A 57671-nucleotide genomic window follows, 5' to 3' on the forward strand; every position below is an offset into this window, starting at 1 on the left:
GAGGAGGCGAAAGAATCTCGTCCCATGGAAAGCGAGCATCCTGTAGTGGAAATCAACAACACTCTACTCCTTTTACGAAAATTTGGTAATTTACAAGTTTTTTTCAACAGCTTAAAAAAGCACTCCCATTAAGGAAGTGCTTTTCATATTTATTCAAACTTCGTATCAGCTTTTTTATATTTAACTTCATAGAAACGAAGTAAATCTTTATAAATAATCGAGTTTGAATACTCAAGTGATTTATTTGCTTTTGCTAAGTCTTCTTTAGGTGGTTTTTGTCCTTTTAATTCTTCACCTGTATTTGGATCATACATCTTCTCACCAGTGTAAATATATTTATCAGTAACAATTGTTCCATCACGGAAAACTACAAAGTTTTTGTGTTTTGGAGAGAAAATATCATTACCAAAGTTGATAGATGTTTTATTTGGATCTTCACCTAATAAGTTTAAAATTGTCGGTTTAACATCAATTTGACCTGCAACTTTATGAACTGTTTCACCCTTAGTTTGTCCAGGTAAGTGGATAAAGAAAGGTACTTTTTGTAATTTAACATGTTCTGCAGGTGTAATGTCTTGTCCTAATACTTCACTCATTGCACGGTTATGGTTTTCAGAAATACCATAGTGGTCACCATACATAACAATGATTGTATTATTATATAAACCTTTTGCTTTCATTTCTTCAACGAAATGTTTAATTGATTCATCTAAATAACGTACTGTTGTTACATAATTATCAACAGTTTGGTCTCCAGTTTTTAAACGTGGAATCATTAAATCTTCATCATTTAATTCGAATGGATAATGGTTAGTTAGTGTAATCATACGGTTATAGAACGGTTTAGGCTCTGCTACCATTTTGTCTACTGCTTGTTCAACGAAGTATTTATCTTTTAGTCCCCAGCCAATTGAAGTAGCTGCAGATACTTTAAAGTCAACTTCATTATAATAACGGTCATAACCTAGACTTGGATACATCATGTCACGGTTCCAGAACGATTTATTATTTGAATGCATTACTGAAGTGTAATAATTTTGATCCTGTTTAAGGATTGCTGGTGTTGCAGTAAACGTATTACCACTGTTTGTAAAGTAAACAGCACCACGATCTAATGGGAATAAACTATTATCAATTAAGAATTCAGCATCAGATGTTTTACCTTGTCCAGTTTGGTGGTAAAAATTATCAAAATAATAACTTTCTTTCGTAAATTTATTTAAGAAAGGAGTAATTTCTTGTCCATTAATTTTTCGTCCAATTACGAAATTTTGTAATGATTCTAATGAAACTACTACTACGTTTTTACCTTTATATTTACCATGTAATTGTGCATTCACACCTGTATCGTTAGCACGTATAAAGTTTTCGATTCCTGCTAATTCACTATCATCAGCCATCGCTTTTTGAGCAGATGTTTTTGATTGAATAACCATATCATATAAGTGGTAATTGTATAATCCTAAGAATTTAACAATGTATTCTCTATCAAATGAACGTGTTAATAATTGTGGACGTTCAGTTTCTGCTAATCCAAGGTTAACTAAGAAAATAGCAACCGCTGCTAAGAAATAAGCTGTTCTAGCTTTCCCTTTAATGTTACCAGTAGTAAAGAATTTTTTACCCCAGAAATAATTAACAGCAATTAAGATAAAAATATCAGAAAAAGCTAAGATTGTTTTATAGCTAATCATTGCTTTAACACTTGAACCTAAATCCCCAAAGTTTCGAGTCATAAATAACACTGGAATCGTTACGAAATCGTCAAAGAATGAATAATAAGCCGTATCAGCTACTAAAATAAAGGACATGATTACAGTAATCCATATAACTGCTCTATTTCGTTTTGGTCCTTTTGCAAAAAGAGCTATACCTATAAATATTAATAATGAAGATATAGGAGCAATTATTAAAATAAATTCTTGCATTGAATTTTCAATTTCTAAATCAAAATAAAATTGGCTTAGAATCGTTGCTTTAATCCATAAAAGGAATACAGCAAGTAACGGGAATCCAAAGTTTTTAATAAACTTTTTCCACATATTCTGTTCCTCCTCTTGTTTAGACTATTAATCTATTTTATCTATAATAATACAATGTTTGGCATTTCACATATCTATTTTATTGGCATTTAAATACCAAGAATTTTTAAAATGATTCATACAATTATTAGCTACTAGATGAATGAATCTAAATAATTTATTTGACGTTACTTTAGTTTTTTTCTAACGTCATTCAATTTATCATAAACTAGTTCTGTCGTCAAATAACTAATTTTTTTTTCAATTCAATACAATAAACATAATAAGGTACTTCAATTAGAAGTACCTTAAATTCAAGTTAAATTTCATTAGTAATAAATTTTTTTACTAAATAAGCTGCTCCAATTGCTCCTGCATCGTTCCCTAATTTTGCAATTGAAAGTCTTGTCGAATCTCGCACTGTTGTAAAAGCAAATTCGTCAAAATATTTCTTTAGAGGTTTTAATAACAGTTCACCTGCATTTGATACTCCGCCACCAATAATGATATTTTCAGGATTTAAAGTATTTCCAACTCCGGCTAAAACTAAAGCTAGATATCTCATTACATGATTAACGATTTCTTCTGCAACTTCATCACCATTGGAATAAGCTTCAAAAACATCCTTTGTAGTAACTGGTGAACCATTCGACATTTCTTTTAAAACTGTCTCTTTTGTCGTATTTTGTAATTTCTCATTTGCTATTCTTGCAATTCCTGTAGCTGAAGAGATAGTTTCTAAGCATCCTCTTTTACCACAGTTACATAATACTCCATTTTCAAGTTGTACTGTGATATGGCCAATTTCACCAGCAGATCCACTAATTCCATGTGCAACGTCCCCATTTACAATTACGCCTCCGCCCACTCCTGTTCCAAGCGTAACCATTACTACATCTTTTGCTCCATTTCCAGCACCTTTCCACATTTCGCCAACAGCTGCTATATTTGCATCATTATCAACGATTACAGGAATTCCTGATTCCTTTTCTAGAATTTCCTTTAAAGGAAAATTAACCCACCCTAAATTTACTGCTGCAAATATAAGTCCATCTTCTAATCGAACCGAACCTGGAGCTCCAATACCGATTCCAGCGATTTCTTCCTTTGTTTTATCCATCTGTTTAAGCTTTTCTTCAATTGCAATTGTAATTGTTTTAGGAATATGCTTACCACTATCAGATTTATCTGTTGGTACTTCCCATTTATCGATGAATTCCCCGTTATTTGTTAATAATGCCAATTTAATGCTTGTACCACCTAAATCGACACCTACAATCATTTTAGCCATAATGTCTTCTCCCTTCGCAGTGAAATCGTTTGCAATAGATTCTAAAAAAAACGATTTATTCAAACCGTTTTATTTTTTATTTCATCCATCTCTTTTTTTAATATCATGGTCGCAATTTGTAAATCTTTACTTTCAAGTATATTCGCTAAAAATAATTCTTTTAGCTCATCTTGCATTAACATCAAGTCTGCTAATCGATCACCTGTATAAATAATGGTCCCATAGTTCTTTAGAAATTGTTGAATATCATATACGGATTTCATACTTAACTCCTATTATTTTATCTTTCTAAACATGTAATAAGTATAAGTTGGAAACGATTACTCGTCAATGTGAAATACCAAACAAACCATTTATTTTGTAGGCATTTTTAATTATTTTTTAGGCTTCATTACTTCTTCTAAAGCTAAATCATTTTTATATAAATATGTAGCGTATTTTATCCCGAGATATCTTATATGCCATGGTTCATAATTGTATTCAGTAATATCGACTTTGTCCTCTGGATAACGAATGATAAATCCAAAATCATGTGCATGGTCTGCAAGCCAAGTTCCTTCTTTCGTTTCTCCAAATCCTTGTTCAAGCTTGTTACCGAAGTTTGGAGATGATACATCTATTGATAAACCTGTTTGATGTTCGCTTGTACCAGGAACAGCACTAAAAGATTGAGTCCAATCTTCACCATGAATTTGTACATAATAATTATACAAGCTTTTTTGGCGATCAAAAGAGCGATATGCGGAAACTGGAGTCAGCTTTATGCCATCTGCTTCTGCTCTTTCAAATAATTTTTCTAAAGCATGAGCTGCCTCTTTCCTCATTAATGTCTTATCTTTATTTACTCCATGTAAAGGAACAACCGGATAAACTAGATCTGGTGGTTCATACCCATCTGGTAGCTTTCTTTCTTTATTAACTAATACTAAATTAGATGTAGGGTTCGTTACAGCTAATAATCCATTCTCAGCTTCGATCGCTGTATCATCGTAATTAGGAAATTTCAATGAAGTCTCATTAGTCTTTTTTAGATGATTATTAAAAAAACTTTGGTTTCCAAAAAATAGAGCTAGTCCAATAATGAATATTACTATTAATACCCATGAGTACTTACTATTTATTTTTTTCAAAATTACCTCCTTAATTCTTTTTGTTACTTTTACAATATAAAAAGTTGGCATATTTTTCAAATATTCTATACAATAAGACCTCTTTCAAATAGAAAGAGGTCTTATTAACTAATAATATTTTTAACTTCTGAAAAAACATTACTAGTGTTTGTTAAATTTTATCATCATCATTCACTTAATTTTCTTTACCCAAAATAGGTTCCATCGTTTTTCTTAATGTGTCTACGGAGTTTTTAAACTGACGTTGTTCTAATTCATTTAAATCTAGTTCAACAACTTCTCGAATTCCACCACGATTAATTACTGCTGGAACGCCAATATATATATCGTGTTCTCCATATTGTCCATCTAAATATGCAGAAACCGTAATAATACTATTTTCATTTTTTAGAATCGCTTTTGTTAATCTAACTAAGCCCATTCCAATTCCATAGTATGTTGCACCTTTTTTCTTTATAATGTGATATGCGGCATCACGTGTATTTAAAAATATTTCATCAAGCTCTCTTTGGCTGTATTTTGGATTTTTCTTTAATACATGGTGTACTGGTGAGGTACCAACATTTGTTTTAGACCAAACTGGCAGTTCACTATCACCATGTTCACCGATAATATATCCATGGATATTTCTTGCATCAACATTAAAATAATCCCCAAGCATATATCTAAAACGTGCAGTATCTAAACTAGTACCAGATCCGATTACTCTTTCTTTTGGTAGTCCTGAAAATTTCCAAGTTGCATAAGTTAAAATATCTACCGGATTTGTGGCAATTAAAAAGATACCGTCAAATCCTGAAGCCATAATTTCTCCAACAATCCCTTTAAAAATAGCACAATTTTTTGCAACTAAATCTAAACGAGTTTCTCCAGGCTTTTGAGCTGCTCCAGCTGTAATAACGACCAAACTTGCTTCTTTACAATCACTGTAATCCCCAGCCCAAATTTTTGTTCTAGAATCTACAAAAGGCAAACAATGACTTAAATCCATTGCGTCCCCTTCCGCTTTATCTTTATTTAAATCAATCATAACTAATTCTTCGGCAACACCTTTATTTAACATACCAAAAGCATAGCTAGCTCCAACTGCGCCTGTTCCGATAAGTGCGACACGATTTATTTCTTTGTGTAACATAATATCCACCTCATTTGTGTTATTAAAGTGTAAGTAATTGGGACTTCTATATTATATATGTATTTTCCCTCAAAGTTTGTGAAACTTTTTACAAATTTGTTACAATATTAGTCCAATAAGACTCTAATTCAGTCTTACCTATTTTCAAACAAATCGCGTCACATTATGCACTTATTACATCGCTTCTATTATTCTTGACTCTGTTAAAATCAAAGGCATCTTAATGTCATGTTTTTCGGTTGGTATTTCTTCAATAATTTGAATGTCATAAGCTAAGGCTAAGAGTTGTTTATTATAATCTTCTAAGTAGCGATCAAAATAACCACCACCATATCCTAGTCGTTCACCATTTTTTGTATATGCTACTCCAGGCACAATTATTAAATCAATAAGTTCTTTACTTATTTCCTCGCATTTTTCTTCTATCGGCTCTTGGATTCCAAAATAACCTTTCTTTAAATCATCAAATGAATTGATTTTGTAAAAATGCATTTTTCTAGTCTCATGGTTGCATTTAGGGACAACAACTGATTTATTCATTTTCCAACAAGCAGTGATTAAATACTTAGTATTTATTTCATGCTCCATTGGCATTGTTGTTGCTATTATATCTCCACTCTTCATTTCTTCTGTATTTAATAATTTTTCTATAATTTGTTTTGACTTTTCGTCTCTTTCCGATGCTGAAATATTTTTCAAGTTTTTCATCATAGAATTTCTAATTTCTTTTTTTTCCATAATAATGGCCTCCATAGGTCAGGATCGAGTTTTCTAAAGTAAAAGTTTTTATTGATATGTATTCTAATTAAAATTATAAGTATTTAGATATAAAAAAAACAGTAGGAAAATTCCTACTGTTTACTTTGTTTCGCGATGAACTGTAACTTTTTTAAGTCTTGGGCAATATTTTTTAAGCTCAAGACGGTCTGGGTTATTACGTTTATTTTTAGTAGTGATGTAGTTACGATCTCCGCATTCTGTACATGCTAAAGTAATATTTACGCGCATTTTATTTTCCCTCCTGACATAGTGACATAATCAGACTTGTATATAATAACATTCTTTCGCGATAATTTCCATAGTTTTTATTGATTCAATGTATTTCTTTTGATATTTTTTTTATTGAATTATGTACAAACTTATTCTCATAATTCAGAGTATATTTTTGAAAGACAGCTTGATGATGTAATACACTGCCTTGATCGATGCGAATATTAGAACTAATCGACACATATGGGCCGATTACACAGTTCTCTTCAATCGTAACATCATTCCCAATAATAACGGGAGAAACAATCTTAACATTATTATTTATCGTTACATGCTCACCTAAAAAGATTCTCGGTAATATTTGAACGGCAGGAATAGGTAAGTTTAATTTCTCTTCAATCCAATCTACGTTTAGCTTTGCAAACCTTCTAGGTGTCCCATAATCAATCCAATAACCTTTTAAATGAAAAGCATTTAAACCGATATTATTTTTTAACATTAAAGGTATCAGATCATTACTAATATCAAAATAACGATTTTCTGGAATTTGATATAATAATTCAGGACTCATAATATAAATTCCAGTATTAACTAATTTACTTATTTCACTACCTTCATTCGGCTTTTCAATAAAATCGATTATTTGTCCATTTTTTACTTTTACATTTCCGTATGATCCACATTTATCAACTTGTTTTACAAACATAGAAAATTTACTTTTACTTTCAAAATGAGTTTTTAATGCCTCTCGAATATCACCGTCAAATAAAATATCACCATTCACTAATAGAAAGGGTTCATGAAGAAAATGCTTAGAAAGTCTTAAACATCCAGCAGACCCTAAACTTTTTTCTTCTATAATATAATCAATTGAAACATTTTTTAATTTCATTGCATTAATTGTCTCGATTATTGCTTGGGACATATAATGAAGTTGAATGATAAATTCATTAAACCCAAGTCTTGTTAAATGTAATATTAAATGCTCAATTGCCGCTCTATTTGCGATTGGTAATAGTGGCTTAGGAATGTTGTTAGTAATTGGTAAAAGCCTTTGACCGTATCCTCCAGCTAAAATAACAACCTTCATTTATTACCACCTCAATATCTTATACTAGTTAAAGAAGTATGCTTAATATTACATAAATATGACAAAAGGGCATTCAGGTAAATTTTGTCTGAACACCCTTTTAATTTATTTAACTGTTATAAACTATAGTCTTATATTTATTGATTTAATAAATAATGTTTCCCTTTAACTAAATAATAAATATTCTCTGCAATATTTGTTGCATAATCAGCAATTCTTTCAAGATATCTGCAAATAAATGCCATTTGCATGATATTAGATACATGCTCAGGTGAATTTGCAATACTTGTCATTAAAGTTCTAACAGTAGTTCCATATAGTTCATCAACAATATCGTCAATTTCACCAATCTCTTTGGCAGCTTGTAAATCTTCTGTTCGGTATGCTTCTGAAGCTTTTGTTAACATATCTAAGCCAAGTTCATGCATCTTTTCTATATTCTCTAATGGTAAGTTTTCTTGACGACTACGAATACGAATTGTCGATTTTGCGATATTTACTGCATAATCCGCAACTCGTTCAAGATCATGAGCAATTTTAATAGCAGTTAAATTTCTTCTTAAGTCTACAGCAACTGGTTGTTGTCTTGTAATAATCACTAAAATTAATTCATTCACTTCTTTTTCTAATTTATTAATGCGCTCATCTTCGTCAATTACTTCTAAAGCTAGTTCAATATTTTCTGTACGAAATGCCGCCATACTTTTAATGACTGCTTTTTTTGTTTTCTCAGCCAATTCGATGATCATTTCTTGTAATGTTTTTAAGTCTGCTTCAAATTGATTTCTCATCTCTTTTCACCTGTTCCCTTCTATTATCCGAATCGTCCAGTAATGTAGTCTTCAGTACGTTTATCTTTAGGTGTTGAGAACAGTTTATTTGTATCTGAGAACTCAACTACTTCACCGCTTAAAAAGAAAGCAGTTTTATCAGAAACACGAGCTGCTTGTTGCATATTATGCGTAACAATAATAATACTGAAATCTTTCTTTAAATCGTGAATTAACTCTTCAACTTTTAAAGTTGAAATAGGATCTAGCGCTGACGTTGGCTCATCCATTAAAATAACATCAGGCTCGATTGCTAAACAGCGCGCGATACATAAACGTTGTTGTTGCCCTCCTGAAAGACCAAAAGCATTCTCATGCAAACGATCTTTAACCTCATCCCAAATTGCTGCACCTTTTAAACTTTTTTCAACAATCTGATTTAATGTAGCTTTATCTTTAATTCCATGTATTTTTGGTCCATACGCAACGTTTTCCCAAATTGATTTAGGGAATACATTTGGCTTTTGGAATACCATTCCTACGTGTGTTCTTAATTCTTCAACAGGATAGTTTTTATCGAAAATATCTTGTTCGCGGTAAAGAATTTTCCCTTCTGTTCGAACTGAAGGAACTAACTCAACCATACGATTTAACGTTTTTAAATAGGTCGATTTACCACAACCACTAGGTCCAATAATCGCAGTAACCTCATTCTCATAAATGCTTAAATTTATATTTTTTAATGCTTTATCTTGTCCATACCACAAATTTAAATCTTGAGTATCATATACAATTGATTTTTTCATGTTTGTATTTGTCTCTTCAATATCATCATTTTTAGTAATATTCTCTCTATTTAATGTCATTGTCATAACTTTCGATCCCCTCTCATCCTAAAGGAAGCATTCTATTTTTGATCTATAAAATATTAACTAAACAATAGATAAACTTTATAATCGTTAAAATTCATTAGTACTTACATGAATAATCATATTCTCAAACTATTAAACCTGTTTTAACCGAATGTAAAGATTATGTAAATAAGTTAAAAAAGGTGAAGGATGGGTGTAGAAAAGGAGTTTTCCAAATAAAAAAGAGAAGGGTTTAACCCCTTCTCTTCTTATTGATTATTATTTTGAGTATCTTGATTATCTTGATTGTCTTGCATATCTAAATTATCTTTTGGTTCGTCATTATAGATTGATTGTCTTTCTTTTTTCAATTTAAAGTATTCATCCATAATATCTCGGCCAATGTATTTATTTACTGGCGCTTGGTCAGTTTGTAACCATGGAACTACTACGACAAAGGCAATTTCGGGATCGTCATACGGTGCATAACCCATCAATGTTTCATTATAAGTTTTTTGTGGCCCATTGTATTTTTTACGATCTGGACCGTCGTATACAGATTGGGCTGTACCTGTTTTACCGGCTATTTTATAATCTACGCCTGTGAAGTATTTGTGAGCAGTACCACCAGTTTCATTATAGACTTTGATTAAACCTTGTTTAACATGATCGATGTATGATTGTTTCATATCAATACGGTTTAATACTTTAGGTTTAATTTCTTGTCTAATGACTCCACTATCTTCGCCGATTGAAGGTTGTCTTAATTCTTTCGCAACATGTGGTTGAATTCTGTAACCTCCATTTGCGATTGTAGATACATATTGAGCTAATTGTAGTGGTGTATAAGTATCATACTGTCCAATCGCCATATCTAGTAGGAAACCTGGGCTTTTGTCTACACCTTTAAATCCAATTGCTTCATTTGGTAAATCAATTCCAGTTTTAACACCTAGACCGAATTGGCTGAAACTATTTCGGAATGTATCAAACGCTTTTACATCGATATCTAAAGGCCTATTCTCAACGTAATGTGCATGTCCAATCGCCATAGCCGTGCGGAACATATAAACGTTTGAAGAATATTTTAAGGCATCTAAATCATTAATCCATCCGAAGTTTTTATATGACGCTTTTACAGGTGTTCCTGCAATTTTAATGGGAGTATCGAATTGCCTTTGTCCTGGAGTAATTGCCCCAGTTTGATAACCAGTTAAAAGAGTTGCACCTTTTACTGTTGAACCCATCTCATAAGATGAAGTAACATTTCCAGTTGCGTAATCTACAACTTTATTTTTTCCTGTCTTTTTGTCTTTAACAATTTGCTTTCCTGACATTGCTAATACTTCACCCGTTTTCGGGTTAATCATTGTAACAAATGCACGGTCCAAATATCGACCATTTGACGTTGCTTTTGCTTGTACAAGCCTATCTTTAATTATTTTATCTACCTTACCTTGAAGTTCAATATCAATTGATAGTACTAAATCACTTCCAGGTTCCCCTTCTGTAATCACCTTCGTATCAACAACATTTCCATTTGAATCAATAACATTTTGTGCCTTACCTTTTGTACCACGTAAAACATCTTCATATTGCTTTTCAATATAACTTTTTCCGACACGATCATTACGGTCATAACCACGTGCTAAATAATAATCGACATTTTGAGCAGGTAATCCTTCTTTTTCAGAAGTAATATTACCTAAAATTGTTCGGAACGTATCACCATAAACATATTTTCTTTCCCAATTTGTTGTTACATCTACACCTGGAAGCTGATCTAAATGTTCACTAACTGTTGCATATTCTTTTTCAGTAACTCCCTCACTTTTAATTGTTTGTGGAGTTAGTGCATAACCAGCACTCATTTGTTTGTAAATTGCAAGTATCTGTAAGTCATTTGCACTAAGTGAATTAATATTATCTGCTGTAATTTTATCAATCTGTAAATTATAGTAAGCTTTATTGTAAGCAGCGTCATCATCTTTATTTTGAGCTTTTAGTGTTTTATCCTCTTCTTTTGATACTAATTTTTTTGCATCTTCAGGATTTGTTAATAACCAATAATCTTTTTTATCTCGTTCAGTTATTTTATTAGTTGGCATCTTTAGATAACTTTTTAATTTTGTAGCCATTGTTAATAACTCGCCTGAAGTTGTCCCTTTTTTTCTTGTATACGTAATTGTACGCAAAGGCGTATTATCTACGACAACCTTTCCGTTACGATCTAAAATTTTTCCCCTTGGTACAGCTTGGTCGACGGTCATATTTTCTGTACGCTCTAATTCTAATTTATAGTCTTCACCTTTAACAATTTGTACGACACCTAGTCTTAGAATTAAAAAAGAAAATAAGACAAACACAAGAAAAAATAGTGTATTCAGTCGTGTTGGTAGTGTGATTTTATATTTCTTAGGCTTATTCATTTTTTCTCCTCTTTTTTCTACAATTACTAATTCTACATATTAATATTTTAATGATTCGGAAAAAGAATCACTGCTAAGTTTTTGACAATTTAGTGACAATACTTAAGCATGCTTATATTCTAATTTCCTCATTACGAAATAGACCAAAAAGTGTCCTGCACCAAATAAACACATTAATAATGGAATAAATTGTTCTGGTTGGAATAGTGATGTACATACAATGAAAACGGCAATAGAAAACATTCTACCGCTATTTAAATACACTTCACGTATAACGATATATTCCACTCTATATTCCCTGGCCTTATACGATTTTCCTATTATATCATATGTTAAAGATAAGTAAGGTACTAAAATGATTGGATATGCCAAAGAAATTATTGCACCGTAAATGATTAATAAAGGAAATGAAACTTTAAAAGCGATTACAAAAACAGCGCAAAATAGTAAAAAACCACCAATAAATATAGCTTTCATTCTAAAATTTTCTTTAATAATTCTTGTAACAATATAATAGGTAATAAAGCTAATTAACGATGTAATTAATCCGTATTTCCCTAATGCAAATTCACTTCCTGTCGATAAGAAAATATAAATTGAAATAACAAACATAAAAATCCCTTCACGAATCCCCTGAAAGAAATTAGCATATGTTACTCTCCGCCAATTATCATTTAATTTTCTTTCTTGAATGACGCGCTTAATATTGAACTCACTATCAAGTTCCCGTCTAACTAAGAAGCAACTTAAGACCACTGCACATATAAATAAAATAACTGCAGCAAGAAACACAAAATGATAACCTTTATTTCCAATCATTGAAGAAATAATCGCTCCAGCTATAAATGGGCCAAGCATTCCCGTGAACGAATTAATTAGCCCTAAAAAACCATTAAAAAATTGTCTAGTTTCAGGTTCTGTAACTTCAAACGTTAATAAGTTAAACGCTAAGTAGTAACAGCCATTTCCTATTCCTAAAATCGCTCCAATTAATATTGTTGCTAATAATGTCTTCGTTTCAAATAGTAAAACGACTATGTAGAATATTGCCAAAAACGAAATACCCGCTCTTAAAATGACAACTCGATCAATGGTTTTAGCTAATCTACCTGCTATTACGAATGTAAGAGCTTGAAAAAATGCGATCGAAAATTGGTACGAAGCAATTGGTAAATAATTATTTGATTGCTTCCACAAATAAACATTTACAAATGTGCTAGATAAAGCTGTCGCTAGAGTAAACAATCCACCGACACTTAGTAAAAGAATTAAATCTTTATTCAAATCTACGTCACCTAATAAAAATTTCCACTTACTCATCATAAACTCTCCTTTGTCTCATGAACTAGTTTTCCGAGTAAATGAAAATTTATCCTTTTTTAAACATAAAAAAAAACACTACTTAAATAAATTAAGTAGTGTTCATTTTTTATAAATTATTTAGCAGCTTGGTATAATTCTTCTACTTTTTCCCAGTTTACTACATTCCAGAATGCACCAACGTAGTCAGGGCGTTTGTTTTGGTAATTTAAGTAGTAAGCATGCTCCCATACATCTAAACCTAAGATAGGCGTTTTGCCTTCCATTAAAGGTGAATCTTGGTTAGCTGTGCTAGTCACTTCTAATTCACCATTGTTTACTACTAACCAAGCCCAACCAGAACCAAAACGAGTTAATGCAGCTTGAGTGAAAGCAGCTTTAAGCTCATCTAAGCTACCGAATTTAGCGTTAATTGCTTCAGCAACTTCACCAACTGGAGTGCCAGTGCCTTCTGGAGTTAATAAAGTCCAGAATAAGCTATGGTTAGCATGACCACCACCATTGTTACGTACAGCTGTACGGATACCTTCTGGAAGTGCATCTAAGTTTGAAATTAATTCTTCAATTGAAGAAGCAGCTACTTCTTTACCTTCTAAAGCAGCGTTTAAGTTTGTTACATATGTATTGTGGTGACGAGTGTGGTGAATATTCATTGTTTCTTTATCAAAGTGTGGCTCTAATGCATCATAAGCATAAGGTAATTGTGGTAATTCAAATTTTGACATTTTTTATTTCCTCCCAAAGATAATAGTGAATTTCAATTTAAAGTTATCAAATATACTGAAAGATTTCAATAGTAATGCTTGAGAAAAGGGAAAGAAAGTAAAAAAGATTTATTTTTGGAAGAAAATTATTTAAGCGATGTGGATCAGAAAAGATATAAAATCTTCTTAGATTAATTTATAAACCAAAAACGAAAAAAGTCTTCAACATGATAGTTGAAGACTTTTTCACTAATTAAGGAGTAAGAGGGATTCGAACCCCCGCGGGCTGTTACACCCCTGTCGGTTTTCAAGACCGATCCCTTCAGCCGGACTTGGGTATTACTCCATAATAAAAGATTGGTAGCGGCGGAGGGAGTCGAACCCACGACCTCACGGGTATGAACCGTACGCTCTAGCCAGCTGAGCTACACCGCCAAACTATAAATGGCTCCGCAGGTAGGATTCGAACCTACGACCACTCGGTTAACAGCCGAGTGCTCTACCACTGAGCTACTGCGGAATAATTCCTGTTGTCCTTAAGACAATATTTAATTTATCATGTTTCGAACTAGACGTCAACACTTTTTATTTTTTTTTTTGATTATTAATTTATATTAACTATTTTTTAGTGAAAATAAATTGTTTTATCGAGATTTAAAGCCAAACTTAAATACAATCCTAAAACCATTGTATTTCTCTTCTTATATGCTCTTATCATTTTAATTAAAGTTTAATATTCAATTACCAAAAAAAGATTATAATATACAAAATAGCCCGAAAGTTACATAATAAATTTCGGGAAGTGAAATAACATTAAATAAGAAAGGATGAGTTTATGAATATATTTAAACAATTTTGGTTTAGTTTATACTCTCCAAAAACAATATCAAGATATAGACTCCAAAAAATCGGTAAAACAATCTTTTTTCTTTTCCTACTAGCAATTTTATATACTCTTCCTGGATTCTTTTCATTAGTAAAAGATGTGAAGCTTCAGGTCAATAATGTTTCTGATCTGCTTAAAGATAATATTCAATCAATTACTTTAACCAAAGGATCTATAACAATAAACGACAATACACCATTCGAACGAAATATCGGCGAGTATAAATATGCTTTTTATCCAAAGGAAACAGTTATACCTACAAAATTAAAAAATGAACAGTATGCATTTGTTGTATTAAAAAATAGAATAATAATGAAAAATGATAAAGGCGAACAAGATTTCCCTTACCCTTCATTAAAATCAAGAGTAATAAATAAAGCGGACGTTTCAAAATTTATTGAAAATATAAAAGAAGCACTTCCAGTAGTCTTAATCGCGTTATTTTTCTTATTTTATTTAGGTTATAGTATCTCCATATTTATAATTGCTACATTATTAGCGTTTTTGGCATCTTTATTTAAGTCGACTAAGCACTTGCCTTTTAGACAACGCTTTGCAATGGTTTCGTATAGTTTAACACTACCTACTGTTCTCTATTTATTGCTAGGATTATTGAAAGTAAATATTTCATTCCAAACGTTAATTTTTATAATATTAACAGTTGCTATGTACACATTAACAATTAAAAATTTACCATCTAAAAAATAATGTTTACTGAAGTGTGTTTCACACTTCTTTTTTTTTGCTAAAAAATTTATTAGTCCAAGCTCCTAGTAGGAATATTCGTTGTGGACAAGCATATAGTCTACAAAAGGAGTGATGATTAATGAAAAAAATAGCTTTTTTACTAGGTTCTTTATTGCTTGCATATATAATATTCTTTGACCTTCAAGTAGGGACGATCCCAACTAAACATATTGCTACTGTGGCAAAAGCAACAAAATCAGAAACAAAAGAAACCTCACTTCCAAAATATGAAAAAATTCAAGTTAAAAACGGTGACACTGTTTTAGGAATTATCGAAAACCTTAACCCTGATTTTAACCAGCCAATTAGCCAAATTACAAAAGATTTTAGTGCATTAAACAATGGACTTTCACCTACTAAAATTCAAAGTGGAAAATCATATAAATTCCCAATTTACTCTTCACAAAAATAAAATTTGTGATATATTTCTTTAGAACCAGTTGATAAAATGAGTAATCATGAAGAAAATATGATAATGTAGATTTATACAAAATAGAAATAAAGTTATTTTTGAAGGAGCGAGTTACTCGTGAACGAAATTACACATAGAAGTAAAACACGTGCAGTTAAAGTAGGTAATGTAGTTGTTGGTGGAGCAAATGAAATTTCAATCCAAAGTATGACAACGACAAAAACACACGATGTTGAAGCAACAGTTGCAGAAATTAAACGACTTGAAGAAGCTGGATGTCAGATTGTTCGAGTTGCAGTACCAGACGAAAGAGCTGCAAATGCAATCGCTGATATTAAAAAACAAATTAACATACCACTTGTTGCAGATATACACTTTGATTATAAATTAGCCTTAAAAGCAATTGAAGGCGGAGTAGATAAAATAAGAATTAATCCAGGTAATATCGGGCGTAAGGAAAAAGTTGAAGCAGTAGTAAATGCTGCTAAAGCTAAAGGAATTCCGATTCGTATCGGTGTTAATGCTGGTTCATTAGAAAAACGAATCTTAGAGAAATATGGTTACCCAACTGCTGATGGAATGGTTGAAAGTGCATTACATCACATTAAAATTCTTGAGGATTTAGATTTCCATGACATCATCGTATCAATGAAAGCATCAGATGTAAACCTAGCAATCGAAGCTTATGAAAAAGCTTCAAAAGCTTTCGACTATCCTTTACATTTAGGTATTACTGAATCAGGTACATTGTTTGCTGGTACAGTTAAGAGTGCAGCTGGTTTAGGTGCAATCATTAGTAAAGGGATCGGAAATACAATGCGTATCTCATTAAGCGCAGATCCAGTTGAAGAAGTAAAAGTTGCGAGAGAATTACTTAAATCTTTCGGTTTATCTTCAAACGCTGCGACATTAATTTCATGCCCTACATGTGGTCGAATTGAAATTGACTTAATTAGTATTGCGAATGATGTTGAAGAGTACATCTCAACATTAAAAGTACCAATTAAGGTTGCCGTACTTGGATGTGCAGTAAACGGTCCTGGTGAAGCACGCGAAGCAGACATCGGTATTGCTGGAGCTCGTGGTGAAGGATTACTATTCCGTCACGGGGAAATCGTACGTAAAGTACCTGAAGCAACAATGGTTGAAGAACTAAAACGCGAAATCGACATCATTGCCAAAGAAAAACTAGCTGAACTAGAAGCAGCAAAAGGTTAATCATAACAAAAAAGGTTAAGGACACTGCTCCTTAACCTTTTTTATTTTTTTCCTATCTTGTCAAATCGAATAATCTTGAGGAATAAATACCTTCAATTCATTAGGACGGACAAAAACCCTTTCTCCAAGTTGAATATTTAGTTCGTAAAATAATTCGTTCATGAGTTCAATTTCAACATAATCATTTGTATCTTCCCGTAGGACTTCCACATATACGATAGGTCCTACAGCATGAATATGGGTTACGATTGCACTGATCGAAGTTTGATTTGTTTCAAATTTTTCGATTGTAATTTGATGAGGTCGAACATATCCCGTAACCTCTTTATGTTCTTTATGTTCTTGTTCAACTAATTCTGGTAATGGAATTTCTAATCCTCCACTTATTAAACTCCCCTTATTTATCCTTCCATGAAATAAATTTACTTTGCCAAGAAAATCATAAACAAACGGACTTGCTGGCGTATGGTATACTTCCTCAGGTGTTCCAATTTGTTCAATCGTCCCGCCATTCATAATGACAACTCGATCTGCAACTTCAAGTGCTTCCTCTTGATCATGCGTTACAAATATACTCGTAATATGAATTTCATCATGGAGTTTACGTAACCATCTTCTTAAATCCTTTCGAACTTTTGCATCTAATGCCCCAAATGGTTCATCTAATAATAATACACTTGGTTCAACAGCTAATGCTCTAGCTAATGCAACACGTTGTCTTTGTCCACCTGATAATTGAGAAGGAAATCGATTTGCAAAGCTTTCTAATTTTACTAAAGATAGTAATTCCATTACTTTCTCATTAATTTTTCTTTTTAACGGACGTGTTGCTCTTGGTCTAACCTTCAAACCAAAAGCAATATTTTCAAAAACCGTCATGTGCTGAAATAAAGCATAATGCTGGAATACAAATCCTACATTTCTTTCTTTTACCTGCACATTTGCTACATCCTGATCTTCAAAAAATATTTCACCCAAATCTGGATTTTCTAAACCGGCAATTATTCGCAGCAATGTTGTTTTACCCGATCCGGATGGACCTAATAAAGCAACCAATTCCCCTTTTTTTATATTTAAATCAATTCCTTTTAAGGCAGTTTCATTTTCATAACTTTTTATTACATTTGAAACTTTAATTGACATACAATCCGCTCCTATTGTTTTTCTTCCTTTAGAACTTTCCATTCAATTATATTTTTAATAACTAATGTCAGAATCGCAAAAATGGACATGAGTGACGCAACTGTATATGCTTGTGGAAATTGGTACTCATTATATAAATTTTCAATATGAAGTGGCATCGTAATTGTTTCTCCGCGAATATGTCCAGATACAACTGATACAGCACCAAATTCTCCAACCGCTCTTGCATTGCATAATATTACTCCATACAATAGTCCCCATTTAATTTTCGGAAGTGTCACCTTCCAAAAAATATGCCATCCATTCGCACCCAAAGTAAGTGCAGCCTCTTCTTCAGCACTCCCTGTAGCCTGCATAACCGCAATTAATTCTTTCGCTACAAAAGGCAATGTGACAAAAATTGTTGCTAGAACAATTCCTGGGGTTGAAAAAATGATTTTCAAATTATGTTCCTTTAACCAACCACCAAAAACCCCATTATTGGGACTAAATAATAGAACAAATAAAAATCCAGCTACAATTGGCGACACTGCAAAAGGTAGTTCAATTAACGTTACTAATATATTTTTTCCTTTAAAATTAAATTTCGTTGTAGCCCAAGCAATTGAAACGCCAAAAATCGCATTAAGTGGTAACGTAATAATCGTTACCAAAAAAGTCAATTTAATTGCTGCTAATGTCTCATCATTTACAATCGCTTCTTTATAAACTCCAAAACCATCTTGTAAAGCCTTTATAAAAATTGAAACTAATGGAAGAAATAAAAATATCGCTAAAAAAAGTATGACAATACTAATTAGAATGATTGGAAACGTATTGCCGTTCAATTTTGCTTTTTTCTTTGTACTAACATTCACTTCTATTTTTCTCTCTATCTTAAATTCTCTTTCCATTCTTAATTCTTACCCCCTTGAACAAAAGCACGATTTGCGTATCTTTGAAAAATACTAATGATCAATAAGAGTAAGAAAGAAGTTACTAGTAACACAACTGCAAGTGCAGTTGCACCCGAGTAATCATATTGTTCTAATTTTGTCATTATTAACAAGGGTGTAATTTCAGTCTTCATTGGCATATTTCCCGAAATAAACACGACAGACCCATACTCACCTAATGATCTTGCGAAAGCTAAAGAAAATCCAGTCAATAATGCTGGTAAAATCCCTGGAAAAATTACCTTCCAAAAAATTTGAAAACGGTTTGCACCTAGACTTGCCGCTGCTTCCTCAACATCTTTTTGAAAATTTTCAAGAACAGGTTGAACCATTCTAACTACAAATGGTAACCCGATAAATGTAAGAGCTATAATAATCCCGAGTGGTGTATAAGCAATTTTGAAAGAGAAAAATCTTCCAACCCATCCTTCAGGAGAATACAATGTTGTTAAAGTAATACCAGCAACTGCAGTCGGTAATGCAAAAGGTAAATCAATGAATGCATCTACAATTCGTTTTCCAGGAAAACGATAACGAACAAGCACCCAAGCTACTAATAAACCAAAAACAGCGTTAATAATCGCCGCAATAAAGGCAGTTCCAAAACTAACTTTATAAGACATTAGTACTCTATGTTCGCTAACAATTTTTATAAATTTTGACCAACCTATATCGAAAGAATGTAAGAACAGCATCGATACTGGCAGAAAAATAAAAAAACTGATATATAATATTGAAAATCCAAAGGTTAATCCAAATCCAGGTAGGATTCTTCTCCGCTTCTTAAACAAATTATGTCAATCCTCCTTAAAATAAAAATCAAATAAAGAAGACTTGGCTTAAGCGCTTGTAAAACGCCCAATAAAGTCCAATGTCCTCCTTATTTTCCAATTAGGTATTATTGATAAATTTGGTCAAATACTCCACCATCATCAAAATGCTTCGATTGAGCTTTACTCCATCCACCAAAATCTTTATCAATTGTTAATAATGGCAGGCTAGGATATTGTTCACTATATTTAGCGAGAATCTCTTTATCTCTCGGACGATAATAATTTTCTGCAATGATTTTTTGACCTTCTTTACTATATAGATAAGATAAGTAGGCCTTTGCCACTTCTTCAGTTTTCTTTTCCTTCACATTTTTATCAACAACCGCAACAGGTGGCTCAGCTAGAATACTAATCGAAGGATATACAATATTATATTTCCCCTCACCTAATTCCTTCACTGAAAGTAATGCTTCATTTTCCCATGCAATTAATACATCTCCAATTCCTTTTTCAACAAATGTAGTTGTTGAACCACGTGCGCCAGTATCTAATACTGGAACGTTTTTATATAATTTCTTCATAAACGCTTTTACTTTTTTCTCATCACCATTATATTTTTTGTCTGCATAGCCCCAAGCAGCTAAATAATTCCACCTTGCGCCACCCGAAGTTTTTGGATTTGGAGTAATCACTTGAACTCCTTTTTTCGTTAAATCATCCCAATCCTTAATATTTTTCGGATTTCCTTTCCTTACTAAAAAAACAATTGTTGATGTATAAGGAGTTGAATTGTATTTAAATTCTTTTTGCCAATTAGGGGATAGTAGTTGTGCCTTTTCATTGATTGAGTCAATATCATATCCAAGAGCTAGTGTAACTACATCAGCGTCTAAACCGTCGATTACTGCCCTAGCTTGCTTTCCAGAACCACCATGAGACTGTTTAATTGTTACAGTTTGGTTATGTTCTTTTTCCCAATATTTACTGAAAGCTTTATTATAATTTTCATATAATTCACGAGTTGGATCATAAGAAACATTTAACAATTCCACATTTTTATTTGCTGCTTCAGTATTAGTAGCCTTCGATTTATCATCCTTCAAGGTCGCATATAATACTCCCGAAACTGCCAATACAACAACTACCGAGCTAATAATCCATTTCTTTACCCCCACAATGATCTGCCCCTCTCAATTTCAATTTTCTGATTTTTATTTGTACCCATCTCTACACTTCAACACATTAGAATCTCCCCTTTAAGGCACAAATGTAAAGAAAACTTGTCGATTGCCTAGCGTTTTAGGCGAAGGCAGAGACGTAGTTGCACTTATACTTTATTCCTAATTGGTAGCCCGCCGAATACTCTTCATCGCTGCCAATTTATCCTTTTTAAAGTGCAAAAAGACCCTTAACTAATGAAAATAGTTAAGGGCCTTTGGTCTTCCAATCAGCCATATTGATTTTTTATATAAGCTTAATAATAAACACACTATTCCTATGTGTCAACTATGATTTTAGAAATTTCCAAATTATTTCTCTTATTTTTCACTTTTTATACAATCCTCATTGTATACTCAATATATTTACTCTTTACATTACATTTTATGGAGGATTTCATGCTAGTCGAGTCATATTTTAAACACATCCGTTTAAATAAAACCCAAACAATTTCATATTCCTCATTAAAACAAATTCACAAGCATCATTTACTTTCAATACCATTTGAAAATATCGATATTATTTCTCAAATACCGCTCTCAATGAATCCTTCTGAAATTATGAAAAAAATAGCTACAGGTAAGCGTGGTGGGATTTGTTTTGAAACGAATTCATTACTTTTTTCAGTCCTACAGGAATTAGGTTTCAATGTATCATTTATTTCAACCAAATTTTGGAATGAAGAAAAACAGTGTTGGAATCCCGAATTCTCACATTTATCTATATTAGTAAAAATTAACGAACAAAACTATCTCGCAGACGTAGGAATTGGTGGCGGTTTTTTAGAACCACTCTTGCTTCGTGACCATTATGAATACTCAGATCCAAACGGATCCTATCGAATGATTGAACAAGACGATTCGAATTTCATCCTTCAAAAATTCAATGGAACTTGGAAGGATTTACTATTCATTTCAATTATTCCAAAACAGCTCCAACAATTCCAAGATCAATTTAATTACTTTCAAAATAGTAATGAAACAATTTTCACCCAATATAAAATCGTCAACTTATTAACGAAAGAAGGAAGAATTTCATTATCAGATCACCAATTAAAAGTAACGAAAAATCATAGAATCTGTATAACTGAAATTAAAAATCAAGATGAGTGGCAATCCATTTTTAATAATCTATTTAATCAAAAAGCAGAAATGAAAGGATAAACGATTTGGCCATGCCTTCAAACTTCTAATAAATTAGTTATTTTTGCACAAATTAACTGTAATCGAAGTGAAGGGAGCTAATAAATTGAAAAATCGCGAAAAGCAAAACAGCATTATAAGAGAAAGAAGAGAAGACGAAATAAATAATATAAATCAGAGCAAACAAAATAACCAACCACTTCCTCAGCCAAAGGATATTGAAGAAATAGAATACTAAAAAAAATAAACCTTCTATATTAGAAGGTTTTATTTTTCTCATTTCATTTTACTAATCATATGAATCACTTCTTCTACTATATAAGGTACTTCTTCAAATGCATTCCTCATATGTAACCTCTCAGTTAACTTATGCGCATCTTTTCCGAACGGTCCGATATTTAACACAGGCGCATTTAATTTTTCCATTAAACTAAAAGGTAGAGTATAACTATCTCCCCATACTGGTGTATTCGACTCGAATGCTGTCCATCCGCCAAGCGAATCACTGTAATTAACATAACTTAAGTCACTTATTCCGTTAAAATAGTGAATACGTTTTACGGGTAAATTAAACTGATTACTAGCAAGCTCAGAAGAAAATTGAATACATTTCTCCACTAACTCATCTCCAGTAGAATTTATTGCTGGATAGTAAGGTGGTGCAAATAAAATGATAATAGCAGGTGCAAGCTCCTGACATTCAATCATTAAATTGTCTGCAATTCTAAAGGCCTTCTCACGATCATCCCATTCACTGTGCGAATGAATTTCTTTTTTAAGATTTAACACATACTCCTCGCCGAGTTTCCTAATAGCATATTGCTGCAAGTCTGTATATTGGATAACTTTTACTTTCCCTACTGGATTTACATTTTGTTTTTTACAAATATTTTCATATTCAAAACTACATTCTTCAGCAGCTTCTTGTGCTACTTTTTCGAACAGATTAAAAACTTCAGAAGCATTTCTTTTCATTAAAAACACATTATATAGCGCACATGAACGAAAAGGTGTTTGAGTCGAATACTCTAACCTCAAGTCCTTCTGCTGTAATGTAACAGGTAACGGAGTTTTCTCACCAAAATCAATCTCTTGAAACTCCTCATTCCACTCCATTTTTCTAGTTAAAAAAGATGCAATATATGGAGATGTTATGCCACTTAATGGTTCTCCAGCATGAGTTTCTTTACCATAAAATAATGCGGCTGGCATTATTTTACCTATTGTACCAGAGTAAATATAATACTTTGGATCACCTGGTTCTTGTGAAAATACGGGCTCACCATTTAAAAATAATTTAAAATTCAAATCATATTCTTCCTGAAGATTTACAAGAGTTGAGACCGCGTCACGCATTCCAGCCGAATTTACCTCTTCATCAGGAACAGTTAATAACAAAAGATTAATCGGCCATTCCTCAATACTAGCTTTCTCAATAAGACTCATATGCATCGCAAGTCCCATTTTCATATCCATCGAACCACGACCAAATAAATATTCACCAGAATTCAAATCACTTTGAACTTCTTTTGATAATTCATTTAGCCGTTCATGAAAAGCATTTGTTAAATCTTCTGTTTTGGTAGACAAATGTTCAAGCTCACCATATTCTTCTGTATTTACCGTATCAAAATGACTTATAAGACAAATCGTATCTTTAACATCTGGCTTTTTATACAATGCAGTTAAAAATTTACGACCTTTATCTGAATCATGTAACTTCAGTTGATTTGGTAAATCTTTAAAATATTGTAAAGCTGATAGCTTGTTAAATAAATTAATAGGAAATTGCCGTTCCCCATCTGTTAGCGTTATACTTTTCCAGCTTACTAATTCTGAAAGTAATGTTTTCAAGTTTTCAGGTGAATTCCATAACATCTTATTCATATCTGTCCCCCATAATCATTCTGTAATTTAAGTTTCACTATCTCTAATTGGAAATGGGTAATTCAATCAATATCTCACCTATTCTATAAATGTAACTTAATACCTTTTTTAAATAGTAAAAACGTTAAAATAAAAAACCATCTATTTCTAGATGGAAAAATTAATAGCAGTATTTAAACTAGATTGTCAGACTGATTACAAGTGCTTGGCAAGCAGTTTGACGTTTAATATTGCGCTCCATTTATATTCCACACAATAAAAGTACACACAAAAATTAGTCCAAAAAAGAACATTAAAATAAATCCCGATAATTTTGCTAACCCTTTTTCTTCTTTTATAATTGCTACTACACCAGTAATTAAGCTCGCAAAAAGACAAATATAATAAATATAAAATGATATAACCTTTATTGTATTTAAAGTTTCGATTGTAAATGCAAAAATCGCACTAATTAAACTACCTAAAACAAAGAAGTATGCTAATTTACCGATTTTTTGACTAAACTTAATTACTCCATTTGTTATAATTCCAAAACAACTAATTAGAGAAAGCCAAAAAATCCCTTCTAAGATTCTTCTACTAACAATTGGCAATGAGTTCGCAAAATGTCCTATAAATGAAATAAATATAACAAACAATAATATGAAGACATTTCTTCTATATTTTTTGAGCTCCTGCAAACCACTCAGCCTCCTAGGCTATAAGTTTATTAAACATCTTGCCCTAATGCATACTATTCAACAATAGAGGTAATTCCCCTCTATTTAACGGATAAAATAACAAATAAAAAAAGAACAAAAGTTCCTGTTTTATGTCGAAAAACTTTAAAATAGTCAATATTGCAAACATATGTTCTTTATTTTATAATTTAGATATGGATCGATTAGAATATGGTAAAGGATAGACAAGCGTTTTAGAATATTTAAGTTCTTTCAAATTATCAAAATTAATATTTAAACAAGGAGTGAAGTGGAACATGTCATTAGAATTAATCCCTTATTTAATCATGGATGGAAATGCTCAAGAAGCAATCAATTTTTATGAAAAAGCACTTGATGCAAAGGTATTATTTAGTCAAACTTATGGAGAAGTTGGAGAGGATTCAGAAGGAAAGATACCGTCTGATGCTAATAATTTAATCATGCACGCAACGATCCAAATCGGAGAATCAGTATTAATGCTTTCAGATACTTATCCTGGTTACCCGTTCCAAAGTGGAAACCAAGTAACAATTTGTATTTCTACAAATGAAATTGAAATTTCAAAACGATTTTTTGAAGGCCTTTCAGAAGGTGGCAAAGTAGAGTTACCATTACAAGATACTGGATTTAGCCCATGTTATGGTAAAGTAGTAGATAAATTTGGCGTACTTTTTCAAGTATTTACACACCCTGCCGGGCAGCAATAATTTCATTTATTAATTATCTATTCTTGAACAGATTGCTTGTTACATCGTTCTAAACTTCCATGTTCTAAAAAATTCTTAGTTAAAATTTATACATAATTTATCAGCAAAAAACGACTCGGCCAATTATGTCCGAGTCGTTTTAAAAATTATATTCTTCTTTGGATATACCTTACAACGTTCGTAACTAATTTTCTTGGCATGAATCGAACAGAATTTGCTAGTATTTTATTCGTCATACCAGGAATCACAATTGTTTTTCCATCTCTAAATCCCCTATATGCTACTTTAGCAACATCTTTTACATTCCCTACTCCACTTTGGAATAAATTTGATTCATGCATATTAGCACGTTTTCCAAAATTCGTTTCTGTTGCACCAGGACAAACAGCTGTTACTTTAACATTTGTTCCTTTCATTTCATTCGAAAGTGCTTCCGTAAAAGAAAGAACATAAGACTTTGTAGCATAATAAACAGCCATTAATGGTCCAGGCTGAAATGCTGCTGTAGAAGCAATATTCATCACTCCACCCTTATTTCGATCAATCATCCCTTTTAAAAACAATTTTGTAAGATGTGTTACTGTACGTATATTTAAATCAATCATGTTTAACTCTTCGTCTAAATTTGTAGTTGCAAACTCCCCAAATAATCCAAACCCAGCATTATTCACTAAATAATCAACTTGAATAGTTTCAGCATTTAATTCCTTTTGTAAAGAAACTATTTCCTCTTCCTTAGATAAATCCTTTGAATATAGATGAATCTTTACTTTCGATATTGATTCAATTTCACTTTTTACTTCCATTAAATTATCAATCGATCTTGCTACTAGGACTAAATCGAATCCATCCCTTGCAAATAAAATAGCCAATTCTTTACCAATTCCTCCGGATGCACCTGTAATTAATACGGTCTCATTTGACTTCATCGTTATTTCTCCCTACTCTTCACACTTATATTTTTTATCATTTAATCAAGATTAAGATTATACGTTTAAACATTTAAACACATTTGATGAAACTTACTATACCTTATAAAAGAAAAAAAGACAATATTATATTGTCTTGAGAATGTTGAAATAAGCTAGTATACTTTGCTGCTTATTTATCAAGTTTCTGTTTCAATAACTTGATAGTCTACTGATCTTTTTTTAAGTTTTCGTTTATCTTATCAAGTTTTGCTTCAACCCTCTGCATTTGAAGCCTATTTTTCCTAATGGAACGAAAAATAAATACAACTAAAATAATAATAGCAACTGGTATTAAAAATACAATCAACTGAAAGATTAAATCTCCTATAGCCATACCATTTACTCCTTTCTTATTTTAAGTGCATTAAAAAAATTTCTCACTTCTAATTAAAGTATAAACGAAATTGGAAAATTATGTAACATGTACTTTTTCCTAAAATAAATAGAGAGTACAACTGTACTCTCTAAAGTGGATAGAATTCAACTACATTCTGGACAAAGACCGTATATCTCAAATTTATGACTTTGTACTGTATAACCAGGTAAATCAACAGATAAATTGTCCATAGGACATCTATAAATACTTTTTGTATTACCACAATCTAAACAAATAAAATGATGATGATGCTCTGAGGAAGAACACTTCGATCGAAAACGTTTTTCACCATCTAGTTCTGTAACTTCCACTACATCAACCTCAATAAATGTTGATAAATTACGATAAATCGTATCGAAGCTAAGTCCTTTGTATTTATCTTTTAATGCTTGTTGAATATCTCTTGCAGTCACATATTTATTTTGCCTAAAAATATATTCAAGCATATCATATCGTTTAGGCGTATTTTTGAAGCCTCTTTCTTTTAATAATTTTGAAGCATCTGCTAATTTCATTTAATCACTACCTTTGTCTCGTTCTTAATTTCTTCAAACTTAAAGTAAAAATAAGAATAAGGATTTGCAGGATCACAATCGTACCACCAGGCGCGAGATTTAAATTATAAGAAAGCAAAATACCTGCAACAACTGAAAACTCTCCGAAAATAATAGAAAAGATAATTGTTTGCTTAAAACCCTTAGAAATTCGTATGCTCGCTGCTACTGGTAAAGTCATTAGAGATGATACTAATAAAACACCTACAACTCTCATAGAAATGGATACTACCAAAGCAACTAATAAGATAAACAAATAATGAATCCATTTTGCATTAATACCTGAAGCAACTGCATATTCTTCATCAAATGATAATAGGAACAATTCTTTATAAAGTACTATGATAGATATTACTACAAAAACAGCTATAATTATGACAGTAATTAAATCTTCTTGTGACACAGCACTAACACTACCAAATAAATAACTAAATAGATCTGTATTAAATCCATTAGCTAGTGAAATTAAAATGACACCTAATCCCATTCCTCCTGAAAGAATGATTGGAATTGCTAACTCTTGATAATGTTTATAAACACTTCTTAGTTTTTCAATTAAAAATGCTCCTGCAACTGAAAATGTCATCCCCATAAATAAAGGACTAATAAAGCCTGATGTAAAGAAAAACTTTTCAAGTAAAAGACTTGCTGCAACTCCTGATAAAGTCACGTGACTCAATGCATCAGAAATAAGTGATAATCTTCTAAATACAACAAATACACCTAATAATGGAGCCATAACTCCAATTATCATACCAGTGATTAATGTATTTCTCAGAAAATCATAATGAAAGAAATCCATCATATTCGATCTCCTCCATTCTCGTGATTGTGAGATAATACATGCACAGAATGGCCATATAGAAGAGACAAATCCTTCTCAGTAGCATCTTTAAACTTATCTCGACTACCATGGAAGTGTAGTCTTTTATTTAAACATGCAACATGTGATACTTTATCCGTAATAATGCCAATGTCATGAGAAACTAATAATAAAGTAATACCAAGCTTAGTATTTAAATCGCTAAGTAATTGATAAAAGCTTTCTACATTTTCAGCATCTACCCCAACGGTTGGTTCATCGAGTATTAATAGTTCTGGATTACTTACAAGTGCTCGTGCAATAAAGACACGCTGTTGTTGTCCACCTGAAAGTTCGCCGATATTACGATTTGCAAATTCATACATTCCAACTGACTTCAACGCTTCAGCGACTTTTTGTTTATCCGAATTTTTAAAACCGTTAAACAATCCAATTTTAGAAACAAGACCTAATGATACTACTTCAAAAACCGATGCTGGAAATCCAGAGTTAAAACTATTCGCTTTTTGAGATACATAACCAATCTTATCCCAACTTTTCATTTTTCGAATATCTGTACCGAATATCTCTATTTTTCCTTCATCTGGTTGTTGGATACCTAATATACATTTTAGTAAAGTTGATTTGCCACTACCGTTTGGACCAACTAAACCTAAAAAGTCTCCTTTTTTTACTAGAAGATTAATGTCTGTTAATACCTTTTGACGTTCATAGCTATAAGACAAATCTTCAATTTTTATGATATCTTGACTCATTTATTAAAACACCTTCATCTATTTAGGAATAATTACGTTTTACTTCAAGTTCTTAGTATAAGAGAATACTTCTTATTTGTAAACAAAGAAAACTCGGCAAAATATTTATTAGTTTTTTAATTCATTTCATCTTTATCAAAACTTTAAATCCCTTAATTCTTCAGTGGATTTTTAATGTATTTTTAATAAATAAGACTTATCACTTTGTGACAAAAAATACAATGTGTTACAATTATCATATAAATATAGATAAAGAGGTGGTTTTTTGAACGCAATTACACATCGTAAGCTTTCAAACTTTAAGATTATTAGACGGGGGTTTTTTATTACATTAGGAGCTGCATTGATGGCAGCTTGCTTAAAAGCATTCTTTATTCCAACTGATATCATTGATGGTGGAATCGTAGGTATCTCTTTGATCCTCTCCCATATTACTTCGATTAATCTCGGTATTTTTCTATTCTTGTTAAACTTACCTTTTGTAATAGTAGGTTATAAGCAAATCGGTAAAACATTCGCTATCTCAACTTTATTTGGTATCACTGTACTTTCAGTATTTACCTCTCTTTTTAAGGACATTCCTCATTTAACTAATGACCCTTTACTAGCTGCATTATTTGGTGGATTAGGTTTAGGAATTGGCGTAGGCTTAGTAATTCGTAATGGTGGCTCACTTGATGGGACTGAAATTATAGGAATACTTTTAACAAAATCATCACCTTTTTCAATTGGTGAAGTTGTTATGGCATTTAATGTATTTATTCTCGGAAGTGCAGGATTTGTATTCGGATGGGATAATGCTATGTATTCATTAATTGCCTATTATGTAGCATTTAAAACAATTGATTTAACAATTGAAGGGTTCCAGGATACTAAATCTGTTTGGATTATTAGTGATAATGATAAAGAAATCGGTGATGCATTAAATGCCCGATTAGGTCGAGGAGTTACATATTTTCATGGCGAAGGTGGCTTTATGGGTGAAGATAAAAAAATCATCTTTACAGTCATTTCAAGACTTGAAGAAGCAAAATTAAAATCGATTGTTGAAGACTATGATGAAAATGCCTTTGTAGCAATCGGAAATATAGCAGATGTCAAAGGTGGAAAGTTTAAGAAGAAAGCAATCCACTAATAGTAAACAATTAAGCTTGAATTCTATCATGAATTCAAGCTTTTCTATTTTAATAGTTTAATTGAGTTGTTCAAATAATCCGGTTTACGACGCCTCAATGATCCAGTTATAAGATACCGCGAATAGGAGTGTCTTTTATTTTCTCCTGAATCTCCATTTGAAATCAGTACAGTTTTTTGCACTGCCTCCCACTGTTATCCATAATATTTTTGAAAAATCAATTGAGATTAGTGTCCTATGCTCATTATTTATAACAACCCTTCATAAAATTTATTGATGAAATATTTCACCCAAGAGGAGGTTCAGAATGAATATTATCCAAACACTCATAAATAAAAAGGTAAATAGTATAACACCAAAGGATTTATTAAAATTAAGCCAGCAATATCAAGTGTATATTACGCCAGATCAAGCCAATAAAGTGGCTGCAATATTAAACGGGAAAAATTATAATATTTATGACGCTGAACATAAAAAGCAAATTCTTTCCCAAATTGCAAATGTTACCTCTAAAGCCACTGCACAACAAGTTGATATTATTTTTCAAAAGCTAACTTAAGCTTGGTTTAAATGTTCATTAAAAAGCTTTAATTTATAACTCTACTCATTTCACAAATCATATAATGCTCATACAAAGAATCACCTAACTATTTTAAAACGAAATGAGAGGGATTAATATGGATTTGCATGAGCTACATTATGAAATAATTTATTTAGACAAAGAAACAGATGACGAAGTGAAATTCAAACACATGTTTCATATGGATGATTTAAGCCATAACTTAGCTCTTAATATCGCTAGTAGTTTAATCGAACGTGACAAGGCACATGTGGTCTATATTAAATTAATGCACTTAGACGAACATGATCACGAATTAGTTAGTAATGTTGTCACTGTGAAAAGAATTATTGATGGAAAAATAATTGCTTCATATTTGGATAGTAAGTTAAAGAAGGTTGTAGAAATAGAATTATAAACTAGATTGAATGGGGCTGTCTCATAAGTCGAATTAACTGACTTATGGGTGCCCTTTTTTTATTACTAGTGCTAGTAGGGGTATATCATTATATTGCTTTCTATTTGTAACTGATAATTTAAAAATAATTAAAAGTTTATTATTCACTTAAGTAAGAATAAGAGCATATTTGCTAGAATTCATTTAAAGGTATCTACTTTTATCTGATTTCCAAGTCGTTATACTTCTAGGGGTATGGGTAATGTTGGATATTATTTGCGATTCTTAGGAATTTAATTGCAGTTTTGCTAAATTTATTTGCGATTCTCTAATTTTAATTGCATTTTTACCGATTTTAATTGCGATTTCCAGATTTTATTTGCAGTCCAATAAGAAAATAAAGAAAACCAGCCCATTATTTAAAATGAACTGGTTCTTTGAATTAAGCTTTCAATAATTCTTGAATTAAGTTTTCGTTGAATTCTTGATTGCGTAACATTTCAATTTCTAATTTATACGGTGGTACCTTGTTGTTTTTATCTTCACCAACATATGGAGTTTCTAAAATTTTAGGGATGTCCATTAGTTGTGGATGATGAACAATATAGTTTAATGCTTTAAATCCAATCGACCCAAAGCCGATGTTCTCGTGTCGATCTTTTCGACTTCCCATTGGATTTTTACTATCGTTAATATGAAGTACTTTTATTTTATCGATCCCAATTAAGTGATCGAATTGCTGTAAGACACCATCAAAATCATTAACGATATCATAACCAGCGTCATTAATATGGCATGTATCAAAACAAACTGATAATTTATCGTTGTAGTGTACACCTTCCATAATTCTCGCTATTTCTTCGAATGATTTACCACATTCTGAACCTTTTCCAGCCATTGTTTCAAGCGCAATTTGTACTGGAGTTTCAGCTGTTAATACTTCATTTAAACCTTGAATAATTCTGTCGATTCCAGCATCTTCACCAGCGCCTACGTGAGCACCTGGATGTAATACGATTTGTTTTGCTCCTAATGCTGCTGTACGGTCTATTTCTTTTTGTAAAAATTCAACACCTAATTCATATGTAGCTGGATTTGTCGTATTTCCAATATTGATAATATATGGTGCATGGACAACTATATCAGCAATTCCATTTTCAGCCATATGTTTTAAACCCGCTTCAATATTTAAATCTTCAATTGCTTTACGACGTGTATTTTGAGGCGCACCTGTATACACCATAAATGTATTAGCACCATAGCTTGCAGCTTCTTCACTAGCGGCCAAAAACATCTTTTTACCGCTCATTGAAACATGAGATCCTATTCGTAACATTCTTTTTCGCTCCTACCTTAATTAATCATACTTACCATTTTAACATGAAAATCAATCATGGTTAAATTGTTCGCCTGCTTATAAAAGAAAAAGAAAGGAATATTCTTCCTTTCTTTTTTCAAACTATCTACTCGTTTTTCTTTTCACTTTATTTTTAAATGATTCTCTTTGTTCATTCAGTTTACGTTTATAGCCAGGTTTAACTTTAGATGGCTTTTTAATTGCTTTACCAGCAACTGCATCTAAATTACGATCAGTTCTTTTACGTAGCTTACGTTTTGAACGCGGTCCTAAATCAACCCATTCACCATTTTTAAGTTCACGATGCTCAAATGTAATTCCACGATCTTGAAGTTTGTCTAATGCTTGTTCATCTTCTTGATCATAAATTGTAATAGCAGTTCCAGAGAAGTTTGCACGCCCTGTACGTCCTACACGGTGTACATAAAAGTCTAAATCTGCTGGTAGTTCGATATTGATTACATGACTTACACCTTCAATATCGATCCCTCGGGAAGCTAAGTCAGTAGCAACAATATATTGGAACTCTAAATCTTGAATTTGCTTCATCATTTTTTTACGTTCACGAGGAGTTAAATCTCCGTGAATTTGACCAACTTTTAAGCCATATGATGATAATTGAGAAGCAACTTCTTCAGCCTTTTTCTTCGTATTTGTAAAGACAATTGCTAAATATGGCTGACAACTTAATAAAATATCTTTAGCCATTTTAACTTTGTCTTTATGTCGGCTTGGAACAATAATATGTTCAATTTTCTGAGCTGAAAGTTGTTGCGGATTAATATGAATATGTTCAGGATTTTCCATATACTTTTTCAAAAACGGTTTAAGCTTCTCAGGAATTGTCGCCGAAAAAACAAGCATTTGTAGTTTCTTTGGCATCTTTGATGCAACTTGGTCCACATCATGGATAAATCCCATATCTAACATTAAATCTGCTTCATCCACTACTAAATACCTCGTAGTATGAACTAATAATACATTATCGTTTACTAAATCTTTAATACGTCCAGTAGTACCGATTACGATATGTGGCTGTTTTTTTAGTTTTTCAACAGTACGTTTGTAGTCGGTTCCTCCAACGAAGTTTTTTGCAGTTAATTGCTCATCTTCTGGACAACATTCAATGATCGCTTGAACATCATTATAAATTTGAGTCGCTAATTCACGAGTTGGAGCAGTTATTACTAATTGCACTTGATCTAAAGATGGATCTAATGTATTAATTGTCGGAATTAGATATGCATGAGTCTTTCCTGACCCTGTTTGCGATTGACCGATTACACTACGTCCAGTTTTAACTTGAGGAATGATCTTTTGTTGAATTTCTGTTGGTTCTGTAAAGTGTTTCTTCTCTATCGCTTCCAAAATAAATGGTTTTAATTGAAAATTTTTAAATGAAATTGCCATATAACTCACCTTCTTAATTTAAACTTTCTATGTAATGAGGAAACTATATCCTCTTACAAAATAGCTACAATTATCTATTATACAATAGATTAGCCCAATAAAGCTAATTCTAATTTTTCTTTCTTCTTTAGTAGCATTTTAATTTTTATTCTGTCCTATACTAACCATTTCAAATTATGTGCATAGCCTAAGTAATAAAGAGTATTTTTGAAAGGAGGTATTAGAATGGGATTACTTGATAAATTTAAGAAAAAAAATAAACAGCCTTTTCCTATGAACGGTCCAAATTTTTATACTAGTTATCAACAGCCTTATCAAAATTTACAAAATCCATACGGTGCAAGACCAAATTTTGATCAACGATACCCATATCCCCAATCACCGCAGCAACCTTATATGCAACATCAACAACAGTTTTATCCACCTGTCCAACAAATTGTTGGGCAACAAGGTCATTATCAACAACCAATTTCATATCAACCACAGTTAAACGCACATCAACAATATATAAGCCAAAATAAAATTTTACAACCTGTTCCTTTTCAAAACCAGCCAGTAATGCAGCCACAGGGCGGTAGTAATTATCAGCAACAAGGATCACAAAATCAATACCCAATGACTGGGCAACCACCCGAAAAAGAAGATGATGGCAGTCCAGGTTTTTTCTCGCGATTAATGGGAGGAGACACTTCAATTACAGGTGTCATCGGTGGTATGCAAAAAGCTGTTCAAGCAGCTCAACAAGTCACGCCAATGATTCAACAATACGCTCCTGCTATTAAAAATTTCCCTTCAATCTATAAAATATTTAAGGCAGTAAATACCGACGACCCGGTCGACACAAAAAAAAGTAAAAAAAATGATTCAAATGGAATAATAGATGCTGTGCAAACAGAAGAAACAAAACCTAAAAAAAGAAAGAAAGCTCCAATTAAGTCAGAAGTAGTAGAACCATCTCATAATATTGAAGAAACTGCATCAAACGAAAATCCAAAACCAAAATTGTTTATGTAAATTTTCTTTTTCTTTGTATAGTAGTATCTCCCTCCTTTATAATAAAAAATGACAACAATATTATAAAGGAGGGGCTACTCCATGAAAGTTATTAAAGTTACCCCACGAGGCTATTGCTACGGAGTTGTAGATGCAATGGTCATTGCTAGAAATGCAGCTAAAGATCCATCATTACCAAGACCAATTTATATACTTGGTATGATTGTTCATAATAAACATGTTACAGACGCATTTGAAGAAGAAGGTATCATTACTTTAGATGGTCCAAGCAGATTAGATATCCTAGATAAGATTGAAAAAGGTACTGTTATTTTTACGGCTCACGGAGTTTCTCCAGAAGTAAAATCAAAAGCAATTAAAAAAGGGCTTACGACGATTGATGCGACTTGTCCAGATGTAACGAAAACTCATGATTTAATTAAAGAACGAATGGCTGAAGGCTATCACTTTATTTATATTGGTAAAAAAGGACATCCGGAACCAGAGGGCGCAGTTGGAATCGCACCTTCGATTGTTCACCTAATTCAAAATAAATCTGATATTGATGCTTTAGAAATTCCTACTGATAAAATTATCATTACAAATCAAACAACTATGAGCCAATGGGACGTAGTTGAATTAATTCAATACGCAATTATAAAGTACCCGACTGCTCATGTTCATAAAGAAATTTGTATGGCAACTCAAGTTCGTCAAGAAGCAATTGCTGATCAAGCTAGCCAAGCAGATCTAACAATTGTTGTAGGTGACCCGATGAGTAATAACTCAAATAGACTTGCACAAGTTTCGCATGAAATTGCAGGAACAAAGGCATTTCGTATTTCAGATATAACTGAACTTCAGTTAAAATGGTTAGAGGGCGTTGAGACTGTAGCTGTTACGTCTGGAGCTTCTACTCCAACACCGATCACACGTGAAGTTATCGCATTTTTGGAGAAGTATGATCCAAACGATGAAAGCACTTGGGATACAAAATCCGGAGTAGAATTAAGTAAAATACTACCTAAAGTTAGAATAAAAGACTAAAAAATAGGACTTCTGGATTTTTAACCCGGAAGTCCTATTTTTTAATTCGCAAAAAACGTTTAAATAAATGTAAATGGATCAGTGTGGATCGTTGAAGCGATAATTTCACAAGCCATGTTTTTTTCTTTTAATTTATTATCTAAAAGACGTTTAACACCTAATTTCATCACTTTTTCAATATTGTGACCTGCATCAACTATATTTAAATTAAGCATTTTCCAATCCTGTGCTACGTGGTAATATATATCACCACTTAAATAAACATCTGCACCATTTCTTTTTGCATGATAGGCAAACTTATTTCCGTCTCCACCTACAATAGCAACCTTTTTTACTCGATCACTTAAGTTCCCTACCACTCTTACACCTTGTAAATCTAATTTCTCTTTTACATAATGCGCAAATTCTTCTAATGAAATCTCTTCTTTAAGGCTTCCGATTCTCCCAATCCCGAATGTTTTGCCTTCATTTTCTAGTGTGTATGTATCATATGCTACTTCTTCATACGGATGAGCTTTTTGCATCACCTTTAGCACTTGTTTTAATTTTAATTGTGGAACAACTGTTTCGAGCTTTACCTCATCAACTTCTTCTAATTGCCCCTGTTGCCCAATAAATGGTGTTGTCCCCTCTAAGGGTATAAATGTCCCTGTTCCATTCGAACTAAAGCTACAATGGCTGTATTGACCAATATGACCTGCTCCAGCATCACAAATTGCATTTAATACAATTTCAGCATGTGTTTTCGGTACATATACAACTAACTTAAGTAATTTTTCTACATAAGTTGGAGCGAGAACATTCGTATTATCTAATTGTAAAGCTTCAGCTAAAAAATCACTCACACCGTTTTCTGCGATATCAACATTTGTATGTGCTGCAAAAACAGCTAGATCATGTTTAATACAAAGTTCCACTATTTTACCCGGTTCACTGTCTGTATCAATCTTTTTTAAAGGACGATAGATAATAGGATGGTGAGCAATAATTAGGTTTGCACCAATTGAAATTGCCTCTTCTACCACCTCTTTTGTGACATCTAATGCAATTAATACCTTTGTCACTTGTTTTGATAATGTACCAATTTGAAGACCATTTGGGTCACCTTCCTCAGCTAAATGCTTAGGGAATAGTTCTTCAAATTGCTGTACTAGCTGAAAACCATTTATCGATTTCATGAAAGCACCTCTTTTATCCACTCAAGTTTCTGTTCAACTTCTTTCATCTTCTGAACTGATTCCTCTGTTTGTTTTGCTGATTCAAGTTGAGTTAAGATTCTTTCAAAATTCTTTTTTTCATGCTCCCATTTCTTCTTAAATGCATCATTTTTGTTTTTTAATAAGTAAGGACCTATAAATAGCTCCATATCTTTCTTTTCACTGTATGCACTATTTGGATTTGATTTAGAAGCTACTAGAATTTCATAGATTTTTCCATCCTCTTCTAATATATCTTCTTCCACAAGAGAATAACCTACATAATCAAGCCAATTTCTAATTTGATTTGCACCAATATTTGGTTGCAACACTAACGTTTCAACACCTTGAAGTTTTTCTTTACCTTTTTCTAATATGCTCGAAATTAAAGAACCACCCATTCCAGCTATTGTTATGACATCTACTTCGTTCGGTACTAAAACCTCTAGCCCGTCTCCCATTCTCGCTTCTACAATTCCTTCTAACCCACTTTGACGAATCGTAGATCGTGCTGAATTATATGGACCTTCAGTAATTTCCCCTACAATAGCTGAGGTGCATCTTTTATTTAAAACTGCATAACAAGGTAAATAAGCATGATCTGATCCAATATCAGCTAATTTAGTGCCCTCTGGTATGTAATCAAATACTCTTTTTAAACGATTTGATAAATTAACTTCATTCATAACAAAATCACCATTTCATTTTATTTTCATAACATCATTTTACACTATAGTAGTCAATAAACCAAAATGACCTCTTCTTAACGAAGAGGTCATTTCAGACTGCCTGACAAATGGCCGCTTGCGGTGCTTATTACCGTCTTAGGTAACTCCGCTCCTCTTCGACCTTCGCGCCTCGAAAGAAAGCTTTTTCAAGCAGTCTGAAAATCAAATTATTATAAATTTGATTAAACAGTGAAATGACCCCTTCTAACGAAGAGGTCATTTTATATGCTTGCTTATTTTTTCTCAGATAACCATTTAGCAACAGCATCCAATTGTGGTCCTTGTAGTAAACCAGCTGGCATTCCGCCTTCTTTACCGTTTTTAAGAATGTCTTTGATTTGATCTTCTGAGTATCTTGAACCTACTTTAGTTAAGTTTGGTCCTACAACCCCTTGTAATTGATCACCATGACAGCTAACACATGTTTGAGCATATATTTCATCTGGCTTAGTTGATGCTGTTTGCGCCGGTTTTTTATCACCGTTGGCAATTTCATCAGCCTGTTTTGCTCCTTTTAATGAAATAATTAGCATGACTGCGATTCCTAGTGCTGCAATTAGAGCAAAAGGAATTAATGGATTTCGTTTCATTATGATCCCCCTTATGTAACCCCTTAAAAAAATAAAATTAATTACTATAACATTATTATTGTATACGATTAAAAACAATAAAAAAAGTATTATATTGGATAAATTTAAAAATTGTTAAACGATTTCAAAATTATATAAACCTTCCTACTATAAAGAATTAAGTTCTATATAGCATAATTACAAATTATATTTGTATAAACTCACCTCTTGATAAATGAAATAAGTAAGTTTTTTTAAGAAACCATTTAAAACCATCGTTACCCCATTAAACTTTTATTTTAAATTTAATCATTTTCACAAAAAGCTTAAGCAAAAGATTTAACCCATTCTATTAAAAAACTCTAATAAATAATTGCTATTACGATATAGGTAATATGTCTTCAAACCATTTATTTAATATTTAGTAGTATTGAACTAATTATAAAAATTATTAAAAAAGTAGGGAAAATGAGTATTTGCAAATTTAAAGACAATTCTGTAAAATAAAGTAAATAGGTATCCAATTGTTAAAATGATGGAATTACTACTAGCGTCTCCATAATTTATAATAACCATTTTTGCTTAAATTATCCTTTGATTCATCTTTAGAATAAATTATTAAAAGATCAACCGTTTTAGCATTACTTAGTATGTAGCATAGCACTACAATTATATATTTAGTACGGACATTCGATATATTTTGACAAAATTTTTATTGTGACATATTTACTAATTAAAACGTTTTCCTTTTTTATTTTTTAGTTGAAAATAAAAAAGTTTACCCAATAAAGGATAAACTCTTTTTAAACATTCTATTCTAAGAAATCTTTTAGACGTTTGCTTCGGCTTGGATGACGTAATTTACGTAGAGCTTTTGCTTCGATTTGACGAATACGCTCACGTGTAACTCCAAATACTTTACCAACTTCTTCTAAAGTACGTGTGCGTCCATCATCTAAACCAAATCGTAAACGTAAAACATTTTCTTCACGATCTGTTAATGTATCAAGAACATCTTCTAATTGCTCTTTTAGCATTTCATAAGCTGCATGCTCAGCTGGTGAAGTTGCTTCAGAATCTTCAATGAAATCACCTAAGTGTGAATCATCTTCTTCACCAATTGGTGTTTCTAATGAAACTGGCTCTTGAGCAATTTTAAGGATTTCTCTAACTTTTTCTGGTGGTAAATCCATTTCTTCACCAATTTCTTCAGGAGATGGCTCGCGACCTAAATCTTGAAGCAATTGACGTTGAACACGAATTAATTTGTTAATTGTTTCCACCATATGAACTGGAATACGGATTGTTCTAGCTTGGTCTGCAATTGCACGAGTAATCGCTTGACGAATCCACCAAGTCGCATATGTACTAAATTTATAACCTTTACGATAATCAAACTTTTCAACGGCTTTGATTAATCCCATATTACCTTCTTGAATAAGGTCTAAGAACAGCATACCACGTCCTACATAACGTTTTGCAATACTTACTACTAATCGTAAGTTCGCTTCTGCTAGGCGTCGTTTCGCTTCTTCATCGCCTTCTTCAATACGTTTCGCTAAATTGATTTCATCTTGTCCAGAAAGTAAATCAACTCGGCCAATTTCTTTTAGGTACATACGTACTGGATCATTAATTTTTACTCCAGGAGGAACACTTAAATCATTTAGGTCAAATTCTTCTTCCTTCTCTAATTGAGTTCCTCTAGGTTCATCATCAGCGTCACCAACAATATCAATACCTTGTTCACCTAGTTGCTCATAAAACTCTTCAAGTTGATCTGAATCAATTTCAAATCCATTTAAACGATCTGCAATTTCTTCATATGTAATTACACCACGTTTTTTACCATTTTCAATTAATAATGCTTTTACTTGATCAAGTGTTACTTCTGTTTCCGTATCTTTAGAACGAGCCGATTTATCAGCCATCTGTTCCCCTCCTTCGAAAAGTTCGCGAATCATTTAACATATTTCATACTAGATCTTAGCTGTGTGATTTGTTGGAGAATCGTTGCAGCTTTTACAAAATCTCCTTCACGTTCGGCTTTTTTCAGATCTATTTCTTTTTCACGTATACGTTGTTGTTTATCATAGTTGTTTAATGCATCTAAATAATCCTTTAACTCTCGCTCTGTTAGTTCAGGTGCTATCTGTAAATTGACAATTTTTGAAACTACTTCAAGTAACCTTTTTGAAGGAAGGTAATTCATAAATTTACTAATATTAGACTCATTGCCCTCTTCATAATAAGCATAAAGATGGATTATAATCTCGGAATAATCATTATTGTAGAATAGACCCTGATATTGCTGTCTTACTTTTTCAGCCACGTCACTGCTATTTAACATATGAGCTAAAAGTAATTGTTCAGCTCTAACATGTGCAGGAAGAAGTGTCTTAGTAGTAATATCGCGTTTGATATCAGTTTTTACTTCTGTTACATTAGATATACGATTTGCCTGATTACTATATTGTCCAAATTCCTTCTTAAGTACTTCAATCGAGATAGAAAACTCTTTTGAGAGTTGATTTAAGTAATAATCTTGTTCGATCAGTTGACTTAGTTTAGCAATTTCTTGTAGCATTTCTTTTATATACTGAAATTTAACAGTTTCATCTAAAAGATTTTTTCCTTTTCGATGATATTGCATTTTAAAACTCATTAATGATACACTAGCTTCAATAATAGAGGTATTAAATTTTTCTGGACCAAATTGTCTTATATATTCATCAGGATCTAAGCCATCAGGCATTTGTGCTACTTTAATTGTAAATCCTTCTTTTTGAAGAACTTTAGCTGCTTTTTCAGTTGCGTTAATACCAGCCTGATCTGAATCATAACAAATAATAATTTGATCAACAGATGTTTTCAAGACTTTCGCTTGATCCTCTGTTAATGATGTTCCCATGGTTGCAACTGCATCATGGACACCAGCTCTAAACGCAGAAATGACATCTGCAAAACCTTCCATCAAGATTGCCCGATTTTGCTTTCGTATGACATTCTTTGCTTGGTAAAATTGATATAATAATTTTCCTTTATGGAAAATTGAAGATTCAGGACTATTTAAATATTTTGGTGACCCTTCACCCATTATTCTTCCACTGAATGCAACAATTTTTCCTTGATGGTTATGAATTGGAAAAATTAATCGATTTCGAAATCGATCATAGTAATTACCATCACGTTCACTTCGAACAACTAGACCAGCTTTCTCCATGATTGGCATTGGATAGCCACGTTTTTCTAACACCTTAGTAACAGCATCCCAAGAATCTAAAGCAACCCCAAGCTCAAAATGCTTTATTTCCTCTCTAGAAATTCCTCTGTTAAGTAGGTATTCTAATGCTTGTTTACCTTCTGTTGTGTTAACTAATAGATGATGATAGTACTTTTTGACAAACTCATGAGCTTCAAGCATAATGCCTTGCTCAGTAGCTTGTGGATTCTTGACTGTGTCAACCGTATCTGTAGGTAAAGTGATATTTGTCTTTTTTGCAAGCTGATGGACAGATTCTTGAAAGTTAAGTCCTTCAAGCTGCATAATGAAAGAAATCGCATTTCCTCCAGCACCGCATCCAAAACAATGAAAAATTTGTTTTTCAGGAGACACAGAAAAAGATGGTGTGCTTTCTCCATGAAAAGGACAAAGTCCAAAATAATTTCTTCCTTGTTTTTTCAGAGGAACATACTCACTTACTACATCAACTATGTCAACTGACTGACGAACCTGCTCGACAAGTTCATCGGGAATTCTGTTTCCCATACTGACAGCTCCATATACTATTTTATTCGATAAAACTCACTGTATTCCTTCATGATTCGACAAAAATATTTCCATATATTTTAAACTTAAGTCAATTCACTTTATTAAATCATATATGAATTATTAATTATCTAAAAAGAAGTGCTAAACAGTAGTTCATAAGCATTGCATCCAACTGCTAGTTCTGGTTTTCATTAACCCATTTATTTATCGCTTATGATTAATTTCTACACGTCTTTTGTAATTCCTTCAAAACATGTATCGATTTATGTAGTTTTATTTCCATCTTTCAATAAACTAGGAAGCACATATTCATAGTTTATTCGTAAGTATAAAAAGTTAAACCTATTAATTAGTTCATTTCATACAATTTTTTATTATAATCTATTTTAATTAGGAAATCTAGCAATAAGTACTAAAGAATTTTAACTTTTACATACAATCCTAATTTAACTAATTCCCTATTTAAAAAAGATGAAAACACATTAGATTACTCTAATGTGTCAGTCTAAAAAGATCGATCATTTTTAATTTCAAAAAAATTATCTAATCTGCTTATTTTGGTAATAGAAATTTAATATTACATTAGCGGATTCTTCTACTGCCTTACTTGAAACATCTACCACTTTACAGCCAATTTGTTTAACAACATTATTGAAATGTTTTAGTTCATCTTCAATTCTTGAAATATTAGCATAACTAGCTCCATCGTGAAGTCCTAATGAAATTAATCTTTCTTTTCGAATATGGTTTAACTTTTCTGGAGAAATCATTAGTCCTATGCACTTTTCTTTCGGAACATTAAATAGTTGTTCTGGTGGATCAACTTCTGGAACTAAAGGCACATTGGCAACTTTAAATCCTTTATGAGCAAGATATTGTGATAAAGGAGTCTTTGATGTTCTCGATACACCGATTAAGACTATATCAGCTTTTTCAATACCTCTTGGGTCTCTTCCATCATCATATTTAACAGCAAATTCAATTGCCTCTATACGTTGGAAATAATCTTCATCTAGTTTACGAACAACACCAGGTTCATTTCTAGGTTCAAGTTTATGAATCGTTGAAATTTTATCGATTAATGGACCGATTAAGTCATATACGATTACACCAGCACTTTGCGATTCCTCTAATAATTTCTTTCTCATATCAGGTTTTACTAATGTAAATACAATAATACCATTATTTTCTTTTGCTACTTGAACTATTTCAATTAATGTTGCGTTATCTTCAACGTATGGTACACGTCTAATCTCGAATTTTTGATGAAATTGACTAATAGCCGCCTTTACGACATGCTCTGCTGTTTCACCAACAGAATCTGATACAACATAAACGATTGAATTGCCCATATGTTCACCTCTTAACTTTACTAAAACATATCATTGTTCATTAAGTCTACAATCGCACGAGTAAAATTTGTTTTTGTAAATCGACCAATAACCTCAAGTCCATGCTCACTTTCACGAACAACAGGGACAGCATCAATTTGTTTTTCAATTAAACTCTTAGCTACATTATAAATTGTATCATCTTTAAAGCAAATTGTAATGTTTGGCATCCTCGTCATGATAATATCTACGGGTAATGTATGCAAATCTTTATTTCCTATACTTGCACGGAGTAAGTCTTTTCTCGAGAGTACTCCTGTTAATATCGAATTTTGATCAACAACAAATAACGTTCCTACATCTTCAAGAAACATTGTAACTATCGCATCATATACTGATGAACTTCGATCTACTACAACAGGAATAGCCTGAAATTCCTTTACAGTCAATTTTTTAATTCTGTCAATGACTTGTGCACCGCTTGTTCTTCCTGTGTAATAATATCCTACTCGTGGTCTTGCCTCTAAAAAACCAGTCATTGTAAGAATAGCTAAATCCGGGCGAAGCGTAGCTCTTGTAAGTGCTAGCTGATCAGCTATATGTTCACCTGTAATTGGTCCATTATTTTTTACAATTTCAAGTATTTGAGTTTGTCGCTTTGTCAGTTCTATTTCCCTCACCCCTAACTATCCAATATGTTATACTCTCTAATAAATATTATATACTATTTTTACAATTTAAAAAAGAAAGAAGGAAATAGGTAGCCTATTTCCTTCCTTAGGTTTCTGAATTTTTATTTGTTTTCAGAAAATTATCCATATTTTTTAATTGCTCTAAAAATTTGCGTGACTTTAAATAAATTCCACTATATTCATCATAGTATGAAAATAAAATTTGTTGTAAGTTTTTCTTTGTTGCTTCACTAACCTCAATTTTTCCAAGTCGATTTACATCAAAATGATAAAATAATCTCATTAACTTAACCGACTTTTCAGTAACAGAAAAAGCATATGGATCAGTATGTTTACAACGCTGACATAAAAACCCACCTTCTTTAACAGAAAAGGCTACAAATATATTTTCATTTGCACTACATCTACAATTCACACATTGATCAAAAAATGGGTGATATCCTAATACAGGAATCATTTTTGTCATAAATAAATAAGTCAAAACTTCAGCGTCTGCACCTTCATTCATGTGCTGTAGTAATTGAAGGACCAATTCAAATAAATACGGATTATTTTTTTTCTCTTCAACCGCTTTATCAGTAAGCTCTACAACAATTGAAGCATACGCAGTTGCAACTAAATCACTTCTTAACTCACGAAATGAATCAATCAGTTCTCCTTGACTTAATGTACCTAAACCGGATCCTTTTTGAATCAAAAACGACCCATATGTAAAGAGTTGTGTAACAGAAGCAAGTCGACTATTCGTCTTCTTTGCTCCTCTTGCCACAACTCCTATCTTACCTAATTCTCTTGTTAAGAGAGTAATAATAACATTTGATTCTCCATAAGCGTTTGCCCGTAATACAATTCCTTCTACACGCTGTAACAATTAACTCACCATCCAATTGGATGAAGGTTAAGTATGTAGGGAATCAATATCAGCTATTTCTTCATCAATGTAACTTTTCTGATCCACATGTTCCTGTTCAAGCTGCTTAAACAATAAATATGTCTCAACATTTCCAGTTTTAGAAAAGACATCCCAGGTAAAATTCAACATTGAGAAACCACCTTTCAAGAATAGCTACAACTCATTGCTCATTACCTATAGCCAATTACTTTCCCTGCTTACTTATAATGTGACCTTCTCTCCCGATTTTCATGTGTATAAAATTTATTAAAATAACAAATAAAAAGCTTGCAAAATCCAGAAAAATATGTTGGGCTTTTTTGAACAAATGGTAATATTATTAGACCCTGATGCTAAGCCCTAGTCCCTTGATTTTTGCTTTTTAATATTCATCCTCGCGGAAACCTAAATCTCTTAATTGAGACATACGATTACGCCAATCTTTTTGAACCTTAACCCATAACTCTAAGAATACTTTTGTATCAAGCAAGTTTTCTATATCTAAACGAGCACGCTTGCCAACCTCTTTTAACATGCTACCTTGCTTACCGATAATGATTCCTTTTTGGGAAGACCTTTCAACGACAATTGTTGCATTTACGTATATTGCATTTCCTTCTGGTCTTCTTTCAATTTGCTCAATAATAACAGCAATTGAATGTGGAACCTCTTCTCTAGTCAAATGCAATACTTTTTCTCTTATTAATTCTGAAATGATAAATCTTTCAGGATGATCTGTAACTTGATTTGCAGGATAATATTGCGGACCTTCTGGTAAATAAGTTTTAATAACTTTTAATAAGCGATCGACATTATTCCCTTGTAATGCTGAGATCGGAACAATTTCAGCAAATTGGAATAAATCTTTGTATTTATTGATTAAATCAAATAATTGATCAGGATGAATTGTATCAATTTTATTAATAACTAAAATTACTGGACTACGACTTCCTTGCAGCTTCTCAATAATGAATTCATCTCCACGACCAAATCCTTCATTGGCATTTACCATAAATAGCGTAGCATCAACATCCTTAATCGAATCTTGAGCTACCTTTACCATAAAATCACCAAGCTTGTGTTTTGGCTTATGGATTCCTGGCGTATCAATAAAGACAATTTGTGCATCATCTTCTGTAAAAACGCCTTGAATTTTATTACGAGTAGTTTGAGGCTTATCACTCATTATAGCTATTTTTTGACCTATTACTCGATTTAGGAATGTACTTTTCCCTACATTTGGTCTACCTATAATTGAGACAAAACCTGATTTATAACTTTCTTTATTCATTCAAATCCTCCGATGTAAATGCTCCTGGCAATAATTCTTTTACTGTTGTTTCTTGGATTACTCCATTTAAGTTTGATAAATATACGACTGTATCTGGACCACTAAGTTCAAATAAAACTTGACGGCATGCCCCACAAGGAGCAACAGGTCCCTCGGTATCAGCGACAACTGCTACTGCTGAAAACTCTGTAATACCATCTGAATATGCTTTGAATAATGCAGTTCGCTCTGCACAATTCGTTAGACCATATGATGCATTTTCTATATTACAACCATGAATAACTCGACCATCCTTTGTTAGTAAAGCTGCACCAACTTGGAATTTCGAATATGGTACATATGCGTTTACTCTAGCTTTTATCGCTTCATTTATAAGTTGTTGTTTATCCATTTATGTAGCCTCCTATTATAAGCCCGAACACGAAAGTGGGGTCTTATTAACGTAGTATAGTAAAATACGGAAAAAATAGCAAAGCACCTATAATGATTGAAACGATTGCAGCGACTAACACCGCCCCAGCTGCCACATCCTTTGCTTTTTTTGCTAAAGGATGTTTATTAGGTGATGCTAAATCTACAACTGCTTCAATTGAGGAATTAACTAACTCTAGCGAAATGACACTTGTAATAATAAGCAGAAGAATTAACCAATCTATTCGACTAATATGTAAATAAAACGCAAGGCCGATTGAAATAAATGCTGCAAATAAGTGGATTTTTATATTTCTTTCATCCTTAATGACTTTATAAATACCACTAAATGCAAAACCAAAAGATTTAAGTAATGGCGCTCTTTTTTTAGAGTCTTTCAAGGCCATATCTTTCTAATATTTCCTTTTGTTTTGTAAACATCACTTTCTCATCGGCTTCATTCATATGATCATAACCAAGTAAATGTAAACATCCGTGAACTGCTAAAAAACCTAATTCACGGCGGAACGAATGACCATACTCCTCAGCCTGTCTCTTAGTAGTAGGAATCGAAATGACAATATCACCTAAAGTACGCGGTAAGTCCACTCCAATGATTTCAATTTCACCTTCCCCTAATTCTTCCATTGGAAACGAAATAACATCAGTAGCACGGTCTTTCTCTCGATACTCCTTATTAATTTCATGAATTCTTTCATCATCTACAAATGAAACCGCAATTTCAACTTCACCCGTTACACCCTCATATTCAAGTGCGCACTCTAGTAAACCCTTTATATCAGATTGCTGTTCTTTAGTCACTTCATTTGTTTCATCTATAAAATCAATTTCTAGTTCAACCATTATCTCACCTTATCTTTCATCTGGATACTGTATTCTCGAATGGAAAGTTCCTTTTAAAGTCTCACACAATGATTTCTCAACAATATGTAATTCTTTTAAATTTAATTCACACATTGCAAACTGACCATCATTCAAACGATCATGCATAATGGAAGAAACTAATACCTCGATTTTTTCCATATCAGGGTCCATTAACGAACGAACTGCTGCTTCAACACTATCAGCAATTCCTACAATAGCAGATTCCTTTGAATGAGCTTTTGGACCTGGATATCTAAAATCAATTTCTTTAACATCAGGATTCGTCTCTTTTTCCTTATAATAAAAATACTTTAATAAAGTTGTACCATGATGCTCCGCTGCAATATCAATAATATCTTTTGGCAAATTATATTTTTTTAGTATTTTTACCCCATCACTTACATGTCTTAAAATGATATCTTTACTTTGAATTGGTTTAATTCGATCATGAGGATTATGACCACCCATTTGATTTTCTATAAAGAATCCTGGATTATTCGTTTTACCAATATCATGATAATAAGCTCCTACTCTAGCTAACAAACCATTTGCACCGATTGCTTCACAAGCACCTTCAGCTAAATTTGCAACCATTATACTGTGATGGTATGTACCCGGAGCCTCTAATAATATTTTTCTTAATAAAGGATGATTTGGACTACCTAACTCAACAAGTTTAAATGAGGACACCATTCCAAACGAATCTTCTACAAAAGGTAAAATCCCCATCGTAATAACACTTGATAAAACTCCAGAAGTAAGTCCCATTAATAAATAAATCCCAATTTCTACTGATGAATATTGACCATTCCGAATTAAGATTAAAGAAAACAGGGTTGCAATATTAACAAGCGAAATTAAAAATCCCGCATGGAGAATCATTGAACGCTTATTTTTAACCTCATTTAAAAATAAAACGGTGATCGAACTAAATAAAATATAGATTCCAGTCGAGTAATTAATTGCGCCATTTACATCTTCATTAAACATTAAACTACCGCAAATAGAGAAAATAATCGACGATACCATTAAATATCGATTGCCTAATAAAAACTTTATCAATAAAGTCCCAATCGCAACTGGAGCTACATATACAAGGCCAGAAAACTCAACTTTTTGAAACAAGCTTACAATTTTCAAAATTAAGATTGTAAAAATTACAATGCTATAGTATGTAACGATGTATATATTCCCTTTTTCTTTTAAACTTGCCGTTTGCTTCAATACGAAGTACGCCAATACTCCAATTAATAAAATTAATCCAATATACGGTTGAATCGATTGTTTGTTTTTTATTAAACCAACTAATTTTAACTGATCATATTTTTCCTTTGTAATTGTCTCTCCGGCTTTAACTAAGACTTGTCCTTGTAAAATATAGACACTATCTACACTTTCACTTTCTAGACGTCTTCTTTCTTTTGTCGCTTCGACATCATAAAAGTAGTTTGGAACAATAGCAAAATCGCCTATAGCGATCATCGCATCTTTTAGTGAAGGATTAATACTTACATATGATAATTCAGTTCTTAACTTTCCTCGAGATTCTTCGATTTGATTCGCTGTAATTTCCTCAGACATCACATTATTAATCGCAGTATTTAACGAAGCTTTAGAAATATTTAGCTGTTCTTCAGACGATTTTATTAATGCACTAAATACACTATCTTCTAAGCTTTTACGAATATCGTCAGGCAGTTTTTTCTTAACATCACTTGTTTCTTTATCAATTAATGCTTGTCCTGTAGGATTATCACTATTGGCATTTTTATTTTTCACTTCTGTTACAATATCAAAAATTGAATTTACTATGTCAATACGTTTTTGTGTATAACTTTCCTCGTACTTATATACATCCTCAACTCTTGATTCAGCCTCAAGTCGTTTTTTAGCCGTAGCTCCTTTGTCCTCAATCGTGATAGGTGAATAAATATTATCATCAGCAATTGATAATAGCTGAATGTCGTATTTTACCGGTCTAACATGACTAACTAAAAGAAGAAAACTTAATAAGCTGAATGCAATAGTACATAGTAATATGACAAGAGTTTGATTCTTAAAACGCTGAATTAAAGCTTGCAAACTATTCATTGTTTCCCCTTTCTAGAAATGCACCTCATCATAAAAATACGAAATGACCCTATCAATGTAGGGTCACTACGAATCATTCTTTTGCTAAATCATAAGCTTGAATAATCTTTTGTACTAGTGGGTGACGAACTACGTCAGTTTGTTCTAAGATTGTCATACCAATCCCCTCAACACCTTTAAGTGTATTTTGAGCTGATATTAAACCAGACTTTACTCCTTTAGGTAAATCAATTTGTGAAGGGTCACCTGTTATAACCATTTTAGAGCCAAATCCTAAACGGGTCAAAAACATCTTCATTTGAGCCATTGTCGTATTTTGAGCTTCATCCAAAATGACAAAGGCATCTTCTAAAGTACGTCCCCTCATGTATGCTAAAGGTGCAATTTCAATCGTTCCTCTTTCAATTAAACGTACAGTATGCTCTTGTCCTAAAACATCATGTAGAGCATCGTATAATGGTCTTAAATATGGGTCAACCTTTTCCTTTAAATCTCCTGGTAAAAATCCTAAACTTTCTCCAGCTTCCACAGCAGGTCTTGTTAAAATAATTTTACTTACTTTATTATTTTTTAATGCTTGAACAGCCATGACAACTGCAAGATATGTTTTACCTGTACCAGCAGGTCCAATTCCAAATACTAAATCATTTGATTGAATTGCACGAAGATAATGTCTTTGTCCAAAAGTTTTAACTCGAATTGGTTTTCCTTTTGAATTCTTAATAATTTCTTCGTCATACAACCTAGCAAATGATGACAGCCTTCCTTCTTTAGCCATCTGAATTGAGTACGTAACATCCCTCGATGTAATACTCACTCCATTTCGAATAACCTCTAAAAGAGCTTGAATGATTTGCTCAACAGTTTTCACATCTTCATTCGTACCTGAAACTTGTACAGATTGACCACGTGACACAATCTTAACATCAAGCAAATTTTCAATTATTTCTAGATGCTTATCGTTTGTACCAAATAAGGCAATTGCTTCGTTTGGATCCTCTAGTTGTTGATTAATCGTTAGTAGTTGTTCTGGCATTACTCAGTCCCCTTGAACAATAGTTTTCGTTTTTGTGATATCTTCTAAAACTTTATAATACATTCTTAAATTAACTTTACCATTGTCTATTGACTCGTGCAAAACTTTTTCTTGTAAAATCTTGGCATCTGGACTTAACTTTTTCATTAATTCCTTCTTACCAATTTGTTTTCCAAGTTGAGCAGCCTGCACTTTAGAGTATGTTCTTACATATTTTTCACTTTCTAGAGTTGTTTTTTTACTAAAAAAGATCGGTAATTTCCATTTTAAAAATTTAAATTGATACGAACTACTTTCATCTTCAAAAGACTTATATTTATTCTTATCAAAACCCCAAAATTTTATTTGATTTTCCTTAGTTCCAATATAATAACTAGTTTTTCTCTCTCCTGTAAGAACCGTAAACGGAGTATCTAAAGGAACACTAATAATTTCCTCTCTCCAAACTTCCCCCATGATTTTGCCAACTGCTGGGACTAAAATAGGATGTTCTTCCGTTCCGATTATTCCAGATACTAATATTTGACCTTTTTTCACAAAGTCATTCTTTACTACAAGAGGTTTCCCTTTTTCAACAAACATACTTGAAATAACAGCTTCTTCACTTGCAATAATATGACGTGGACTTAACGCCTTCTCAGGCTTAGGAATATGCTTTTCTACTACTTCAAAATGAAAGGTAGTCCCATTTAATTGTACACCGATCCAGGTTAATGTTGGATTATCATCTTGTAGCTTTTTCTGGATTGTTTGCATTCTAGGTAAAGTAAATTGAGATGCGCCTGTCTTAACACCCATCGCAGTTAAATCTTTCCGAAGTTTATATTCCACTTCAGGTGAAGCACCCTTTATATCAATTCGCCAAACCATATTTGAAAGTAAAAATAATACAACTAAAAAACCAACTACCCCTACAACAAATCCAAAATACTTCCATGCTCGTCTAACTTCAAAAGGCAGCCCCTTCCTGCCAATAAAATAAACCTTATACTCTTTTTTCCGAGGAATATTCTTGATTCGTTTATAATCTTTCAACTCAATTGTAAACGTAATCGAATTTGTTCCACTTTTCTTTACATCACGAAGTGGAATCCCCTTTCGCATACAATCATTTAAAAAACGTTCTGGTCCAAGCCCAATTACTTTTACTTGAACCATCCCCGTAAGATTTGAAGTCCATTGGTTTTTCATCCTAAATCCCCCATGTTCATTAGACTGATCATGGTGTAAGTTCTAGATGCTATTCATTAATAAAATACACATGCTCAATTTCGCCTTCCAACAAAATCTCCTCAGGCAACATCGTCTTCAAAACAAAATCTTTTCCCTTAATCAACAACTGCCCCTGCTTCATTAACAAACGCAATTCATTATCCGAATACACAAGTAACCCTCTATGGTTTTCAATATAAATATGTAGTTGACCTAACATTGTAATACGTGGCAATTCCAATAGTACATCTGGTGGTAAGTCCATCTTACTTGACATCCAGGTTTTTAAATTATGGGCTAATCTTTTCAAGATAGACTCCTCCCCCTTTCATATCATATTTATGATGAATTTTGTGAAGGTATGATATAAAAAGAAAATGGTAAAGGAAATTTAAGATGAATATTTAGATTTCAAAAAGTGGGTTTATTGATTTAGTTTATGGGGATGAAGTTGGGTTTTATAGGAACTAGCGTCTGTGTAGTGCGGAAAATCAATCAAATTATTTAGGAGTCGAATGTCTTTCCCAAGAGCCCTCTTATAGTTTTATGACAAAGAAAAAAACCGAGAACTAATAACTATTCTCGGTTTAAATTTATTTACGTTTTTACATTCTTCTTTGGAATGAAACATCTTGATAAACATCTTGTTTTCCTTGTGAAGTAGCAACCCACCATAGAACCCCTTGTGTGAGAAAGAACAGACTCCACATGACTACAAGACCAATTGAAGTTATATCACTATTCCCATCACCATAAATCCCTTTGACTGTAACATAGGTGATGAGTGCACTCACAATCAAACCTACCAACCTAATTGGTAACGGCCTTTTAGCCATAGTTGTATCTATTTGTGGTGAATCATTTGTTTCTGTTATAAGTGGTTTTTTAATTGATCTAGCATAGTCATGAACCCCTTGCTCGATCTCATCTTGTAATCGTTCTTCGTCACCTATTGCCATCTCTTTCGTAATATAGATTAATGTAAATGCGAATGGTACGACAATTATTAACCAACCTAAAGCAAATGCTATTCCCCCAAGATCATTGTGTAAGTCCCCGAACGGTGTCATTATTCATCTCTCCTTTACCAGTAGGTGTTAATCATATGCATTGTTTATCTGTATTCATCATACCGAATAACATCATTTCTTTATGTGATATAAATCACACAATTAGATAAATATTGACTAAAATATTAATAATTTTTTCCATTGACTCTTTTGATTGGAGTTTTCTCTAGACTGAATTTATTGGACTGAAGCATCATTTTGAAGGAGTTAATTGCAGTTTTGATTTTTTTATTTGCAGTTTAGGAAATTTTATTTGCACTTCCGAAGGTTTTAATTGCAGTTCGTGATTTTTATTTGCACTTCCGAAGATTTTAATTGCAGTAACTAAAAAAACAAAAAAATAAACGTCTATAAATAGACGTTTATTTTAACAGACTTGCTACAGCTTTATTCACAGAAGAGCCATCAGCTTGTCCTTTTACTTTAGGCATAACTGCACTCATTACTTTCCCCATGTCAGCTTTTGATGTAGCACCGACTTCTGAAATTGTAACACGTACAATTTCAAGAAGTTCCTCTTCAGATAATTGTTGAGGCAAGTATTCTTTTAGAATCAGTAACTCTTGCTTTAATTTATCCACAAGGTCTTGACGACCAGCTTTTTCGAATTCCAGGAGGGAGTCTTTACGTTGTTTCACTTCACGAGTTAAAATTGTTAACTCTTGATCAGCTGACAATGTCACATTATTCCCTAAGCTAATTACTTCATTTTGTAATGACGCTTTCACCATTCGAATAACTGCTAACTTGTCTTTGTTTTTTTCCTTCATCGCTTGTTTCATATCTGAATTCAAACGTTCGAGAAGACTCATAGTAACACCCTCTCTTAGAATTTACGTTTTCTCGCTGCCTCTGATTTTTTCTTACGTTTTACACTTGGCTTTTCATAAAATTCGCGTTTTCTTGCTTCTTGTAGCGTACCAGTTTTAGAAACTGAACGTTTAAAACGACGAAGAGCATCTTCTAAAGATTCGTTTTTACGAACGACTGTTTTAGACATCTTACTTTTCCCTCCCTCCAAGCTACCAATCAATAAAACACTGCAAAAAAGAACACTTTTCCACATGTCTTTTACGATTATAATACATAAACTATTGATAGGTCAACAGGTAAATGTCAAGTTTGAAACTTAACAGCCTTTGCCATTAAAAGGAATCAATAGCCTTCTGTTGCTACGTTTCCTTGGACAATCGTGATTCCATTACTTGTACCAATTCGAGTTGCTCCGGCTTTAACCATTTCATTTACACTTGCTATATCACGTACTCCGCCAGAAGCTTTAACTCCAATATCAGGTCCAACTGTTTTTCTCATTAGTGCTACATCCTCAACAGTTGCACCACCAGTTGAAAATCCTGTGGATGTTTTAACGAAATCTGCTCCAGCTTTTACAGAAAGCTTTGAAGCCATTTCTTTTTCTTCATTCGTTAAAAGACTTGTTTCAATAATTACTTTTACTAATGCTTTACCTTTTGCTACATTAACAACCGCTGCTATATCTTGTTCAACAGTGTCATAGTCCTTATCCTTTAAAGCTCCGATATTGATTACCATATCGACTTCCCCTGCACCATTTTCAATGGCATTCTTCGTTTCAAACTCTTTCGTTTCTTTTGTATTCGCACCTAAAGGAAATCCAATTACAGTACAAACTAATACTTCAGAGCCTTTTAACAAACTTGCACAATGACTCACCCAAGTTGGATTCACACAAACTGATGCAAAATTATGTTCTTTTGCTTCTTGACATAATTTTTCAATTTGAGATTTAGTTGTTTCAGGTTTTAAAACTGTATGATCAATCAATTTATTGATATTAGTTGTCATTTTGTAGTGCTCCTAACTTATGTTTATTTCAAAATTTCTCTTTTAATAGACACTGAAATATCAGCATTTATTATTATTTGTTTTTTAATTTTAATTATGTGAAACCTAAGCTTAAAATTTAAAAACTCAGCCAAAAAAATTCAAAGCATCAATTTTATATAGATGCATTTGAATTTTTTTCGACTGTTTTATGATTATCTTTTACTTTAAGCATCATGAAAAATGAAATTGTAATAAAGAAGCAACCATACAAGAACATAAACTTGAATCCAATTAAATCCATAATTGCACCTAATAATGGTGGTGATATAATATTGGCAATCGATGAAAATAAATAATATAAACCTGTATATGTTCCAATAAAACCAATCGGTGCCATCTCGGCTAAGAAAGGATAAGAATTAATATTTACTAATGCCCATAAACATCCCATAATCAAAAAGACTAATCGAATGAAAAATAAATCTTTTAAGAAAAATAAAATAATAAATCCTATGATAATTCCAAATATACCAATTAATATGCTGCGTTTCTTACCAATTTTTGTTCCAATAAACCCGGCAGGAATGGCAAAAATTAAAAATGCTAGTGATATGAAAGCAAATGAAAACGCTGCTGCACTAACTTTTACTCCTAAATAAACTTCCCCATAACGTGTAAAAAAGGTTTCAATTCCATTAAATCCCGTGAACCAACTCAGAATTGCTAATAATAGAAATAATGCACTTTTATTCTGAATAGCTGAACGAAAACCTTCTCTTAACTTTACCTTTTCTTCAGCCTGCTCATAATTTAGAACATCTCTTTTTTCTCTAATAAAGAAAAAAAGAATTAGAAAGCTAAATAACATTAAAAATCCAGCCAAGTAAAAAGGAAATCCTTTATTTGAATCCCACAATATTGAACCAATAAAGAATGCAATTAAAGCACCAATTCCACCCATAAAATTAATGACACTGTTCGCCTTGCTTCTTTGTTCAACTCTTGTTAAATCAGGCATAAGTGCTATTACTGGAGAACGGAAAATACTCATACTTAAATTCATAAACACAATAAAAAAGATCAACATAAAAAGTGTTTTATGCACTGGAATTAAAAAGGTAAATAATGCTGCAAGTGGCATACCGACTATTAAAAATGGCATTCTTCTTCCAAATCGTGTATCTAAACGATCACTATACATTCCAACGGCAGGTTGTAAAAATAATGCAAAATAATTATCAAACGTCATAATAAATCCGATTAAAGCAGATGACTTTAAATAATCGCTTAAAAGCTTTGGCATAAAAGCATTATAGACTGACCAAGTAAGACTGATTGCAAAAAATCCAAATCCTAAAAGCATAATTTTTTTGTAATTTAGTTTAGCCATTCGAATTTCTCTCTTCTTATCTGTCTAAAAACATTTTCTAAATGAGTTCGATTCAATGACACAATCATCCCCCCTCATTCACAGTATAGTAAGCACAACAATCAAATATTTACCCTTTTTTCAATTTTAATAAAATATTAATTTATTAGAAAAAGTTTATAAAATGGACTGTTTTCATAAAAAAAGGAGCTTTAAACCTACAAAAATACCTAGCGTAAACACTAGGCATTTTCTTTGATCATTTTAATGATATAAAACGTACAACCGGTAATAATACCGTAGCACCCACCAATTAAAAAAGATAATAAGTAAATCATTATTCCTCCAAAATATCTCTTTTACTTGCATTTTACATTCTTTCTTCTAAGGCTTTCGCAGTATTACTTGTAACTACTTCCTTCTCATCCTTCAATGTACCAAAAATCCCATCAAAAATAGGTGTCGATACGCCATACCAAAAGTTTTCATTTTTAAAATGATGCAGGATATGTAGCTTCTTAATCTGTCGCCCTACTTTCGTTAATGGTTTAATTGGCCTATGAGCTACATAATGCTTCCATTCGTACACTAGTAACATAAAAACTAAGCCAGAACCAAATGCGATCGCTTGAATTAGATCTTTCGATATCAAAAAATATATGATACAAAGTGAGCCTAAATTCGGAATGCTATACCATATCGGTAAAAATAATAATTTCAAATCATCTGGATACGTATGATGATCATAATGAATTCTTTTCATAAATTTAAGTAATAGTTTATTTTTTGGTGCTTTTAAATGAAAAATGAAACGATGAGTTACATACTCACTAAACATAAAAAAGATTAATCCTATAATGAAAATTAAGACAGTAAGCCATGATAAATGTAATCCTACACTATAAATAATTCCAACTAAAAAAAGTACTCCCATTACAATAATATCGAAATGAAGAAAAAAGTCTCGATATAGTCCCTTCATAAATTCCCCCCTCATCTATACATAAATTATCTTAATATCAAATTTATATTTCAATATTATTTATGAAATTCCTTTTTATGTTCTACTCAAGCTTATTATTAATTTTGAATAAAGCACTGGTCGGTGAGGATAATAAAAAGGATAACCAAAAATACGTAAAAGGGAGATCTATATGGAAAAAAGGAGATATTATGTATCCGTTCAAGCAAAAACAATTGTTCCAAACCAAGGGGACGCACCTTATGAGCTAGAAATCGATGCTACGATCGATGAAAAACATAGACTCGAAAGAATTTTCCATCAGATTGACAGCTATGATGAAGCAGCAGGTATTCAAACTGCTTTCATCATTCCAATCACAAATTGGAGCCAAGAAAACAATGATGGATATGACTATTTTTTAAAACAAGCCTATGCGTTGATTTATGAATTAGGTACTGAAGAAACACGTGCTCATA

61 protein-coding genes and 3 tRNA genes (1 of these 64 running past the window's edge) are annotated in these 57671 nt (G+C 32.3%); 12 read left to right on the forward strand and 52 right to left on the reverse strand.

The features are described 5' to 3' along the window. Nucleotides 1-149 precede the first annotated feature (149 nt). The 16 genes from COJ46_RS18340 to COJ46_RS18415 all read right to left on the reverse strand — a co-directional run bounded on the left by COJ46_RS18340 (nt 150) and on the right by COJ46_RS18415 (nt 14251). Nucleotides 150-2042 carry an LTA synthase family protein gene (locus COJ46_RS18340; RefSeq protein WP_097974313.1) on the reverse strand — a complete coding sequence of 631 codons (1893 nt, stop codon included), beginning with the start codon at nt 2040-2042 and terminating at the stop codon, nt 150-152. A gap of 298 nt (nt 2043-2340) precedes the next feature. Further along, complete coding sequence (locus COJ46_RS18345) at nt 2341-3315, reverse strand: ROK family glucokinase (protein WP_097974323.1); 975 nt, start codon at nt 3313-3315, stop codon at nt 2341-2343. 56 nt (nt 3316-3371) lie between these two features. Beyond that, nucleotides 3372-3575 carry a YqgQ family protein gene (locus COJ46_RS18350; RefSeq protein ID WP_097974311.1) on the reverse strand — a complete coding sequence of 68 codons (204 nt, stop codon included), beginning with the start codon at nt 3573-3575 and terminating at the stop codon, nt 3372-3374. Between the two features lie 111 nt (nt 3576-3686). Next, nucleotides 3687-4442 (reverse strand): M15 family metallopeptidase, encoded by a 756-nt coding sequence (locus tag COJ46_RS18355; protein ID WP_286145522.1) that lies wholly within the window; start codon nt 4440-4442, stop codon nt 3687-3689. 175 nt (nt 4443-4617) lie between these two features. After that, entirely contained in the window at nt 4618-5577 is a 960-nt protein-coding gene (locus COJ46_RS18360) for an L-lactate dehydrogenase (protein ID WP_097974308.1), read from the reverse strand. Between the two features lie 174 nt (nt 5578-5751). Next, nucleotides 5752-6315 carry a 5-formyltetrahydrofolate cyclo-ligase gene (locus COJ46_RS18365; RefSeq protein WP_176522457.1) on the reverse strand — a complete coding sequence of 188 codons (564 nt, stop codon included), beginning with the start codon at nt 6313-6315 and terminating at the stop codon, nt 5752-5754. Between the two features lie 120 nt (nt 6316-6435). Beyond that, nucleotides 6436-6585, reverse strand: a complete 150-nt coding sequence (rpmG, locus tag COJ46_RS18370) for a 50S ribosomal protein L33 (protein WP_056475024.1) — start codon at nt 6583-6585, stop codon at nt 6436-6438. Between the two features lie 85 nt (nt 6586-6670). After that, nucleotides 6671-7657: a nucleotidyltransferase family protein gene (locus COJ46_RS18375; protein WP_098566175.1), complete on the reverse strand. Its 987-nt coding sequence runs from the start codon at nt 7655-7657 to the stop codon at nt 6671-6673. Nucleotides 7658-7794: 137 nt separating this feature from the next. Further along, the gene (phoU, locus tag COJ46_RS18380; RefSeq protein WP_097974302.1) at nt 7795-8448 is read right to left on the reverse strand and encodes a phosphate signaling complex protein PhoU; all 654 of its coding nucleotides are present in this window, start codon (nt 8446-8448) and stop codon (nt 7795-7797) included. Between the two features lie 23 nt (nt 8449-8471). Continuing rightward, complete coding sequence (gene pstB, locus COJ46_RS18385) at nt 8472-9233, reverse strand: phosphate ABC transporter ATP-binding protein PstB (protein WP_235832755.1); 762 nt, start codon at nt 9231-9233, stop codon at nt 8472-8474. A gap of 314 nt (nt 9234-9547) precedes the next feature. Continuing rightward, a complete protein-coding gene (locus COJ46_RS18390) occupies nt 9548-11707 on the reverse strand; it encodes a peptidoglycan D,D-transpeptidase FtsI family protein (RefSeq protein WP_098566176.1) in 2160 nt (719 codons plus the stop codon). Nucleotides 11708-11809: 102 nt separating this feature from the next. Then, nucleotides 11810-13027, reverse strand: coding sequence for an MFS transporter (locus COJ46_RS18395; RefSeq protein WP_098566177.1), 1218 nt, complete (start codon nt 13025-13027; stop codon nt 11810-11812). Nucleotides 13028-13143: 116 nt separating this feature from the next. Further along, a complete protein-coding gene (locus tag COJ46_RS18400; protein WP_088010981.1) occupies nt 13144-13752 on the reverse strand; it encodes a superoxide dismutase in 609 nt (202 codons plus the stop codon). Between the two features lie 235 nt (nt 13753-13987). Next, a tRNA-Ser gene (locus COJ46_RS18405) sits at nt 13988-14077 on the reverse strand. Between the two features lie 12 nt (nt 14078-14089). Then, nucleotides 14090-14166 (reverse strand) — tRNA-Met (locus COJ46_RS18410). A 10-nt stretch (nt 14167-14176) separates the two neighbouring features. Next, nucleotides 14177-14251: transfer RNA gene (locus tag COJ46_RS18415), tRNA-Asn, on the reverse strand. 315 nt (nt 14252-14566) lie between these two features. On the opposite strand from COJ46_RS18415, the gene COJ46_RS18420 reads away from it, so the two are divergent. The 3 genes from COJ46_RS18420 (at nt 14567) to ispG (ending at nt 16994) form a co-directional block, all read left to right on the forward strand. Beyond that, a complete protein-coding gene (locus COJ46_RS18420) occupies nt 14567-15325 on the forward strand; it encodes a DUF1189 domain-containing protein (RefSeq protein ID WP_098566178.1) in 759 nt (252 codons plus the stop codon). 118 nt (nt 15326-15443) lie between these two features. Next, complete coding sequence (locus COJ46_RS18425) at nt 15444-15776, forward strand: hypothetical protein (protein WP_097974294.1); 333 nt, start codon at nt 15444-15446, stop codon at nt 15774-15776. Between the two features lie 117 nt (nt 15777-15893). Beyond that, nucleotides 15894-16994 carry a flavodoxin-dependent (E)-4-hydroxy-3-methylbut-2-enyl-diphosphate synthase gene (gene ispG / locus COJ46_RS18430; RefSeq protein WP_056475001.1) on the forward strand — a complete coding sequence of 367 codons (1101 nt, stop codon included), beginning with the start codon at nt 15894-15896 and terminating at the stop codon, nt 16992-16994. Between the two features lie 60 nt (nt 16995-17054). Here ispG and COJ46_RS18435 read toward each other — a convergent pair whose 3' ends face one another. The 4 genes from COJ46_RS18435 to COJ46_RS18450 all read right to left on the reverse strand — a co-directional run bounded on the left by COJ46_RS18435 (nt 17055) and on the right by COJ46_RS18450 (nt 21020). Further along, nucleotides 17055-18137, reverse strand: coding sequence for a sulfate/molybdate ABC transporter ATP-binding protein (locus COJ46_RS18435; RefSeq protein WP_098566179.1), 1083 nt, complete (start codon nt 18135-18137; stop codon nt 17055-17057). An 11-nt stretch (nt 18138-18148) separates the two neighbouring features. After that, entirely contained in the window at nt 18149-19030 is an 882-nt protein-coding gene (gene cysW / locus COJ46_RS18440) for a sulfate ABC transporter permease subunit CysW (protein WP_098566180.1), read from the reverse strand. Between the two features lie 2 nt (nt 19031-19032). After that, a complete protein-coding gene (gene cysT, locus COJ46_RS18445) occupies nt 19033-19863 on the reverse strand; it encodes a sulfate ABC transporter permease subunit CysT (RefSeq protein ID WP_098566181.1) in 831 nt (276 codons plus the stop codon). Between the two features lie 107 nt (nt 19864-19970). Continuing rightward, on the reverse strand, nt 19971-21020 hold the full coding sequence (locus tag COJ46_RS18450; protein WP_420488107.1) for a sulfate ABC transporter substrate-binding protein: 1050 nt from the start codon (nt 21018-21020) through the stop codon (nt 19971-19973). A gap of 441 nt (nt 21021-21461) precedes the next feature. Between COJ46_RS18450 and COJ46_RS18455 the strand changes: the two genes are divergently transcribed. Then, nucleotides 21462-22226, forward strand: a complete 765-nt coding sequence (locus tag COJ46_RS18455) for an arylamine N-acetyltransferase family protein (RefSeq protein WP_176527955.1) — start codon at nt 21462-21464, stop codon at nt 22224-22226. 85 nt (nt 22227-22311) lie between these two features. Beyond that, nucleotides 22312-22443: a hypothetical protein gene (locus tag COJ46_RS25095; RefSeq protein WP_286133454.1), complete on the forward strand. Its 132-nt coding sequence runs from the start codon at nt 22312-22314 to the stop codon at nt 22441-22443. Between the two features lie 38 nt (nt 22444-22481). Here the strand turns inward: COJ46_RS25095 and COJ46_RS18460 are convergent, their stop codons facing one another. Then, nucleotides 22482-24092 (reverse strand): M20/M25/M40 family metallo-hydrolase, encoded by a 1611-nt coding sequence (locus COJ46_RS18460; RefSeq protein ID WP_098566183.1) that lies wholly within the window; start codon nt 24090-24092, stop codon nt 22482-22484. Between the two features lie 224 nt (nt 24093-24316). After that, the gene (locus COJ46_RS18465) at nt 24317-24772 is read right to left on the reverse strand and encodes a hypothetical protein (protein WP_097974281.1); all 456 of its coding nucleotides are present in this window, start codon (nt 24770-24772) and stop codon (nt 24317-24319) included. Nucleotides 24773-25068: 296 nt separating this feature from the next. Here COJ46_RS18465 and COJ46_RS18470 point away from each other — a divergent pair, with 296 nt between their 5' ends. Continuing rightward, the gene (locus COJ46_RS18470; RefSeq protein ID WP_097974279.1) at nt 25069-25500 is read left to right on the forward strand and encodes a VOC family protein; all 432 of its coding nucleotides are present in this window, start codon (nt 25069-25071) and stop codon (nt 25498-25500) included. A gap of 146 nt (nt 25501-25646) precedes the next feature. Here COJ46_RS18470 and COJ46_RS18475 read toward each other — a convergent pair whose 3' ends face one another. The 5 genes from COJ46_RS18475 to COJ46_RS18495 form a co-directional block, all read right to left on the reverse strand. Continuing rightward, nucleotides 25647-26429: an SDR family NAD(P)-dependent oxidoreductase gene (locus tag COJ46_RS18475; RefSeq protein ID WP_097974277.1), complete on the reverse strand. Its 783-nt coding sequence runs from the start codon at nt 26427-26429 to the stop codon at nt 25647-25649. A gap of 208 nt (nt 26430-26637) precedes the next feature. Beyond that, nucleotides 26638-26805, reverse strand: coding sequence for a DUF4083 family protein (locus tag COJ46_RS18480; RefSeq protein WP_097974275.1), 168 nt, complete (start codon nt 26803-26805; stop codon nt 26638-26640). A 146-nt stretch (nt 26806-26951) separates the two neighbouring features. After that, a complete protein-coding gene (locus COJ46_RS18485) occupies nt 26952-27362 on the reverse strand; it encodes a Fur family transcriptional regulator (RefSeq protein WP_069034156.1) in 411 nt (136 codons plus the stop codon). 7 nt (nt 27363-27369) lie between these two features. Continuing rightward, a complete protein-coding gene (locus COJ46_RS18490) occupies nt 27370-28206 on the reverse strand; it encodes a metal ABC transporter permease (RefSeq protein ID WP_097974274.1) in 837 nt (278 codons plus the stop codon). After that, the gene (locus COJ46_RS18495; protein WP_097974272.1) at nt 28203-28979 is read right to left on the reverse strand and encodes a metal ABC transporter ATP-binding protein; all 777 of its coding nucleotides are present in this window, start codon (nt 28977-28979) and stop codon (nt 28203-28205) included. Before COJ46_RS18495 ends, COJ46_RS18490 begins: the two co-directional genes overlap by 4 nt. A gap of 265 nt (nt 28980-29244) precedes the next feature. Here COJ46_RS18495 and COJ46_RS18500 point away from each other — a divergent pair, with 265 nt between their 5' ends. The 3 genes from COJ46_RS18500 to COJ46_RS18510 all read left to right on the forward strand — a co-directional run bounded on the left by COJ46_RS18500 (nt 29245) and on the right by COJ46_RS18510 (nt 31091). After that, the gene (locus COJ46_RS18500; RefSeq protein ID WP_069034159.1) at nt 29245-30114 is read left to right on the forward strand and encodes a YitT family protein; all 870 of its coding nucleotides are present in this window, start codon (nt 29245-29247) and stop codon (nt 30112-30114) included. A 307-nt stretch (nt 30115-30421) separates the two neighbouring features. Beyond that, complete coding sequence (locus COJ46_RS18505; RefSeq protein ID WP_097974270.1) at nt 30422-30673, forward strand: DUF2624 family protein; 252 nt, start codon at nt 30422-30424, stop codon at nt 30671-30673. Nucleotides 30674-30791: 118 nt separating this feature from the next. Further along, nucleotides 30792-31091, forward strand: coding sequence for a hypothetical protein (locus tag COJ46_RS18510; protein WP_088010998.1), 300 nt, complete (start codon nt 30792-30794; stop codon nt 31089-31091). Nucleotides 31092-31512: 421 nt separating this feature from the next. Here COJ46_RS18510 and COJ46_RS18515 read toward each other — a convergent pair whose 3' ends face one another. Next, nucleotides 31513-32406, reverse strand: a complete 894-nt coding sequence (locus COJ46_RS18515) for a deoxyribonuclease IV (RefSeq protein ID WP_097974268.1) — start codon at nt 32404-32406, stop codon at nt 31513-31515. A 123-nt stretch (nt 32407-32529) separates the two neighbouring features. Further along, nucleotides 32530-33837 carry a DEAD/DEAH box helicase gene (locus COJ46_RS18520; RefSeq protein WP_097974266.1) on the reverse strand — a complete coding sequence of 436 codons (1308 nt, stop codon included), beginning with the start codon at nt 33835-33837 and terminating at the stop codon, nt 32530-32532. Between the two features lie 225 nt (nt 33838-34062). Here COJ46_RS18520 and vrrA point away from each other — a divergent pair, with 225 nt between their 5' ends. Together vrrA and COJ46_RS18530 are read left to right on the forward strand one after the other, a co-directional pair. Next, nucleotides 34063-34851: a VrrA/YqfQ family protein gene (gene vrrA / locus COJ46_RS18525; protein ID WP_098566184.1), complete on the forward strand. Its 789-nt coding sequence runs from the start codon at nt 34063-34065 to the stop codon at nt 34849-34851. Between the two features lie 81 nt (nt 34852-34932). Then, nucleotides 34933-35877, forward strand: coding sequence for a 4-hydroxy-3-methylbut-2-enyl diphosphate reductase (locus tag COJ46_RS18530; protein ID WP_097974262.1), 945 nt, complete (start codon nt 34933-34935; stop codon nt 35875-35877). Between the two features lie 59 nt (nt 35878-35936). Here the strand turns inward: COJ46_RS18530 and COJ46_RS18535 are convergent, their stop codons facing one another. The 23 genes from COJ46_RS18535 to COJ46_RS18645 all read right to left on the reverse strand — a co-directional run bounded on the left by COJ46_RS18535 (nt 35937) and on the right by COJ46_RS18645 (nt 57213). Then, nucleotides 35937-37055 (reverse strand): Nif3-like dinuclear metal center hexameric protein, encoded by a 1119-nt coding sequence (locus COJ46_RS18535; RefSeq protein WP_098566185.1) that lies wholly within the window; start codon nt 37053-37055, stop codon nt 35937-35939. Beyond that, nucleotides 37052-37759: a tRNA (adenine(22)-N(1))-methyltransferase gene (locus COJ46_RS18540; RefSeq protein WP_097974259.1), complete on the reverse strand. Its 708-nt coding sequence runs from the start codon at nt 37757-37759 to the stop codon at nt 37052-37054. Before COJ46_RS18540 ends, COJ46_RS18535 begins: the two co-directional genes overlap by 4 nt. A 275-nt stretch (nt 37760-38034) precedes the next feature. Further along, entirely contained in the window at nt 38035-38391 is a 357-nt protein-coding gene (gene cccA / locus COJ46_RS18545) for a cytochrome c550 (protein WP_056474948.1), read from the reverse strand. 791 nt (nt 38392-39182) lie between these two features. After that, nucleotides 39183-40301 (reverse strand): RNA polymerase sigma factor RpoD, encoded by a 1119-nt coding sequence (gene rpoD, locus COJ46_RS18550; protein ID WP_069034168.1) that lies wholly within the window; start codon nt 40299-40301, stop codon nt 39183-39185. A gap of 29 nt (nt 40302-40330) precedes the next feature. Next, a complete protein-coding gene (dnaG, locus tag COJ46_RS18555; protein ID WP_097974257.1) occupies nt 40331-42139 on the reverse strand; it encodes a DNA primase in 1809 nt (602 codons plus the stop codon). A gap of 542 nt (nt 42140-42681) precedes the next feature. Beyond that, entirely contained in the window at nt 42682-43494 is an 813-nt protein-coding gene (locus COJ46_RS18560) for a pyruvate, water dikinase regulatory protein (protein WP_097974256.1), read from the reverse strand. Nucleotides 43495-43514: 20 nt separating this feature from the next. Continuing rightward, complete coding sequence (gene ccpN / locus COJ46_RS18565) at nt 43515-44153, reverse strand: transcriptional regulator CcpN (RefSeq protein ID WP_097974254.1); 639 nt, start codon at nt 44151-44153, stop codon at nt 43515-43517. Between the two features lie 97 nt (nt 44154-44250). Then, a complete protein-coding gene (gene recO, locus COJ46_RS18570; protein WP_097974253.1) occupies nt 44251-45036 on the reverse strand; it encodes a DNA repair protein RecO in 786 nt (261 codons plus the stop codon). Nucleotides 45037-45063: 27 nt separating this feature from the next. Then, complete coding sequence (locus COJ46_RS18575; RefSeq protein ID WP_069034173.1) at nt 45064-45207, reverse strand: YqzL family protein; 144 nt, start codon at nt 45205-45207, stop codon at nt 45064-45066. Nucleotides 45208-45439: 232 nt separating this feature from the next. Next, nucleotides 45440-46348 carry a GTPase Era gene (era, locus tag COJ46_RS18580; protein ID WP_097974251.1) on the reverse strand — a complete coding sequence of 303 codons (909 nt, stop codon included), beginning with the start codon at nt 46346-46348 and terminating at the stop codon, nt 45440-45442. Beyond that, a complete protein-coding gene (locus COJ46_RS18585) occupies nt 46341-46739 on the reverse strand; it encodes a cytidine deaminase (protein WP_097974249.1) in 399 nt (132 codons plus the stop codon). The genes era and COJ46_RS18585 overlap by 8 nt, the downstream gene beginning before the upstream one ends. 46 nt (nt 46740-46785) lie before the next feature. Continuing rightward, nucleotides 46786-47166: a diacylglycerol kinase family protein gene (locus COJ46_RS18590; RefSeq protein WP_098566186.1), complete on the reverse strand. Its 381-nt coding sequence runs from the start codon at nt 47164-47166 to the stop codon at nt 46786-46788. Then, nucleotides 47147-47623, reverse strand: coding sequence for an rRNA maturation RNase YbeY (ybeY, locus tag COJ46_RS18595; protein ID WP_097974246.1), 477 nt, complete (start codon nt 47621-47623; stop codon nt 47147-47149). The genes COJ46_RS18590 and ybeY overlap by 20 nt, the downstream gene beginning before the upstream one ends. A gap of 9 nt (nt 47624-47632) precedes the next feature. Next, complete coding sequence (locus tag COJ46_RS18600) at nt 47633-49735, reverse strand: HD family phosphohydrolase (protein ID WP_098566187.1); 2103 nt, start codon at nt 49733-49735, stop codon at nt 47633-47635. Between the two features lie 73 nt (nt 49736-49808). Next, the gene (locus COJ46_RS18605; protein WP_097974242.1) at nt 49809-50771 is read right to left on the reverse strand and encodes a PhoH family protein; all 963 of its coding nucleotides are present in this window, start codon (nt 50769-50771) and stop codon (nt 49809-49811) included. Between the two features lie 3 nt (nt 50772-50774). Next, nucleotides 50775-51962: a sporulation protein YqfD gene (gene yqfD, locus COJ46_RS18610; protein ID WP_098566188.1), complete on the reverse strand. Its 1188-nt coding sequence runs from the start codon at nt 51960-51962 to the stop codon at nt 50775-50777. Between the two features lie 49 nt (nt 51963-52011). Then, nucleotides 52012-52260, reverse strand: coding sequence for a sporulation protein YqfC (gene yqfC / locus COJ46_RS18615; protein WP_088011443.1), 249 nt, complete (start codon nt 52258-52260; stop codon nt 52012-52014). A 328-nt stretch (nt 52261-52588) separates the two neighbouring features. Then, entirely contained in the window at nt 52589-53053 is a 465-nt protein-coding gene (locus COJ46_RS18620; protein ID WP_098566189.1) for a hypothetical protein, read from the reverse strand. A gap of 362 nt (nt 53054-53415) precedes the next feature. Further along, entirely contained in the window at nt 53416-53865 is a 450-nt protein-coding gene (locus COJ46_RS18625; RefSeq protein WP_069034181.1) for a GatB/YqeY domain-containing protein, read from the reverse strand. 14 nt (nt 53866-53879) lie between these two features. Further along, nucleotides 53880-54053: a 30S ribosomal protein S21 gene (rpsU, locus tag COJ46_RS18630; protein WP_003152957.1), complete on the reverse strand. Its 174-nt coding sequence runs from the start codon at nt 54051-54053 to the stop codon at nt 53880-53882. Between the two features lie 155 nt (nt 54054-54208). Continuing rightward, nucleotides 54209-54880 (reverse strand): deoxyribose-phosphate aldolase, encoded by a 672-nt coding sequence (gene deoC, locus COJ46_RS18635; protein WP_097974237.1) that lies wholly within the window; start codon nt 54878-54880, stop codon nt 54209-54211. Between the two features lie 154 nt (nt 54881-55034). Beyond that, on the reverse strand, nt 55035-56252 hold the full coding sequence (locus COJ46_RS18640; protein WP_097974235.1) for an MFS transporter: 1218 nt from the start codon (nt 56250-56252) through the stop codon (nt 55035-55037). 349 nt (nt 56253-56601) lie between these two features. Continuing rightward, complete coding sequence (locus COJ46_RS18645) at nt 56602-57213, reverse strand: sterol desaturase family protein (protein ID WP_097974233.1); 612 nt, start codon at nt 57211-57213, stop codon at nt 56602-56604. 172 nt (nt 57214-57385) lie between these two features. On the opposite strand from COJ46_RS18645, the gene COJ46_RS18650 reads away from it, so the two are divergent. Then, on the forward strand, nt 57386-57671 hold the 5' portion of the coding sequence (locus COJ46_RS18650; RefSeq protein ID WP_097974231.1) for a hypothetical protein. 26 nt of this gene lie beyond the right edge of the window; the window shows 286 of its 312 coding nt (coding positions 1-286); its start codon is at nt 57386-57388; its stop codon lies beyond the right edge, outside the window.

The organism is Bacillus sp. AFS077874, assembly GCF_002566505.1.
Classification (GTDB): Bacteria; Bacillota; Bacilli; order Bacillales; family Bacillaceae_G; genus Gottfriedia.

Bases quoted from the DNA above. Each gene is read 5' to 3' on its own strand.
- COJ46_RS18340 (WP_097974313.1), bottom strand. From the start codon at position 2,042: ATGTGGAAAAAGTTTATTAAAAACTTTGGATTCCCGTTACTTGCTGTA.
- COJ46_RS18350 (WP_097974311.1), bottom strand. From the start codon at position 3,575: ATGAAATCCGTATATGATATTCAACAATTTCTAAAGAACTATGGGACC.
- COJ46_RS18360 (WP_097974308.1), bottom strand. From the start codon at position 5,577: ATGTTACACAAAGAAATAAATCGTGTCGCACTTATCGGAACAGGCGCA.
- COJ46_RS18365 (WP_176522457.1), bottom strand. From the start codon at position 6,315: ATGGAAAAAAAAGAAATTAGAAATTCTATGATGAAAAACTTGAAAAAT.
- rpmG (WP_056475024.1), bottom strand. From the start codon at position 6,585: ATGCGCGTAAATATTACTTTAGCATGTACAGAATGCGGAGATCGTAAC.
- COJ46_RS18375 (WP_098566175.1), bottom strand. From the start codon at position 7,657: ATGAAGGTTGTTATTTTAGCTGGAGGATACGGTCAAAGGCTTTTACCA.
- phoU (WP_097974302.1), bottom strand. From the start codon at position 8,448: ATGAGAAATCAATTTGAAGCAGACTTAAAAACATTACAAGAAATGATC.
- pstB (WP_235832755.1), bottom strand. From the start codon at position 9,233: ATGAAAAAATCAATTGTATATGATACTCAAGATTTAAATTTGTGGTAT.
- COJ46_RS18390 (WP_098566176.1), bottom strand. From the start codon at position 11,707: ATGAATAAGCCTAAGAAATATAAAATCACACTACCAACACGACTGAAT.
- COJ46_RS18395 (WP_098566177.1), bottom strand. From the start codon at position 13,027: ATGAGTAAGTGGAAATTTTTATTAGGTGACGTAGATTTGAATAAAGAT.
- COJ46_RS18400 (WP_088010981.1), bottom strand. From the start codon at position 13,752: ATGTCAAAATTTGAATTACCACAATTACCTTATGCTTATGATGCATTA.
- COJ46_RS18420 (WP_098566178.1), top strand. From the start codon at position 14,567: ATGAATATATTTAAACAATTTTGGTTTAGTTTATACTCTCCAAAAACA.
- COJ46_RS18425 (WP_097974294.1), top strand. From the start codon at position 15,444: ATGAAAAAAATAGCTTTTTTACTAGGTTCTTTATTGCTTGCATATATA.
- COJ46_RS18435 (WP_098566179.1), bottom strand. From the start codon at position 18,137: ATGTCAATTAAAGTTTCAAATGTAATAAAAAGTTATGAAAATGAAACT.
- cysW (WP_098566180.1), bottom strand. From the start codon at position 19,030: ATGGAAAGAGAATTTAAGATAGAGAGAAAAATAGAAGTGAATGTTAGT.
- COJ46_RS18455 (WP_176527955.1), top strand. From the start codon at position 21,462: ATGCTAGTCGAGTCATATTTTAAACACATCCGTTTAAATAAAACCCAA.
- COJ46_RS18460 (WP_098566183.1), bottom strand. From the start codon at position 24,092: ATGAATAAGATGTTATGGAATTCACCTGAAAACTTGAAAACATTACTT.
- COJ46_RS18470 (WP_097974279.1), top strand. From the start codon at position 25,069: ATGTCATTAGAATTAATCCCTTATTTAATCATGGATGGAAATGCTCAA.
- COJ46_RS18475 (WP_097974277.1), bottom strand. From the start codon at position 26,429: ATGAAGTCAAATGAGACCGTATTAATTACAGGTGCATCCGGAGGAATT.
- COJ46_RS18480 (WP_097974275.1), bottom strand. From the start codon at position 26,805: ATGGCTATAGGAGATTTAATCTTTCAGTTGATTGTATTTTTAATACCA.
- COJ46_RS18485 (WP_069034156.1), bottom strand. From the start codon at position 27,362: ATGAAATTAGCAGATGCTTCAAAATTATTAAAAGAAAGAGGCTTCAAA.
- COJ46_RS18490 (WP_097974274.1), bottom strand. From the start codon at position 28,206: ATGATGGATTTCTTTCATTATGATTTTCTGAGAAATACATTAATCACT.
- COJ46_RS18495 (WP_097974272.1), bottom strand. From the start codon at position 28,979: ATGAGTCAAGATATCATAAAAATTGAAGATTTGTCTTATAGCTATGAA.
- COJ46_RS18505 (WP_097974270.1), top strand. From the start codon at position 30,422: ATGAATATTATCCAAACACTCATAAATAAAAAGGTAAATAGTATAACA.
- COJ46_RS18510 (WP_088010998.1), top strand. From the start codon at position 30,792: ATGGATTTGCATGAGCTACATTATGAAATAATTTATTTAGACAAAGAA.
- COJ46_RS18515 (WP_097974268.1), bottom strand. From the start codon at position 32,406: ATGTTACGAATAGGATCTCATGTTTCAATGAGCGGTAAAAAGATGTTT.
- COJ46_RS18520 (WP_097974266.1), bottom strand. From the start codon at position 33,837: ATGGCAATTTCATTTAAAAATTTTCAATTAAAACCATTTATTTTGGAA.
- vrrA (WP_098566184.1), top strand. From the start codon at position 34,063: ATGGGATTACTTGATAAATTTAAGAAAAAAAATAAACAGCCTTTTCCT.
- COJ46_RS18530 (WP_097974262.1), top strand. From the start codon at position 34,933: ATGAAAGTTATTAAAGTTACCCCACGAGGCTATTGCTACGGAGTTGTA.
- COJ46_RS18535 (WP_098566185.1), bottom strand. From the start codon at position 37,055: ATGAAATCGATAAATGGTTTTCAGCTAGTACAGCAATTTGAAGAACTA.
- COJ46_RS18540 (WP_097974259.1), bottom strand. From the start codon at position 37,759: ATGAATGAAGTTAATTTATCAAATCGTTTAAAAAGAGTATTTGATTAC.
- cccA (WP_056474948.1), bottom strand. From the start codon at position 38,391: ATGAAACGAAATCCATTAATTCCTTTTGCTCTAATTGCAGCACTAGGA.
- rpoD (WP_069034168.1), bottom strand. From the start codon at position 40,301: ATGGCTGATAAATCGGCTCGTTCTAAAGATACGGAAACAGAAGTAACA.
- dnaG (WP_097974257.1), bottom strand. From the start codon at position 42,139: ATGGGAAACAGAATTCCCGATGAACTTGTCGAGCAGGTTCGTCAGTCA.
- COJ46_RS18560 (WP_097974256.1), bottom strand. From the start codon at position 43,494: ATGGGCAATTCAATCGTTTATGTTGTATCAGATTCTGTTGGTGAAACA.
- COJ46_RS18575 (WP_069034173.1), bottom strand. From the start codon at position 45,207: ATGTTGAATTTTACCTGGGATGTCTTTTCTAAAACTGGAAATGTTGAG.
- era (WP_097974251.1), bottom strand. From the start codon at position 46,348: ATGAATAAAGAAAGTTATAAATCAGGTTTTGTCTCAATTATAGGTAGA.
- COJ46_RS18585 (WP_097974249.1), bottom strand. From the start codon at position 46,739: ATGGATAAACAACAACTTATAAATGAAGCGATAAAAGCTAGAGTAAAC.
- COJ46_RS18590 (WP_098566186.1), bottom strand. From the start codon at position 47,166: ATGGCCTTGAAAGACTCTAAAAAAAGAGCGCCATTACTTAAATCTTTT.
- ybeY (WP_097974246.1), bottom strand. From the start codon at position 47,623: ATGGTTGAACTAGAAATTGATTTTATAGATGAAACAAATGAAGTGACT.
- COJ46_RS18600 (WP_098566187.1), bottom strand. From the start codon at position 49,735: ATGAATAGTTTGCAAGCTTTAATTCAGCGTTTTAAGAATCAAACTCTT.
- COJ46_RS18605 (WP_097974242.1), bottom strand. From the start codon at position 50,771: ATGCCAGAACAACTACTAACGATTAATCAACAACTAGAGGATCCAAAC.
- yqfD (WP_098566188.1), bottom strand. From the start codon at position 51,962: ATGAAAAACCAATGGACTTCAAATCTTACGGGGATGGTTCAAGTAAAA.
- yqfC (WP_088011443.1), bottom strand. From the start codon at position 52,260: ATGTCAAGTAAGATGGACTTACCACCAGATGTACTATTGGAATTGCCA.
- COJ46_RS18620 (WP_098566189.1), bottom strand. From the start codon at position 53,053: ATGACACCGTTCGGGGACTTACACAATGATCTTGGGGGAATAGCATTT.
- COJ46_RS18625 (WP_069034181.1), bottom strand. From the start codon at position 53,865: ATGAGTCTTCTCGAACGTTTGAATTCAGATATGAAACAAGCGATGAAG.
- rpsU (WP_003152957.1), bottom strand. From the start codon at position 54,053: ATGTCTAAAACAGTCGTTCGTAAAAACGAATCTTTAGAAGATGCTCTT.
- deoC (WP_097974237.1), bottom strand. From the start codon at position 54,880: ATGACAACTAATATCAATAAATTGATTGATCATACAGTTTTAAAACCT.
- COJ46_RS18640 (WP_097974235.1), bottom strand. From the start codon at position 56,252: ATGGCTAAACTAAATTACAAAAAAATTATGCTTTTAGGATTTGGATTT.
- COJ46_RS18645 (WP_097974233.1), bottom strand. From the start codon at position 57,213: ATGAAGGGACTATATCGAGACTTTTTTCTTCATTTCGATATTATTGTA.